Annotated in this window: 60 protein-coding genes and 1 pseudogene (1 of these 61 running past the window's edge); 34 read left to right on the forward strand and 27 right to left on the reverse strand. The window is 61.5% G+C overall.

What is annotated here, in order from left to right:
• Positions 1–61: 61 nt before the first annotated feature.
• On the reverse strand, positions 62–754 hold the full coding sequence (locus WFR25_RS00005; RefSeq protein WP_336974530.1) for a 5'-methylthioadenosine/S-adenosylhomocysteine nucleosidase: 693 nt from the start codon (positions 752–754) through the stop codon (positions 62–64).
• Positions 755–946: 192 nt separating this feature from the next.
• On the opposite strand from WFR25_RS00005, the gene WFR25_RS00010 reads away from it, so the two are divergent.
• Both WFR25_RS00010 and WFR25_RS00015 read left to right on the forward strand, forming a co-directional pair.
• Complete coding sequence (locus WFR25_RS00010) at positions 947–1582, forward strand: antitoxin Xre-like helix-turn-helix domain-containing protein (RefSeq protein WP_336967336.1); 636 nt, start codon at positions 947–949, stop codon at positions 1580–1582.
• Between the two features lie 85 nt (positions 1583–1667).
• Positions 1668–2270: an RES family NAD+ phosphorylase gene (locus WFR25_RS00015; protein WP_336967337.1), complete on the forward strand. Its 603-nt coding sequence runs from the start codon at positions 1668–1670 to the stop codon at positions 2268–2270.
• 74 nt (positions 2271–2344) lie between these two features.
• Here WFR25_RS00015 and WFR25_RS00020 read toward each other — a convergent pair whose 3' ends face one another.
• Both WFR25_RS00020 and WFR25_RS00025 read right to left on the reverse strand, forming a co-directional pair.
• Positions 2345–2521, reverse strand: a complete 177-nt coding sequence (locus WFR25_RS00020) for a hypothetical protein (protein WP_336967338.1) — start codon at positions 2519–2521, stop codon at positions 2345–2347.
• Between the two features lie 189 nt (positions 2522–2710).
• A protein-coding gene (locus tag WFR25_RS00025) for an IS5 family transposase (protein ID WP_156028742.1) occupies positions 2711–3471 on the reverse strand; the annotation gives its coding sequence in 2 pieces (ribosomal slippage) (positions 2711–3138 and positions 3138–3471; 762 coding nt in all).
• A 227-nt stretch (positions 3472–3698) separates the two neighbouring features.
• Here WFR25_RS00025 and WFR25_RS00030 point away from each other — a divergent pair.
• The gene (locus tag WFR25_RS00030; protein WP_336967343.1) at positions 3699–4760 is read left to right on the forward strand and encodes a class I SAM-dependent methyltransferase; all 1062 of its coding nucleotides are present in this window, start codon (positions 3699–3701) and stop codon (positions 4758–4760) included.
• 222 nt (positions 4761–4982) lie between these two features.
• Here WFR25_RS00030 and WFR25_RS00035 read toward each other — a convergent pair whose 3' ends face one another.
• Positions 4983–5888, reverse strand: a complete 906-nt coding sequence (locus tag WFR25_RS00035; RefSeq protein ID WP_336967346.1) for a LysR family transcriptional regulator — start codon at positions 5886–5888, stop codon at positions 4983–4985.
• A gap of 88 nt (positions 5889–5976) precedes the next feature.
• Here WFR25_RS00035 and WFR25_RS00040 point away from each other — a divergent pair, with 88 nt between their 5' ends.
• From WFR25_RS00040 to WFR25_RS00055, 4 genes are all read left to right on the forward strand, one after another.
• Positions 5977–7011 carry an aldo/keto reductase gene (locus WFR25_RS00040; RefSeq protein WP_336967349.1) on the forward strand — a complete coding sequence of 345 codons (1035 nt, stop codon included), beginning with the start codon at positions 5977–5979 and terminating at the stop codon, positions 7009–7011.
• Positions 7012–7025: 14 nt separating this feature from the next.
• A complete protein-coding gene (locus WFR25_RS00045; RefSeq protein ID WP_336967351.1) occupies positions 7026–8207 on the forward strand; it encodes an MFS transporter in 1182 nt (393 codons plus the stop codon).
• A 288-nt stretch (positions 8208–8495) separates the two neighbouring features.
• On the forward strand, positions 8496–10796 hold the full coding sequence (locus tag WFR25_RS00050) for a TonB-dependent receptor plug domain-containing protein (protein ID WP_336967352.1): 2301 nt from the start codon (positions 8496–8498) through the stop codon (positions 10794–10796).
• Complete coding sequence (locus WFR25_RS00055; RefSeq protein ID WP_336967354.1) at positions 10796–12304, forward strand: alkaline phosphatase D family protein; 1509 nt, start codon at positions 10796–10798, stop codon at positions 12302–12304. The genes WFR25_RS00050 and WFR25_RS00055 overlap by 1 nt, the downstream gene beginning before the upstream one ends.
• Positions 12305–12462: 158 nt before the next feature.
• Here the strand turns inward: WFR25_RS00055 and WFR25_RS00060 are convergent.
• From WFR25_RS00060 to WFR25_RS00105, 10 genes and pseudogenes are all read right to left on the reverse strand, one after another.
• Positions 12463–13536: pseudogene (locus WFR25_RS00060) on the reverse strand (MFS transporter); the annotation flags it as partial.
• Positions 13517–14422, reverse strand: coding sequence for a LysR family transcriptional regulator (locus WFR25_RS00065; RefSeq protein ID WP_336967355.1), 906 nt, complete (start codon positions 14420–14422; stop codon positions 13517–13519). The gene WFR25_RS00065 and the pseudogene WFR25_RS00060, both read right to left, overlap by 20 nt.
• A 144-nt stretch (positions 14423–14566) precedes the next feature.
• Positions 14567–15604 (reverse strand): acyltransferase family protein, encoded by a 1038-nt coding sequence (locus WFR25_RS00070; protein WP_336967357.1) that lies wholly within the window; start codon positions 15602–15604, stop codon positions 14567–14569.
• Positions 15605–15842: 238 nt separating this feature from the next.
• Positions 15843–16079, reverse strand: a complete 237-nt coding sequence (locus tag WFR25_RS00075) for a hypothetical protein (RefSeq protein ID WP_336967359.1) — start codon at positions 16077–16079, stop codon at positions 15843–15845.
• Positions 16080–16122: 43 nt separating this feature from the next.
• Positions 16123–16380 carry a hypothetical protein gene (locus tag WFR25_RS00080; protein WP_336967360.1) on the reverse strand — a complete coding sequence of 86 codons (258 nt, stop codon included), beginning with the start codon at positions 16378–16380 and terminating at the stop codon, positions 16123–16125.
• A gap of 56 nt (positions 16381–16436) precedes the next feature.
• A complete protein-coding gene (locus WFR25_RS00085; RefSeq protein ID WP_336967361.1) occupies positions 16437–16727 on the reverse strand; it encodes a hypothetical protein in 291 nt (96 codons plus the stop codon).
• 29 nt (positions 16728–16756) lie between these two features.
• Entirely contained in the window at positions 16757–17137 is a 381-nt protein-coding gene (gene pspC / locus WFR25_RS00090; protein WP_336967363.1) for an envelope stress response membrane protein PspC, read from the reverse strand.
• Position 17138: 1 nt separating this feature from the next.
• Positions 17139–17420, reverse strand: a complete 282-nt coding sequence (gene pspB / locus WFR25_RS00095) for an envelope stress response membrane protein PspB (protein WP_336967366.1) — start codon at positions 17418–17420, stop codon at positions 17139–17141.
• A 4-nt stretch (positions 17421–17424) separates the two neighbouring features.
• Positions 17425–18105: a phage shock protein PspA gene (gene pspA, locus WFR25_RS00100; protein ID WP_336967367.1), complete on the reverse strand. Its 681-nt coding sequence runs from the start codon at positions 18103–18105 to the stop codon at positions 17425–17427.
• Positions 18106–18188: 83 nt separating this feature from the next.
• Entirely contained in the window at positions 18189–18368 is a 180-nt protein-coding gene (locus WFR25_RS00105) for a hypothetical protein (RefSeq protein ID WP_336967369.1), read from the reverse strand.
• 189 nt (positions 18369–18557) lie between these two features.
• Between WFR25_RS00105 and pspF the strand changes: the two genes are divergently transcribed.
• The 4 genes from pspF (at position 18558) to WFR25_RS00125 (ending at position 24045) form a co-directional block, all read left to right on the forward strand.
• Entirely contained in the window at positions 18558–19589 is a 1032-nt protein-coding gene (gene pspF / locus WFR25_RS00110; RefSeq protein WP_336967370.1) for a phage shock protein operon transcriptional activator, read from the forward strand.
• Positions 19590–19976: 387 nt separating this feature from the next.
• Positions 19977–21494, forward strand: a complete 1518-nt coding sequence (gene cysS / locus WFR25_RS00115) for a cysteine--tRNA ligase (protein ID WP_336967374.1) — start codon at positions 19977–19979, stop codon at positions 21492–21494.
• Between the two features lie 124 nt (positions 21495–21618).
• Positions 21619–22989 carry a class II 3-deoxy-7-phosphoheptulonate synthase gene (locus tag WFR25_RS00120; RefSeq protein WP_336967377.1) on the forward strand — a complete coding sequence of 457 codons (1371 nt, stop codon included), beginning with the start codon at positions 21619–21621 and terminating at the stop codon, positions 22987–22989.
• 81 nt (positions 22990–23070) lie between these two features.
• On the forward strand, positions 23071–24045 hold the full coding sequence (locus WFR25_RS00125; RefSeq protein ID WP_336967379.1) for a GGDEF domain-containing protein: 975 nt from the start codon (positions 23071–23073) through the stop codon (positions 24043–24045).
• Between the two features lie 27 nt (positions 24046–24072).
• On the opposite strand, the gene WFR25_RS00130 is transcribed toward WFR25_RS00125, so the two are convergent.
• On the reverse strand, positions 24073–24981 hold the full coding sequence (locus WFR25_RS00130; protein WP_336967382.1) for an N-formylglutamate amidohydrolase: 909 nt from the start codon (positions 24979–24981) through the stop codon (positions 24073–24075).
• A gap of 165 nt (positions 24982–25146) precedes the next feature.
• Between WFR25_RS00130 and cpdR the strand changes: the two genes are divergently transcribed.
• From cpdR to WFR25_RS00175, 9 genes are all read left to right on the forward strand, one after another.
• The gene (cpdR, locus tag WFR25_RS00135) at positions 25147–25524 is read left to right on the forward strand and encodes a cell cycle two-component system response regulator CpdR (protein WP_336967384.1); all 378 of its coding nucleotides are present in this window, start codon (positions 25147–25149) and stop codon (positions 25522–25524) included.
• 111 nt (positions 25525–25635) lie between these two features.
• Positions 25636–25896 carry a FeoA family protein gene (locus WFR25_RS00140; protein ID WP_336967386.1) on the forward strand — a complete coding sequence of 87 codons (261 nt, stop codon included), beginning with the start codon at positions 25636–25638 and terminating at the stop codon, positions 25894–25896.
• A complete protein-coding gene (gene feoB, locus WFR25_RS00145; protein WP_336967388.1) occupies positions 25893–27767 on the forward strand; it encodes a ferrous iron transporter B in 1875 nt (624 codons plus the stop codon). The genes WFR25_RS00140 and feoB overlap by 4 nt, the downstream gene beginning before the upstream one ends.
• A 62-nt stretch (positions 27768–27829) precedes the next feature.
• Complete coding sequence (gene ssb, locus WFR25_RS00150) at positions 27830–28399, forward strand: single-stranded DNA-binding protein (RefSeq protein WP_336967389.1); 570 nt, start codon at positions 27830–27832, stop codon at positions 28397–28399.
• A gap of 152 nt (positions 28400–28551) precedes the next feature.
• Positions 28552–29312 (forward strand): IS5 family transposase gene (locus tag WFR25_RS00155; protein WP_156028742.1). Its coding sequence is split into 2 segments (ribosomal slippage): positions 28552–28885 and positions 28885–29312, totalling 762 coding nucleotides; the frame shifts between segments, so codons are not numbered across the junction.
• The gene (locus tag WFR25_RS00160) at positions 29309–29995 is read left to right on the forward strand and encodes a TonB-dependent siderophore receptor (RefSeq protein ID WP_336967390.1); all 687 of its coding nucleotides are present in this window, start codon (positions 29309–29311) and stop codon (positions 29993–29995) included. Before WFR25_RS00155 ends, WFR25_RS00160 begins: the two co-directional genes overlap by 4 nt.
• Positions 29889–31076 carry a TonB-dependent siderophore receptor gene (locus WFR25_RS00165; RefSeq protein ID WP_336967392.1) on the forward strand — a complete coding sequence of 396 codons (1188 nt, stop codon included), beginning with the start codon at positions 29889–29891 and terminating at the stop codon, positions 31074–31076. The genes WFR25_RS00160 and WFR25_RS00165 overlap by 107 nt, the downstream gene beginning before the upstream one ends.
• The gene (locus WFR25_RS00170; RefSeq protein ID WP_336967394.1) at positions 31073–31219 is read left to right on the forward strand and encodes a hypothetical protein; all 147 of its coding nucleotides are present in this window, start codon (positions 31073–31075) and stop codon (positions 31217–31219) included. Before WFR25_RS00165 ends, WFR25_RS00170 begins: the two co-directional genes overlap by 4 nt.
• A 221-nt stretch (positions 31220–31440) precedes the next feature.
• Positions 31441–32201, forward strand: a protein-coding gene (locus tag WFR25_RS00175; RefSeq protein ID WP_156028742.1) for an IS5 family transposase whose coding sequence is annotated in 2 segments (ribosomal slippage) — positions 31441–31774 and positions 31774–32201 — 762 coding nt in all. Because the reading frame shifts where the segments join, the coding sequence is not laid out codon by codon here.
• Positions 32202–32315: 114 nt separating this feature from the next.
• Here WFR25_RS00175 and WFR25_RS00180 read toward each other — a convergent pair.
• Positions 32316–34376 (reverse strand): TonB-dependent siderophore receptor, encoded by a 2061-nt coding sequence (locus WFR25_RS00180; protein WP_336967397.1) that lies wholly within the window; start codon positions 34374–34376, stop codon positions 32316–32318.
• Between the two features lie 104 nt (positions 34377–34480).
• On the opposite strand from WFR25_RS00180, the gene WFR25_RS00185 reads away from it, so the two are divergent.
• The 4 genes from WFR25_RS00185 (at position 34481) to WFR25_RS26570 (ending at position 37058) form a co-directional block, all read left to right on the forward strand.
• Positions 34481–34807, forward strand: coding sequence for a hypothetical protein (locus WFR25_RS00185; protein WP_336967399.1), 327 nt, complete (start codon positions 34481–34483; stop codon positions 34805–34807).
• Positions 34804–36393, forward strand: a complete 1590-nt coding sequence (locus tag WFR25_RS00190; protein ID WP_336967401.1) for a PepSY-associated TM helix domain-containing protein — start codon at positions 34804–34806, stop codon at positions 36391–36393. The genes WFR25_RS00185 and WFR25_RS00190 overlap by 4 nt, the downstream gene beginning before the upstream one ends.
• Positions 36390–36686: a hypothetical protein gene (locus WFR25_RS00195; RefSeq protein ID WP_336967402.1), complete on the forward strand. Its 297-nt coding sequence runs from the start codon at positions 36390–36392 to the stop codon at positions 36684–36686. Before WFR25_RS00190 ends, WFR25_RS00195 begins: the two co-directional genes overlap by 4 nt.
• 150 nt (positions 36687–36836) lie before the next feature.
• Positions 36837–37058, forward strand: coding sequence for a CGNR zinc finger domain-containing protein (locus WFR25_RS26570; RefSeq protein WP_419723185.1), 222 nt, complete (start codon positions 36837–36839; stop codon positions 37056–37058).
• Here the strand turns inward: WFR25_RS26570 and WFR25_RS00200 are convergent.
• Positions 37055–37561, reverse strand: coding sequence for an AraC family transcriptional regulator (locus tag WFR25_RS00200; protein ID WP_336967404.1), 507 nt, complete (start codon positions 37559–37561; stop codon positions 37055–37057). The two genes, WFR25_RS26570 and WFR25_RS00200, sit on opposite strands and share 4 nt — an antisense overlap.
• 57 nt (positions 37562–37618) lie before the next feature.
• Here WFR25_RS00200 and WFR25_RS00205 point away from each other — a divergent pair, with 57 nt between their 5' ends.
• The gene (locus WFR25_RS00205; protein ID WP_336967405.1) at positions 37619–37987 is read left to right on the forward strand and encodes a hypothetical protein; all 369 of its coding nucleotides are present in this window, start codon (positions 37619–37621) and stop codon (positions 37985–37987) included.
• A 37-nt stretch (positions 37988–38024) separates the two neighbouring features.
• Complete coding sequence (locus WFR25_RS00210) at positions 38025–38444, forward strand: SRPBCC family protein (RefSeq protein WP_336967406.1); 420 nt, start codon at positions 38025–38027, stop codon at positions 38442–38444.
• Positions 38445–38931: 487 nt separating this feature from the next.
• Here WFR25_RS00210 and WFR25_RS00215 read toward each other — a convergent pair whose 3' ends face one another.
• Both WFR25_RS00215 and WFR25_RS00220 read right to left on the reverse strand, forming a co-directional pair.
• A complete protein-coding gene (locus tag WFR25_RS00215) occupies positions 38932–39246 on the reverse strand; it encodes a type II toxin-antitoxin system RelE/ParE family toxin (RefSeq protein ID WP_336967407.1) in 315 nt (104 codons plus the stop codon).
• A 5-nt stretch (positions 39247–39251) separates the two neighbouring features.
• A complete protein-coding gene (locus WFR25_RS00220; protein ID WP_336967409.1) occupies positions 39252–39509 on the reverse strand; it encodes a ribbon-helix-helix domain-containing protein in 258 nt (85 codons plus the stop codon).
• A gap of 779 nt (positions 39510–40288) precedes the next feature.
• On the opposite strand from WFR25_RS00220, the gene WFR25_RS00225 reads away from it, so the two are divergent.
• A complete protein-coding gene (locus tag WFR25_RS00225; RefSeq protein WP_336974533.1) occupies positions 40289–41371 on the forward strand; it encodes an IS5 family transposase in 1083 nt (360 codons plus the stop codon).
• Between the two features lie 119 nt (positions 41372–41490).
• On the opposite strand, the gene WFR25_RS00230 is transcribed toward WFR25_RS00225, so the two are convergent.
• The 3 genes from WFR25_RS00230 to WFR25_RS00240 all read right to left on the reverse strand — a co-directional run bounded on the left by WFR25_RS00230 (position 41491) and on the right by WFR25_RS00240 (position 43634).
• On the reverse strand, positions 41491–41841 hold the full coding sequence (locus WFR25_RS00230; protein WP_336967411.1) for a MucR family transcriptional regulator: 351 nt from the start codon (positions 41839–41841) through the stop codon (positions 41491–41493).
• A 235-nt stretch (positions 41842–42076) separates the two neighbouring features.
• Positions 42077–43279, reverse strand: a complete 1203-nt coding sequence (locus tag WFR25_RS00235) for an FAD-dependent oxidoreductase (RefSeq protein WP_336967412.1) — start codon at positions 43277–43279, stop codon at positions 42077–42079.
• Positions 43280–43340: 61 nt separating this feature from the next.
• On the reverse strand, positions 43341–43634 hold the full coding sequence (locus tag WFR25_RS00240) for a DUF1330 domain-containing protein (RefSeq protein ID WP_336967414.1): 294 nt from the start codon (positions 43632–43634) through the stop codon (positions 43341–43343).
• A gap of 173 nt (positions 43635–43807) precedes the next feature.
• On the opposite strand from WFR25_RS00240, the gene WFR25_RS00245 reads away from it, so the two are divergent.
• The 5 genes from WFR25_RS00245 to WFR25_RS00265 are packed head-to-tail and all read left to right on the forward strand — an operon-like array spanning position 43808 to position 47846.
• Positions 43808–44566 carry a maleate cis-trans isomerase family protein gene (locus WFR25_RS00245; RefSeq protein WP_336967416.1) on the forward strand — a complete coding sequence of 253 codons (759 nt, stop codon included), beginning with the start codon at positions 43808–43810 and terminating at the stop codon, positions 44564–44566.
• A gap of 41 nt (positions 44567–44607) precedes the next feature.
• Positions 44608–45522, forward strand: coding sequence for a polysaccharide deacetylase family protein (locus tag WFR25_RS00250; RefSeq protein ID WP_336967418.1), 915 nt, complete (start codon positions 44608–44610; stop codon positions 45520–45522).
• Positions 45519–46403 carry an isocitrate lyase/PEP mutase family protein gene (locus WFR25_RS00255; RefSeq protein WP_336967421.1) on the forward strand — a complete coding sequence of 295 codons (885 nt, stop codon included), beginning with the start codon at positions 45519–45521 and terminating at the stop codon, positions 46401–46403. Before WFR25_RS00250 ends, WFR25_RS00255 begins: the two co-directional genes overlap by 4 nt.
• On the forward strand, positions 46393–47034 hold the full coding sequence (locus tag WFR25_RS00260) for an isochorismatase family protein (protein WP_336967423.1): 642 nt from the start codon (positions 46393–46395) through the stop codon (positions 47032–47034). The genes WFR25_RS00255 and WFR25_RS00260 overlap by 11 nt, the downstream gene beginning before the upstream one ends.
• Positions 47031–47846, forward strand: coding sequence for an alpha/beta fold hydrolase (locus tag WFR25_RS00265; RefSeq protein WP_336967424.1), 816 nt, complete (start codon positions 47031–47033; stop codon positions 47844–47846). Before WFR25_RS00260 ends, WFR25_RS00265 begins: the two co-directional genes overlap by 4 nt.
• On the opposite strand, the gene WFR25_RS00270 is transcribed toward WFR25_RS00265, so the two are convergent.
• Complete coding sequence (locus tag WFR25_RS00270) at positions 47836–49137, reverse strand: M24 family metallopeptidase (RefSeq protein ID WP_336967425.1); 1302 nt, start codon at positions 49135–49137, stop codon at positions 47836–47838. The genes WFR25_RS00265 and WFR25_RS00270 overlap by 11 nt on opposite strands.
• Before the next feature lie 98 nt (positions 49138–49235).
• Positions 49236–50120, reverse strand: a complete 885-nt coding sequence (locus tag WFR25_RS00275; RefSeq protein WP_336967427.1) for a TauD/TfdA dioxygenase family protein — start codon at positions 50118–50120, stop codon at positions 49236–49238.
• 237 nt (positions 50121–50357) lie between these two features.
• Here WFR25_RS00275 and WFR25_RS00280 point away from each other — a divergent pair, with 237 nt between their 5' ends.
• Both WFR25_RS00280 and WFR25_RS00285 read left to right on the forward strand, forming a co-directional pair.
• Positions 50358–51410, forward strand: coding sequence for a class I SAM-dependent methyltransferase (locus WFR25_RS00280; protein WP_336967428.1), 1053 nt, complete (start codon positions 50358–50360; stop codon positions 51408–51410).
• Positions 51407–51688, forward strand: a complete 282-nt coding sequence (locus WFR25_RS00285; protein WP_336967429.1) for a hypothetical protein — start codon at positions 51407–51409, stop codon at positions 51686–51688. Before WFR25_RS00280 ends, WFR25_RS00285 begins: the two co-directional genes overlap by 4 nt.
• 19 nt (positions 51689–51707) lie before the next feature.
• Here the strand turns inward: WFR25_RS00285 and WFR25_RS00290 are convergent, their stop codons facing one another.
• The 3 genes from WFR25_RS00290 to WFR25_RS00300 all read right to left on the reverse strand — a co-directional run.
• On the reverse strand, positions 51708–52511 hold the full coding sequence (locus WFR25_RS00290) for an alpha/beta fold hydrolase (RefSeq protein WP_336967430.1): 804 nt from the start codon (positions 52509–52511) through the stop codon (positions 51708–51710).
• 10 nt (positions 52512–52521) lie between these two features.
• Positions 52522–53790 carry a M24 family metallopeptidase gene (locus tag WFR25_RS00295; protein WP_336967432.1) on the reverse strand — a complete coding sequence of 423 codons (1269 nt, stop codon included), beginning with the start codon at positions 53788–53790 and terminating at the stop codon, positions 52522–52524.
• 75 nt (positions 53791–53865) lie between these two features.
• On the reverse strand, positions 53866–55187 hold the 3' portion of the coding sequence (locus tag WFR25_RS00300) for a TonB-dependent receptor (protein WP_336967436.1). Its footprint extends 1072 nt past the window's final position; only the last 1322 of its 2394 coding nucleotides appear in the window; its start codon lies off the right edge, out of view; the stop codon is at positions 53866–53868.

A 55187-nucleotide genomic window follows, 5' to 3' on the forward strand; every position in this document is an offset into this window, starting at 1 on the left:
GCCATTACTGCATCCCTTCTGGAGTGGTCGTAGCGCTCTTTCTCTTGCGGGATGTCTCTGTTCAGCGACTTGGGCCACTTCTAGGATCAGAATTTTCTATCTTGGCTGACGAAGAAAGGTCGTGTGCGGGTAAAGCCCGCGACGATAGCGCTTCTACCAACATATCCACGGCTGTTGCGAGCCGATCGTCCAGCAGGGAAAGAAGTTCGGTCCATTCCACAATGGCATTGAGTTCTCCGGGACCGTCGGAAACCCCTCGCAATCCCATGAGTGGAATGTCAAACTTTTCGCATGCGCGGGCCACGGCAAATGTTTCCATATCCACCATGTCAGCGTCGATAGCGGCATAGGCGTCGCCCGAGACGATATTGGCTCCTGTTGAAAGGCGAGCCGTTTCCAGAGCGAGCGGCGTCAAAAGTGGCAGCTCTATCGGGTGATCGATAAATGGGGTCACGCCCTTGGGGAAGCCAAGCGCTGAAGCGTCCATGTCGCGCCAGGACACGGAGCGAATCTGGTAAACATGCCCTAATGCGCAAATCCGGGATCCTGCCGATCCTAAAGAGACCACCAAGTCTGGCAGATCACCTGTCCGACCCAGATCGGCAAGGGCGATGCCTGTGTGGAGCGCAGCTTCAATTGGGCCAACGCCCGTCATCAACGGCCTGAAGCGCTTTTGCAGATGCATGCCGTATTCCGCGCCCACGGCCATAACGAATAGCACGCGCTTTCCACCAATGACTTCACAGCCTGCCATGCCATTCCCTTTCGCGCGCGCCTTGATCTGCTGCAGCACATCTTTGTCGCAGGTCAATCACCAGTGCCAAAACAAGTGCGGGGGTTTCGGCGTTGCGATAGGTTCCGGAGACTATGATATGCGCGCTCTTCGTCGAACGAAGGGTTCGATCGTGTCAGCGGCGGACTAATCTTCCAGAAAGATCGCGCCCTTGTGGTCGCCAACCAGCGGGCCATCGAGCCGATTGTCGGCGAAAATACCCACTGCCCTTCCCGCTTCGCCCCGAGCCACTCGGATAACATGATCTCGCGCTTTGGGAGCACATCTTCGGCAGGTGCTTGGAACAGCCTGTTGCAGAAATCTTTGACAATCGCACCACATGATGCGTATATAAGCATCAGGAGAAGCGACATGGCAAGTAAAGCAGCAAGGGCAGCCGTGCCGGTAGTACATGCCGGGTTGCAGACATTTTCGGGCGAAGGGGATCGTCACCGGTTAACGGGAACGGCCGTGAAAGCTGTATTGCGCTTGATCAGTGCCTGGGGTGGCAGCAATGCCGAAGGCGCAACGCTTCTGGGCGTTTCTGAAAGCACATGGGATCGAATGAAGTCCGGTAAATGGGATGGTGTGTTGAGCCAGGACCAGATGACACGGGCTTCCGCGCTTATCGGTGTGTTCAAAGGTCTGCATCTGCTTTTCGCCGATGACATGGCGGATCGTTGGCCCAGACTCGTCAATCGTGGACCAATCTTCGACCGCCGTGCGCCCATTCATGCGATGATGGAAGGCGGCATTCCCCGCATGCTCGAAACGCGCCAATATATCGACGCGCTGCGTGGCGGTCTCTGATAACGGGCAAACCTTACCAGTGGCGCGAGAAGCATTTTCGCGCACGGTCCGGCTTGTCTCGAGCGCAAGGCTACGCGAAGCGGTCTTGGCGCCACTGGCAGATTCTCCGGAAGAACTGGACCTGATCGCTGAAATTGAAGCCGCTACAAGCAGCAGGCGGATCGCTGAGGATCGCGGCCTCAGCGCGCTCTCGGTCGACGAACTCGTGCATGGCGTGCCACATGCCCATTTCATTAATGCGAGTTTTGCCTACGCCAAGCCGCGCTCGCCAATGCGGTTCAATCCGGCCGAACGCGGTGCATGGTATGCGGCGCTCGCTGTAGATACGTGCATTGCCGAAGTGGGGCATCATTTGACCCAGGCACTGATCGATGTCGACGACTTCAACGCCGTCGTCGAATATGGCGAAATGCTTGCGAGCATGTCGGGAGTCTTTGTCGACCTGCGCGCGATTCACGACCATCCCAGCCTTCATCCCGACCCGGCAACGGGCTATGCCGCTGGCAACGCCGTTGCCGCTTTGGCGCGCGCCCAAGGCCATAATGGCATCATCTATCCTTCGGTACGCCATTCCGGAGGGATTTGCATTGCCGCCCTCTGGCCCAATGTCGTTCAGTCTGTCGTACAGGGCGCGATGTATCGCCTGACCTGGACCGGGACGCCAAATTTTGCGGTCGAAGCTCTTTAGCTTTCGTCACGCGAATTGCTCCCCACTTTCCATTCGGATGGACTTCGTTTGGGATGTCGTTTTTAGCTAAACCGTCACCTTTCAGGGCCATGATCAAGAATTTCTGGAAGTGAGTCGTCGCCGACGTGCATACCCGTGATGATGATCTGGTCCGCAGGACTGTCGTTCGCGGCCGGCGCTTGTGCATGGACTGGCAGCGGTGCCAGATATGCGATTGCCATCCAGCTTGCCGTCAAAGGCCACTTGGTCATCGTCAACTCCCCATTCTTTGTCGGAGAGGCTGGTAATGCGACTTAGTGGCAATAGCAACATATGGAAACATTAGCTTTGATCGCGGTTGCTCCAATCATGCAGGTACGTTTCAGAAAAAACATTGGGATCCAAGCTTAATGGAGTTGGGAGCCGACATATCGCTTCTCGTGAATGCCTAGGGTCAGGACTCATTGATTGATCCAGAATATAACGGTCGCGGCGATGCAGATGGCGGACATGAAGGTATGGGCGCAACGATCGTAGCGCGTGTGGATGCGCCGCCAGTCCTTGATCCTGCCGAACATATTCTCGACTTTGTGCCGCTGTCTATAGAGCGCCGTGTCGTGTGGAATGGGCACTTTCCGGTTCCCCTTTGACGGGATGCAGGCCGTGATCTTGCGGTCGGCCAGTGCCGCGCGGAACCAGTCGGCGTCATAGCCCTTGTCGCCCAGCAGGACCTTTGCCTTCGGGAAGGCATCGATCATCAGTGCAGCGCCCTTATAATCGCTCATCTGCCCTTCACTGAGCAGCATGATGAGCGGTCGGCCTTTGCCATCGCATACGGCATGTAGCTTGGAGTTCAGGCCGCCTTTGGTGCGTCCGATACGTCGGGGAACATCCCCTTTTTAAGCAGGCTTGCCGCCGTCCGGTGTGCTTTCAGGTGGGTTGCATCGATCATCAACTGGTCGGGCTTGCCGCCCTTTGCTGCCAAGCCAGCGAAGATTTTGTTGAACACGCCGAGCCTGCTCCAGCGGATGAAACGATTGTAGATCGTCTTGTGTGGGCCATACTCCTTGGGCGCGTCGCGCCACATCAGCCCGTGCTTGATGACGTAAATGATCCCAGACACTATCCGCCGATCATCCACTCTTGGCACCCCATGAGACAAGGGAAAATACGGCTCGATCCGGCGCATCTGCGCCTCACTCAGCAGAAACGGAACATCCATCGGCAGCGCCTCCTAACGCTGCTATTGAATCAACCCATCACCCAATGCGCAAGCAATTTAACAGGTCCTGACCCTAGGAAGGGTCGAGGTGAAGCCTGATGGTTCACGGATCAAATCAGGAGCCTGATGCCCTTGGCAACCGCCATCGCGGGCTGGCAAGCGATGTGCTATCTTCCCGCCGCGCACGCCTGCTACGGAGTCGGGCGTCTGGCGAGAGGAGGGCAGCCATGTCCGCACCGATCGACGAAGATAAACTGCACGCATTTGTAGGAAAGATGTTGGGCGATCTGGGGGGCGCGATGAGCGTGCCCACCGTAAGGCTAGGCGTCAGGCTGGGGCTGTTTGATGCCCTTTCGAAAGGGCCTGCTACCGCAGCAGAGCTGGCGCAGCGCGCGGACGGGTTGCATGAACGTTATGTGCGGGAATGGGCGCTGGCGCAGGCGGCAAATGGCTATGTCGATTTCGACCCGGGGACCGACCGTTTCAGCCTGTCGCCCGAACAGGCGATGGTGTTCCACAATCCTGACAGCCCGGTCCATCTGGTTGCCGCTTTCGAAATGGTGGCCGCGATGATCGAGGCGGAACCCAAGGTGGAAGAATGTTTCCGCAACGGAACAGGGGTACGTTGGGGTGATCATGCGGGCTGCCTGTTTTGCGCGACTGGCGCATTCTTCCGGCCAGGGTATGTCAACAATATCGTGCAGGCCTGGATTCCGGCGTTGGATGGCATGGAAGCCAAGCTTCGGGCGGGCGCAAAGGTCGCTGATGTCGGATGCGGCGTTGGCTTCTCCACGCTGCTAATGGCGGAGGCTTATCCCGAGAGCCGGTTTTTCGGCTATGACTTCCACGCACCGTCCATTGAGGAAGCGCGCCATCATGCGGAAGCGCATGGACTAGGTGAGCAGGTGCGTTTCGAGGTAGCAACGGCAAAGGACGTTCCAGAGCGGGATTTCGACCTCGTCACCATGTATGACTGCTTGCACGATATGGGTGATCCGCGCGGCTGTGCGGCACATATGCGCGAGATATTGGCGGCGGACGGAAGCTGGATGATCGTAGAGCCGATCGCCGGGGACAAGCCGGAGGCGAACTTCAATCCGGTGGGGCGACTCTTTTATAATGCGTCTACGATGATCTGTGTGCCGACCTCGCTGGATCAGGAGGTGGGCGAAGGGCTGGGCGCGCAAGCGGGGGAAGCACGATTGACGAAGGTTGTACGCGAGGGCGGTTTCGAACGCGTTCGGCGCGCGATCGAGGGGCCTTTTAATATGGTGCTGGAGGCAAGGTAAAGACCAGTTTCGCGATGGGTCATAAGGTAATCTGAACGTCTGTTGCTGGGGAGAGAATTTGCTCGCTGAGCGGCAAAAATGGGTCGAAGGCGGTCGCGGCTGCTTCAAGTTTTTCTACTGCCGGTTATGCACTGATCTCCTTTTCCTTCGGGCAGGAATAGTGGGTTCCTGACTAGCGCCTGCGCTGCATTCGGTCTGCAACCACAGGCCGCCAGCCCTGGGTCATGTCAATTGCTCGGCCAGAAAGTCTACGAACACACGGACTCGCGTGGGCACATTGCCGCCGCCAAGGAAGACCGCATGGATGGTCTCTATATCGCCGGGATTACAGTCTTCCAATAGCGCCACCAACTGGCCGGACGCCAGTTCGGGCTCCACGCTGAAGCGGCCGACCCGGGTGATGCCCACCCCGTCGGCCGCTAACTGGCCCAGCGTCTCGCCGCTATTCGCCTCGATTGTGCCCCGGACGCTGAGCGCATAGTCACGCCCGTCCCGCCGGAAGGGCCAGACGGGCTCCATACGGCGGAAATTGAAGTTCAGACAGTTATGGTTGTGCAGATCCTCGGGTATGGTCGGGGTCCCATGGCGCATCAGATAATCGGGCGATGCCACGATGACCCGCCGGTTTTCGCCTAGCTTGCGGGCAGTGAGCGGGCTGTCGGCGAGCGGCCCGAAACGGATAGCGACATCGGCCTGGCCAGCGGCGATGTCGACCAGCCGATCGCTGAGGCTGATATCGACCAATATGTGCGGATAGCGCCGCGCAAATTCTCCAAGTAGCGGCACGATGCAAAGCCGGCCATGGGAATGGGCGGCGCTGACGCGCAGACGGCCGCGCGGCGCCCCCTGGTTCGCGATCGACTGCTCGGCATCATCCAGGTCTGCCAGTATCCGCTTGGCACTACTGAGATAGGCCTGACCTTCGGCCGTCAGCGTCAGCGCGCGGGTCGAGCGCAGCAGCAGCCGGACGCCCAGCCGATCCTCGATCCGGTCGACGGCGCGACTGACCGCCGAAGGGGTGAGGCCCAGCAGGCGGCCGGCGGCCGAGAAACTGCCTTCGGCGACGACGGTCGCGAAGGTTTCCAGCGCCCGGGCCCGGTCCGCGTGAAAGGGTATCTTTTCATCCATTGCAAAGATCCTTCGCCTTGCCGCCCCCTAAACGAGGGCTGTCCGTCATTCCATTTATGCGCGCATCAATGAATGGAAAGGTACGCAGATGGAATATCGGCAATTGGGGGCATCGGGCCTGCGCGTGCCGGCGCTGAGTTTCGGCACCGGGACCTTCGGCGGTTCCGGCCCCTTATTCGGTGCCTGGGGCAATAGCGACGCGCAGGAAGCGCGCCGCCTGGTCGACATATGCCTGGACGCTGGCATCACCCTGTTCGACACGGCTGACGTCTATTCGAACGGTGCGTCCGAGGAGGTGTTGGGCGCGGCGATCAAGGGACGGCGCGATGCCGTGTTGATCTCCACCAAGGCTGGCCTGCCGACCGGAGAGGGAGCCAATGACTGGGGTGTGTCACGTGATCGCCTGATCCGCGCGGTCGAGGCTGCACTGAAGCGTCTCGGCACCGACCATATCGACCTGCTGCAGTTGCATGCCTTCAATGCCTCGACGCCGGTGGAAGAGTTGCTAGCGACACTCGACATACTGGTCCGGTCCGGCAAGCTGCGTCATGTCGGTGTGTCCAACTATCCCGGGTGGCAGTTGATGAAGGCGCTGGGCGTGGCGGATCGCCATGGCTGGCCGCGCTTCGTTGCACATCAGGTCTACTATTCGCTGATCGGCCGCGCCTACGAGGCCGACCTGATGCCGTTGGCTGCCGATCAGGGCGTAGGGGCACTGGTGTGGAGTCCGCTGGGCTGGGGGCGGCTGACCGGCAAGATACGGCGCAGCAGTCCGATCCCGGACGGCAGCCGCCTGCACCAGACGGCGGCCTTCGCGCCGCCGGTTGAGGAGGAACATCTCTACCGCGTCGTTGATGCTCTGGACGCGGTTGCGGCGGAGACCGGCAAGACGGTGCCGCAGGTCGCGCTCAACTGGCTGTTGCAGCGACCGACCGTGTCGTCGGTCATCATCGGCGCGCGGAACGAGGAACAGTTGCAGCAGAATTTGGGCGCGGTCGGCTGGGTGCTGACCGCCGAACAGAGCGCGCTGCTCGACCGGGCCAGCCACCTGATGCCGGCCTATCCTCACGCTCCCTATCATCAGCAGGAAGGCTTTGCCCGCCTGAATCCCCCGCTCGTCTGACAGGGAGGAACAGCATGAAGATCAATCCACCGCTTCTGGCTCTTGCCGCCGGGGCCTTCGGCATCGGTGTTACCGAATTCGCGCCGATGGGCCTGCTGCCCGTCATCGCCACCGACCTTGGCGTCTCAATTCCTGCCGTCGGCTTGCTGATCAGCGCCTATGCGATCGGCGTGATGCTGGGCGCACCGCTGATGACGCTGACCACCGGCCGACTGCCGCGTCGCACCCTGCTGATCGGCTTGACCGCCATCTTCACGATCGGCAACCTGATTGCCGCGCTGTCGAACAGCTATGCCATGTTGCTGTTCGCGCGGATCATCACGTCGCTCAACCACGGCGCTTTCTTCGGCGTCGGATCAATCGTCGCAGCCAGCCTGGTCCCGCCGCAGCGGCAGGCCGGCGCGGTCGCCGCGATGTTCATGGGGCTGACGATCGCCAATGTCGTCGGCGTGCCACTGGCGACCTGGGCCGGCGAGTTGGTTGGGTGGCGTGCCGCCTTCTGGGGTATTTCGGCGCTCGGCCTGCTCACCATCGCGGCACTGCGCTTGACCTTGCCCGACATGAAGGCGTCGACGGACGGTGACGCGCGGTCCGAACTGCGCGTGCTGGTGCGCGGACCGGTGCTGGCGGCACTGGGCTTGACCGTTGTCGGCGCCAGCGCGATGTTCACCGTCTTCACCTATATCACGCCGATCCTGCGCGAACAGACCCATGGTTCGATCGGGTTCGTGACGGCGATGCTTGTACTCTATGGCGTAGGGCTGACCATCGGTAACTGGCTGGGTGGGCGTTTTGCCGATCGCTCGGTCGACATGACCCTGATCGTGACGCTGGCCGCGCTGACAGCGATCCTCGTCGCCTTCGCCTTTGCCATGCCCCATGCCGGGCCAACCGCGATCCTGATCTTCCTGTGGGGCATTGCCAGCTTCGCCCTGGTGCCACCGCTACAGGTGCGCGTGATGAGTGCCGCAGCGGATGCACCGAACCTGGCATCGTCGATGAATATCGGCGCCTTTAATCTGGGCAATGCGATCGGTGCGGCGCTGGGCGGCGGCGTCATCACCGCGGGGCTGAGCCTGCCGTTCGTTTCGTTCGCAGGAGCGGCTGCATCAGGTCTTGGTCTGATTGCCATCTTCATCAGTCGTCGCATCGGTTCGGCGCGTCATGCGGCGGCTTTGTGCGGTGAGGCTGGATGAAACGCTTGGAGAAAAGGGCATCCCTTCGCCAAGCTTTGAAGCGGTCATACGGGTTCCGGGGATAGCAGCTCGTCGTCCGAACGGCTGACTTGGATCGGAGTGGATCGGGAGTGCTTCCGGCGGCACTCGCCCAAGGGGGGGGTGATCTGGACGAGCGATTGATCGGATGCGTCAAGCCCGGTCGCCATCAGGGTGTTGCGCAGACCGCAACAGGTGGTTCCCACTCCGCGATACCTCGCTCCTCGCAAAATGGTTAGGCGGGCGGTGCTCAGAGGGGAGACCGCAACCATGCACCGCATCTTGTTCCTGGCGGGGACCGCGCTTGCCGCACCTGCCGTTTACGCCCAGCCTGTTTCCCATGCCCAGCCTGTTTCCGATGAAGGGGGCGTGGATATCATTGTAACCGGCACCCGGACCACTGGTCGCTCCGCCACGCAGTCATCGGCGCCCGTCGATGTCGTGAGTGCGGAGGCGATTGCCGGGACGGGCTATAACGACCTCAACCGCGCGCTCAATTTTCTTCAGCCATCGGTCAACTTCGCCCGTGCGGCGACGACTGCCAGTGCGGCCAATACGCGCCCGATCACGCTGCGCGGGCTGTCGCCGGACCAGACCCTCGTCCTCGTCAATGGCAAGCGTCGTCATGCCAATGCCGTGCTGAACGTCAATAACAGCATCGGACGGGGATCTGCGGGCGTCGACCTCGACACCATCCCGCAAAATGCCATTGCCCGCATCGAAATCCTGCGCGATGGCGCTGCGGCCCAATATGGGTCGGACGCGATTGCCGGCGTCGTCAACATCATCCTTAAATCCAATGCGGAAGGTGGGTCGGCTGAACTGCTCGGCGGGATTACGGAAGAAGGCGACGGCCTCAACGGGTTGGCGAGCGCGAGCGCGGGATTCCCGTTGGGCGCAGGGGGCCATGTGACGCTCAGTGTGCTGGCGCGTGGGCAGGAAGCGACCAATCGTGCTTTCGTCGATCAGCGTTTCGATCGGGTGACATACCGGATCGGCGATCCCGAAAGCCGGCTTGCGAGCCTTGCCTTCGACGCGGCGCTGCCGCTGGGCGCGGCGGAACTCTACAGCTTTGGCACGCTCACGCGAAAGATTTCCAACAATGGCGCTGGCTTCCGCGTGCCAGGCTATTCGCCGCTCTATCCTGAAGGGTTCCTGCCGATCATCGAGCCGCGCATCTGGGATGTTGGCGGCACCATAGGCTTGCGGGGCGAAGTTGCCGGGATACGTGCCGACCTCAGCCAGAGCTATGGCTATAACAAGGCGGATTTCTCAGTCCATGATACCGCCAATGTCTCGCTCGGCCTCGACAGCCCGACCCGGTTTGATTCAGGCGGCGTCACCTATCGGCAATATGTGACCGACCTCCTGCTCTCGCGCCCGCTTGCCCTGCTGGCGGGTGGCAATGTCGCCGTGGGTGGCCAATATCGCCATGAAAGCTATAGCATCCGCAATGGTGATCCGGCCGCCTATTTCGGCCTCGGCGCCGATGGTTTTGCCGGGTTCAATCCGCGCAATCCCACAGATGCGGGCCGGAATGCCTATGCGGGCTTTCTCGATGTCGAGCTTCGCCCTGTCCAGCCGCTCCTCCTTGGCGGGGCCATCCGTCATGACCATTATGACGATTTCGGCGGCAAGACGACCTGGCGGCTGACGGCGCGTCTGGAGCCGGTGAAAGGACTGGCGATCCGGGGGACGATCGGCACCGGCTTCAAGGCACCCTCGCTCCAGCAGCAATATTACAGCGCTGTGCAGGGCGCGCTTTCCGGCGGTAATCTGGTAAGTGTCGCCACGCTTCCCGTGTCCGACCCGATCGCCCGCGCTGTAGGTGGAGCCGATCTGAAGCCCGAGCGATCGCGCAATGCGACTGTGGGTTTCGTTGTCGGCCCGGTCGAGGGGTTCAGCTTCGCCGCCGACTATTTCCATATCCGCATTCGTGATCGCATTGCGCTCACCGAGCAATTGGGCGGTGCGGCCGTGACGGCGATCCTCGCAAGGGCGGGCGTCACTGGCTTCTCGCAAGTGCGCTTCTTCACCAATGCCGTGGATACCACGACGCAGGGCCTTGAATTGACCGCGAACTGGTCGGGTTCGCTGGGGCCGGACACGCGGCTGTCGGTCAATGCCGGCTATGGCTGGTTCAAGAACCGGCTCGACACACTGCGCCCCAACCCGGTGCTGCCGTCGTTGCCCTTGCTCGCGACGCGCTCCATCCTGTTTCTCACGCAAGCGCAGCCATCCAACAAATTCACCCTGCAATCGACGCTCACTCATCGCCGGTTGGAATTGCAGGCCAATGTCACCGCCTTTGGTCCCTATACAGCAGCGCCGATCGCCGCGACCCAGACCTTTGGCGGCGGCGAGTCGATCGATCTGTCGGTCGGCTATGCGATATTGGACGGCGTGCGCCTGACCGGGGGCGTGCAGAATATTTTCGACGCCCGGCCCGACACGGTGGCCGATCAGGGGCGCTTCATCAGCGCGACCGGCGGCAGTTTCCCGACGGGGGAGGAAACGCCGCTGGGCCTCAATGGCCGCAGCTATTATCTGCGCCTCTCGGCACGCTTCTGATGCTGTCGCGACGCCGCTTGCTGGCGGGCGCCGCCGCGCTCGCCGCGACGCGCTTCCTCGAAGCGCCATTGCGGGCGCGTCCGGTTTCGGGGCGTCCGCACCTTGGTCGCGATCCCTTCGCGCTCGGTGTCGCTTCAGGCGATCCGGGTACGGATAGCGTCATTCTATGGACCCGGCTGACGGGCATCACGGAAGACCGCATGATCGGCTGGGAACTGGCCGAGGATGCGCAATTTCGCAGGATCGTCCGCACCGGCACGGCGCTGGCGAGCGCCGGCCGTGGCCATGCCGTGCATGTCGAGCCGCAGGGTCTGCGGGCGGGACGCCCCTATCATTACCGCTTCCACATCGGCGACGCCGTCAGCAGAACCGGGCAGACCGCGACGATCGATCCAGGCGCCCAACGGTTGCGGATCGCGCTCGCCTCCTGCCAGCATTGGGAACAGGGCTGGTTCAGCGCCTATCGCGACATGGTCGCAGCCATGCCCGACGCGGTGCTGCATGTCGGCGATTATATCTATGAGAAATCCTTCGGCGGGGGGCCGGACGTGCGCCGTTTCGACGCGCCTCAGCCGGAAACGCTGGACGATTACCGTGCCAGGCACGCGCTCTATCGTACCGATCCCGATCTGGCGCAGGCCCATGCCAGCCTGCCTTTCATCGTCACCTGGGACGATCATGAGGTCGAGAATGATTATGCCGGATCGCAAGGCGTGGCGACCCAGGAGCCCGCCGTCTTCCTGCGCCGCCGGGCCGCTGCCTATCAGGCCTATTTCGAACATATGCCGATCGCGCCCGCGCGATTGCGCGCGGATGGCGAGGCGCGGCTGTACCGACGGTTCGACTGGGGCAGGCTTGCCAGCCTGCATGTCCTGGACACGCGGCAGTATCGAACACCGCATCCGTGCAGCAGCGGCGGACAGATCATCGAGGAATGCGACGCGGTTTCAGACCCGGCGGCAACCATGCTTGGCGGCGCGCAGGAGCGGTGGCTGGCCGAAGGGCTTGGCCGGTCCCGCGCGCCTCAATGGACCCTGTTGGGGCAGCAGACGCTGTTTTCCCGCCTGCATCTGCCGCAGGGACCGCAGGCCCGCTATTCGGACATATGGGACGGCTATGAATCGACGCGGCGGCGGGTGACGGCGATGCTGGAACAGCCGTCGGTACATAATTCGGTGTTTCTGGGCGGCGACGTGCATTCCTTCTGGGTCAACGACGTACAGCGCGATTTCGACAGGCCGGATTCTGGAACCATCGCGACGGAGATCGTCACCTCCTGCCTTGCCTCGCGCAATGGCCCCGAAGCGCTGTTCGCACCGGCGCGGGCACTCAATTCGCATGTGCGTTTCCTCAACAATAGCCGGGCTGGTTATGTCCTGCTCGATGTGACGAAGGAGCGGCTGTCGGCGCAGTTGCGCGCCGTCGACGATCTTGCCGATCCGTCGAGCGGCTGCGCCTCGCTCGCCTCCTTCGTCGTGGAAGCGGGGCGGGCAGGGGCCATCGCCTGAGCGGCGCTCCGATGCGCTCGTGCGCCCGCGAGTGCCGCCAGCATCGACAGAATGAGAGCGCCGGGGACCGCCACGGTGAGCATGGCGCCGACGCCGCCTTCCGTCGCATCGCTTGCGGCGCCGAAAAGCAGGGGCATCGCGCCCAGCGCAACCAGATTGATGACGAAGACCGCAAGGCCATGCTGTCTGCCGCGCAGCGCCGTCGGCGTGATCTCCTGAAGCGCACCCGGACCGATCGCATGTGCCGCCGCCAGCAGGAAGATCAGCGGCAGCAGGCAGGCAAGGCTCCACGCGACAGTTGGCGCAAGGAAGGTCGCAACGCCAGCGCCCCCCGCTGTCGCAGCAGCCATGGCAAGACCGATGAGGCGCGGTTGACCACGCCGCACCAGGCGATCGCCCCAGGCGCCTCCAACCAGCGTGCCGGGTACACCGCCCAACAACAACGCTGTGCCGAAAAGGAGGCTGGCTTGCGGCAGGGAAAGGCCATGGCCACGCATCAGCCAGACCATTGTCCAGCCCAGCAGCAGATGCCCGGCGATGGCCGTCGTCAGCATGGCGGCCATGACCGGCAGGATGGCGCGGGCGTGAACGCGCATATGTGGCAGCAGCGGCTGGGACGGCTGCCTGGTCCGGCGCGCGTGCGGTTCGGGGACCAGGAGAAGGAGGAAGGCCAGGGCGGCACCCGCGACAGCAAGCATCAGAAACGGCGCTTGCCATCCTTCTGTGCCCGTCAAAATTCCGCTGCCCAGCGCAGCCCCGCCCGCGCCCAGAAAGGGACCGGCGGCAAAGCCGGCGACGGCCAACCCCAGATGATCGCGCCGCCCCGCATCACCAAGCAATGCATAGGCAGCGGGGACGAGTGTGGATTGTCCGATAGCTACCAGGACGCGGCAGGCCATCAGCGCTTCGAAGGAAGGCGCATGCGACGACAGCGCCGTCCCAAGCGCCGATAGCCCCAGTCCCGCTGCGAGCAGACGGCCCCTTGAGAAACGATCGACAAGCCAACCGGCTGGCAAGGCGAGCATTGCGTAAATGAGGCCGAAACTCGAACCGTGGAGTGCGCCCAGCGCCATGTCCGTCACCGCGAATTTCGCCGCGATCGGGACGCTCAGGATGGCAATAAGCTGGCGCTGTGCGAAGGCGATTACATAGGCGCACAACAGCAGCAGCGCGAGCAGCCGAAAACGGCCTGGGGCCTGGGAAGCCAGTCTGCTAGTGTAAGGACAGCGCATCGAAAACGGCCACCGATTGGGCCGTCTCGCGTCGCAACCAGTGCAGGAATCGCGTTTCGGTCGTTGAGGGGTTTACGCGGCCGCGATTGCGGAAAAGCTTGTAACTCTCGCCGATCGGCAGGGTAGGCCCACAGGGAATGAGCGCACCCGACTTGAGCTGTGGCTCGCACAGCATCGGCACGGCAAGGGCAATGCCCATGCCCGTCAGCGCGGCCTCGACCATCATCGCCATGGTCGCAAATTCGATGATGGTGTCAGCGCTGCGCTCGACATTGGCAGCCGCCAGCCAGCGCTGCCACATGCCGCTCGGCTGCTTTACCGACAGGAGTGGATAATGGATCAGTTCCCGCACATCGGTCGGTGGAAGCCGGCCATCGGCCAGCATCGGCAGGCTGACGGGGCAGCCTCGAGCGCTGACCATGGTTTCGCTCATAAGATCGGGCGCCTCCAGTGAACCCCAGAGAGCGAAATGCGCCTCGCCCGATCGCAGGACATCGGGATCGCGTGTCGGCATGACCTCCAGCACGATGTCGTCGCTTTTACGGAGCTGTGTCAGCCGTGGCATCAGCCAGCGGGTCGCCAGGCTGTGCGATGTCGCCATGACGAGCCGGTTGCCGTCCTCGTCGACCGCGGTCGTTGCGCGGTGAATGGCCTGGATGGCAGGCGATACAAGGTCCAGATAGCGGCGTCCCGCCGCGTTCAGCCTCACGCCCTGTTCGGTACGGTCGAACAGCATGCGCCCAAGAAATGTCTCCAACCCGGCGATGCGCCGGCTGACGCCGGAAGGGCTGAGCTTGAGCGTTTCTGCCGCCGCGCGAATACCATGGTGACGAGCCACAGCGACAAACGCTTCGATGCATTCGAGCGGAGGAGAACGGCGGGACATACGTTCCTCTTAGCTGTCGTTTATATCAATTCTGCGACAGAATTTCTCACCGATTGGATTCTGAACGAACAGCAGGTTTCGGAATGCAAATTTCACGGTTGAAGGGGCGATAAGGGTCGGAGCCGGGACAGGCCAGGAACATTTTTAGCTGCCTTGCGGCGCCAGCGTTGCTGGGGTGTCGGCACGATGGCGCTTCCACCAGGCCAGGATCACGTCAGCCGCCGGGCGCTCGACCAGGCGATTGATGAGCGCTCCCAGCATCAGCGCGACCAGAAAGGCCAGGGAAAAGGCGGTCCATGGGCCAAAGCCTGCTGCGCTTGCCTTCAGCATGACCACAAAGCCGATATGCTGGTGGATGAGGTAGAAGGAATAGCTGATCCCGCCGATCCAGGTCAGCGGCCGCACGGCGATGAAGTGCAACCAGCCCTGCATCATCGCGACAAAGGTCGCCAGCAGCAGGCAGGCGACGATGGCAATGTCGATCGCCTCCGTCGCGGCCACCGTCAACAGCGCCGCCGCGCAATAGGGTGCCTGTTGCCGCCAACTGCGTCGTCCGGACCAGAGGCGATGGCACAAAATCCCGATAATGAAAAAAGGCACATAGCGCAGCACCAGCAGCATCACGACCCGTTCCGGCATGTCCGGCCAGATGACATACAGCCAGCGCAGGGCCAGCCAGCCAAGCAGCAAAGGCTCCAGCCGTCGCATCCTGGTAAACTTCCACAGTGCGATCATGCAGACGTAAAAGGCAATCTCCACCGTCAACGTCCAGTAGGCGCCGTCCACTTCGGGTAGAAAGGCGAACCCCTGGAGCATCGTCAGGTTGGCAAGGATGGCCCCCGGTCCGACCATCAGCGACCAGGCATGAGCGCTATATTCGACCGTCAAGGTCAGCAGCATCGCTGTCAGGTAGGCCGGATAGAGCCGCGCGATCCGGTTGACCGCAAAGTCCGCCACGGTGCCGATCCGGTCGAGCGTGAAGAAGATCGAAAAGCCCGATATGGTGAAGAACAGCAGCACACGATAATTGCCGCCGGGAAAGCTGAAAGGCACATGGGCCGCGGCGGGAAAAATCTCATGAAAGCGCGTGGAATAGTGGAAAATCAATACGCATAATGCGCCGACGCCCCGCAGTGCATCGAGTTCGGTTAACCGACTCCGGGCTTTTTCGGGGGCGACCATTGTTACGCCATAGCAATATAAAAGACATAAACCACGGGATTTTGTGGTTAATTCCATGTCGTAACTGCGGTTTTGTTGCTGTTCTATGTCCTGAACCGAAACATGGCCTGTGCAAAAATGGTTAGTAGCAATGCCGTTATCGACAGCTATCTTGTGGTTGGAGGCGATCAGGGATCGACGCGGTGCGGGTTGAAGAGGATCGATCAGAGATCAACGGAGCGCGGTTGAAGAGGGTCGATCAGAGATCGACCCCGGCAGCAATCGCCTCCAGCTTGCGAATGCGTTCCTTGAGGTCCGCAACCTCGATCCGCGTCGCGGCGGAGGGCGGCGGCGCGCTGTCATCGGTGCGACGCAGCAGTTCGGCACGCTTCAGGTCCAGCCAGCCATTCCAGCCGCGCAAGGCTGTCAGGGCGACGATGGCGAGGCCGCACAGGCTGGCCGCTGCCGTGGTGAAGTAGAGGATGGGATCGGGCATGACGATGTCTCCCTTCGTAATTCAGGCCGTGCGCCTTGAGCGCTCAATCGCGGCCCTTGAGTTTTTCAAATTCGCGATCCAGCGCGCTGCTACTGTCGGTGGCGAGCCGTTCGAGCACGGCCACCCGGTCCTTGAGCGCCTTCACTTCCGCGCGCAGCCGCTCGGCCTCCGGATCGGGACCGCGCTGGACCAGTTCCTCGCCCCGGTGGCGGCGCACGACGCCATATTTTGCCTTGAGCACCTGCGCGATCATGACGATCCCGACGATGAAGACGACCATGGTGAACGGATTGTCGATCATCTCTTCATTCCTTCTGCATGTCTGATGCGGCGCGTGTCCGGCACAATTGAGTGGCGTCAGCGCAACGCGTCGATTTCGCGGGCAGTGCGGGCGGCAGGATCGGTCGCGATCCTCTCCAGCACGGCGATACGTTCCTCAAGGTGGCTGATGCGGCCCGTCAGCTTTTCGTTTTCACCCGAAAGCAGGTCGATTTTTCGATCAGCGTCAGGACTGGTTCGACTAACGGCACCGCTCCACTCATTCTCGACTGGATAACCGTGGCGCGCACGCACCCATGTGGTGAACATCCAGCCCAGCGTGGACAGGGCCACGATGGCGACGATGAAGGACGGTCCGGCAAAGCTCATGGCACGATAGCTCCCTGTTTGGCGGCGCGTCAGCGCAGGCGGTCAATCTCGTCAGACAGGCGCGTGTTGCGACTGGTGTAATAGGTTTCGATGTCGGCAAGACGGCGGTCGATGTCGCGGAACTTGGAGCGGACATCGCGGGTAGAGCGTGCCGGATTGGTGCGCACACCCTGCCAGAATTTTTCGTCGTCGCGGTCGGCATAGAGGCCCAGCGGCTTTGCATCGGCGAAATAGGCGGCGGCGAAATAGGCGATCAGCGTCCAGGGAAAGGCCCCCATCAGCGTCACCAGCACCGCGCCGACCCGGACCCAGACCACGTCGATCCCGGTATAGTCGGCTATCCCTGAGCAGACGCCCAGCCATTTGCCATTCTGTTTGTCGACATAGAATTTTGTGCGGCGGGCGGTCATCTCAGTTCCTCCTCTCGAAACGATAGTCGTCATCCGGCTCGTCCGTGCGGTCAGAGCGGAAATCGGGCCGGAAATCAGGGTTGTCGGCAGCGACGATGCGTTCGACCGTCACGATCCGCTCTTCCAGCCGACGGGCGAGCAGGTGGAGTTCATCCAGCAGCCGCTCATCCTCGTCCGTGATCTTGGGGGCCTGTTTCCACTTGGTGACATAGTGGAAGATCAGCCAGGGCATGCCGATGAAAAGCATGCCCACGACGGCGATGGGGACCAGAACCTCTTCCATGGCGTCAGGCTCCCGCGGTCTTGTCAGCGTTCATCGAGGCCTTGAGCGCGGCGAGATCGGCATCGACCTTGTCGCTGGCCTGGAGTTCGGCGATTTCTTCCTCCAGCGTCCTGGGCGCGGCGCCCAGACCCATGCTGTCGGCGCGGCCCTCGGCCATGTCCACGCGGCGCTCCAATATGTCGAAGCGGGCGAAGGCATCGTTGACCTTCTCGCCGGCATAGGCTTCGCGAACCTTCAGGCGGTTCTGCGCGCTTTCCATGCGGGTGATCAGGCTGTTCTGGCGCGCACGCGCCTCACGCAGCTTGGCCTGGAGCTTGGCGATATCTTCCTCCGAAGCGCGGAGCGCATCGTCCAGCACCGTGATTTCCTGGATTAGCTGCTCGGCCATGTCGGCCGCCTTCTGACGCTCCGTCAGCGCGGCCTTGGCCAGATCCTCGCGATCCTTGCTGAGCGCCAGTTGCGCCTTTTCCGTCCAGCTTGACTGAAGCTGGTCGAGGCGAGTGATGTGGCGCCGCATTTCCTTTTGGTCGGCGATCGTGCGGGCAGCGGATGCGCGCACCTCGACCAAAGTCTCCTCCATTTCGAGGATGATCATGCGGATCATCTTCGCCGGATCTTCCGCCTTGTCGAGCAAGTCGGTGACATTGGCGGCGATGATGTCGCGGGTGCGGGAAAAAATACCCATCTGAACTTCACTCCTGGTCTTCTATTAGGGTGCCGGGGCGGGCGAAAGGGGGCTGTCTCCCGTCCCGGCCGATTGTGCGACCGTTACGCCAGATAGCGCACGGTCGCGGGGGTGGTTTGGCAGGCGGCAAGGGTGACGGCTTCGCTTGCCCGGGCCGGGCCGACGGCGGAAAGGATCATGGTCGATCCAAACAGCACGGCGGCAATGGCGACGGACAGGGTCTGGCCGATCTGACGCACTTCGAATTTGGTTTCCTTGCTCATCCTATACACTCCCTGAAACTTGGCCTTCATACTTGATCCGCCTGTATGTTCGGCGGGGTTGTCCAAGATAATGCAGGGCGCGTGCCAATTTTGATTTTCCGCGGAAATTCGTTGCTTTCTGGCAGATGAACGGATTCCGTAGCCCATTTTCTCTTGCCGAAAGTTGGGAAATATGACCAACTATTGGGGATGGAGAAGAATACCCAATTTGTCGGACAATCCTTTGCCTTCCTCGACGCGGTGGAACTGGCGGGACGCGCGGCGGAACTCAATCGGCCGGTGCTGGTGATCGGGGAACGCGGGACGGGCAAGGAGTTGATCGCCGAGCGGCTGCACCACCTTTCCCCGCGCTGGGGCGAGCCGCTGATCGTGATGAACTGCGCAGCCCTGCCCGAAACGTTGATCGAAGCGGAACTGTTCGGCCATGAACAGGGCGCCTTTACCGGCGCGACGCGCGCGCGACCGGGGCGGTTTGAGGAAGCGGACGGCGGCACGCTGTTTCTGGACGAACTGGGCACATTGTCGATGGCGGCGCAGGAACGGCTGTTGCGCGTCATCGAATATGGCGAAGTGACGCGGATCGGCGCGTCGCGGCCCATGATGGTGGATGTACGGATCGTCGCGGCCACCAATGAAGATCTGCCCGCCGCTGCCGAGGCGGGGCGCTTTCGCCCGGACTTGCTCGACCGATTGAGTTTCGAGGTCATCACCCTGCCCCCGCTGCGCGCGCGGGAGGGCGACGTGGCGGTGCTGGCCGACCATTTCGGGCGGCGGATGGCAGCGGAGATCAACTGGCCGCAATGGCCCGGCTTTGCCAGGGCGATCATGGCGGAGATGGAAGGCTATGGCTGGCCCGGCAATGTGCGCGAACTGCGCAATGTCGTGGAGCGGGCGGTGTATCGCTGGGATGACCCCAACCGCCCGATCGACCGGATCACTTTCGACCCCTTCGCCTCCCCCTGGAAGCCAAGCCCGATGGTGGAGCGCCCCTGTGTCGATGCTGCGTCGCCGCCTGCACTGGGCGACAGACGCCCTTCGCCCATGCCCTATGACGGCGAGATCAACGACCTGAAGGCTGCGGTCGACGCGCATGAGGCGGCGATCGTGCGCGCAGCGCTGGAACGTTTTCGCTACAATCAGCGGGCGACGGCGAAGGGGCTGGGCCTCAGTTATGACCAATTGCGGCATTGCATGAAGAAGCACGGATTGATGGCGGGGTGATCCTGCTCGACATCAGCTTGCGCACGACAGTAGAGCAGCGCGCTGACTTTCTGGCGGTGAGCGGGCGATGACCGCCGGGTCGGTAGCGGAGGCCGGATGCCTCACTTATCGATTGACGAGCGAATCGACGACCCATTGATCTTTCGGTGCCCGAAAAAAGGTGATCGAGTGGCCCGGCACGGTCTTCGGGAGGCTGAGGGGGGGGAAAGCCTGCCGAACCGATGCCGGGTCCACTCGATGCGACCCAAGCCTATTCCGAATGCCTTAAGGGGGAGGGCAATCCGGTGCTGAGCCGCATCAAGGATATGGGATGGGCGAAAGACGTTTCAAGGGCAGATCATCCTGCCCTGTTGACGCTTGAGGCCAATCGCCGCATGGCTTTCCGCCATGTTCGACCAAAAAAATTCCGATCAGCAACATAGCGACGCGCCCCTGCGCCTGTTCAACAGCCTGACCCGCACGATCGAGCCGTTTTCGCCGATCGAACCGAACCATGCGCGCGTCTATAGCTGTGGTCCGACCGTCTATAATTACGCCCATATCGGAAACCTGCGCGCCTATGTCTTTACTGATACGTTACGGCGGACGCTGCTGTGGAAGGGGCTGGACGTCACCCACATCATCAACATCACCGATGTAGGCCATCTGACCAGCGATGCGGATGCGGGCGACGACAAGATGGAGGCGGCGGCGCGCGCGCAGGCCAGAAGCATCTGGGACATTGCGGCCCATTATACCGATGCGTTCAAGCGCAATATCGCCGATCTCAACATCCTGCCGCCGAGCGAATGGACGGTCGCGACCGACTATGTGCCGCAGATGATCGCCTTTGCGCAGACGATCGCCCCTACCCATTGCTATGAACTGGAGAGCGGCCTGTATTTTGACACCGCCACCGTGCCCGATTATGGCGCGCTGGCGGGTGGGCGTGACGATGCGGCGCATGCCCGGATCGATCCGGTCGCGGGCAAGCGCAACGCGTCCGATTTCGCCATCTGGCGCAAGTCGCCTGCTGGCGAGCAACGGCAGATGGAATGGGACAGCCCCTGGGGCAAGGGCGCGCCGGGATGGCATCTGGAATGTTCGGTGATGAGTCAGGCCCGCCTTGGCCAGCCGTTCGACATCCACACCGGCGGCATCGACCATCGGGAAATCCATCATCCCAACGAGATTGCCCAGAACCAGGCCTATTGCGGCTGCACGGATACGCAACCGGGCTTCACCGGCGCGCGCTGGTGGATGCACAATAATTTTCTTGTCGACCGGCAGGGCAAGATGAGCAAGTCGAAGGGCGGCTTCACCACCCTCTTTTCGCTGATCGACCGGGGCGTGCATCCGATCGCCTATCGCCTGCTGTGCCTTGGCGCGCATTATCGCAGCGAGTTGGAGTTCAGTGCGGAAAATCTGGGCGCGGCGGTGACGCGATTGAAGCGGCTGGTGATGGCGATCGAAGCACTCAAGAACCGGGCCGAGGGCATCACCTGGCAATCACCGCGCCTCGATTATCTGCGCGCCAACCTGCATCCCAAGCTGGTGCCGCTGCTGGAGCAGTTCGACGCTGCCATCGCCGACGACCTGATGACGCCGCGCGCCCTTCCCCTGCTGGAAGAAGTCTGCGGCATGAAGAAGGTCCCGGTGGACGAGCGATTGTGCCTGATCGCCGCGTTCGATCAGGCGTTGGGCCTCAACCTGCTCACCCTTGCCCGCGCCGACCTGCGCATTGCGCCCAGGGATGCGGCCATCACCGGGCAGGAGATTGAAGCGGAACTGGATCGCAGACAGGCCGCGCGCGCCGATAAGGATTTCGCGCTGTCGGACGAAATTCGCGACGCCCTGATCGCGCGCGGGGTCGAGGTGATGGACGGTGATCCATTGCGCTGGGAATGGCGGCTGGCGTTCGACTGACGTAGCACAATATTCTGTCGCCAAAGCGCGGCTTGGGGATGGACAAGAGCGCATCCCCTTGCCTTGCGCGCCCCACGGGCGTAGAGGCGGCCCCTATTTTTCTTTGGATGCAGGAGAGTGCCCCGTGGCGGCGAACTGGACGCCGGAAAGCTGGAGATCCCATGAGGGATTGCAGATGCCCGAATATAAGGATGCAGCGGCATTGGCCGCAGCAGAGGCCCAGCTTGGCACCTATCCCCCGCTGGTCTTTGCGGGCGAAGCGCGCAACCTGAAGGCAGATCTGGGTAAGGTCGTGCGCGGCGAGGCGTTCCTGCTTCAGGGCGGCGACTGCGCCGAGAGCTTTGCCGAGTTCCATCCGAACAACATCCGCGACACGTTCCGCGTGCTGCTCCAGATGGCCGTCGTGCTGACCTTTGCGTCCAAGCTGCCGGTGGTGAAGGTCGGTCGCATGGCGGGCCAGTTCGCCAAGCCCCGCTCTGCGGGCACCGAGACGATCGATGGCGTGGAACTGCCCAGCTATCGCGGCGACAATGTAAACGACATCGCCTTCACTGCGGAAGGGCGCGAGCCGAACCCGCAGCGGATGGTGCAGGCCTATAATCAGTCGGCGGCGACGCTGAACCTGCTGCGCGCCTTCTCCGCCGGTGGTTATGCCAATCTGCATCAGGTGCATCGCTGGACGCTGGATTTCATGGGCCGCAGCCCGTGGGCCGCGAAGTTCGAGGTGATGGCCGACCGGATCGGCGAGGCGCTCGACTTCATGAAGGCGTGCGGCATCGACGCGGACAGCGTGCCGCAATTGCAGGGCACCAACTTCTACACCAGCCACGAAGCGCTGTTGCTCCCCTATGAGCAGGCGCTGACGCGCCGCGATTCGCTGACCAACGACTGGTATGCGCTGTCGGCGCACATGCTGTGGATCGGCGATCGCACCCGGTTCGAGGGGTCGGCCCATGTCGAATATCTGCGGGGCGTCGACAACCCCATCGGCATGAAGTGCGGCCCCAGCCTGGAGCCGGACGCGCTGCTGCGCCTGCTGGATGTGCTGAACCCCCGTCGTGAGGAAGGGCGGATGACGCTCATCACCCGCTATGGCTATGACAAGATCGAAGCGGGCTTGCCCAAGCTGGTCCGCGCGGTCCAGCGCGAGGGGCATCCGGTCATCTGGTCCTGCGACCCGATGCACGGCAATGTCGTCAAGGCGGCCAATGGCTACAAGACGCGGCCTTTCGAGCGCATCCTGGCCGAAGTGCGCGGCTTCTTTGCCGTCCACCGGGCAGAGGGCAGCTTTGGCGGCGGCATCCATGCGGAGATGACGGGCCAGGACGTGACCGAGTGCACCGGCGGCGCCATTGCCATCACCGATGAGGGGCTGGCGGATCGCTATCACACCCATTGCGACCCGCGCCTCAACGCCGGACAGAGCCTGGAACTGGCCTTCCTGCTCGCCGAAATGCTGAACGAGGAACTGAAGGAGCGTCGGGCAGCCGCCTGAGCAACTGAAGCCCTATTTTTTGCGCAAAATAAGAGCGGGTCGGCTATTAGCTAACCCGCTCTTAATGCATGGTATCTAGTCATGCGTCATGATCTTCCTTCGCCTGATTCCCGGCTGATGGGCTTTTTCGATTCCAAGTGGATCGGCCGCGTCCGCGCGGGCCGACGGGATCATGCCTTGCTGTGGGACAGCGCCGCCGCGCTGGCACAAGTCGGCGCGTTCGAATGCGACCTTGACGATGAACACCTGCGCTGGACCGACGGCGTTTTCGCGCTATTCGGCATGGAGCGCGATGTCCTGCTGGACCGGCGGGATATCGTAACCCTCTATGACGAGGAATCGCGCGAAACACTCCACCGCCTGCGCAGTCACGCGATCGCCACGCGTGGCAACTTTCAGATGGAAGCGCGGATCGTGCGCCCCGATGGCGAGGCGCGCTGGCTTCGCATTCACGCGGCCGTGCGCTGCGAAGCGGGGCGGGCGACACAATTATACGGGATGAAGCAGGACATCAGCGAAGATCGTACGCGTTTCGACGAGATGCGGCGGCTGGCCGAGCTGGACGGCCTTACCGGCCTGCCTGGCCGCATGCCGTTTCAACGCGATTTCCTGGATGCGCCGCAGGGGCATGGGATGCGGGCGCATGTTGGCGCGCTGGTGCTGATCGATGTCGACGGGTTCAAACAGGTCAACGACCGGCACGGCCATGACGCGGGCGATGCCTGCCTGAAGGCCGTCGCGGCGCGCCTGTCGGCGGCCTTTCCCGATGCACGGCTGATCGCCCGAATCGGCGGCGACGAATTTGCGCTGATCTTCGATCAGTTGAGCGCAGCCAGCGATCGACTGGAGCCGCGCCTGAGCGCCGCGCTGCGCGTCATCGCCCGGCCAGTGCAGTGGCGCGGCGACGCCATGACGTTCAGTGCCTCGGCGGGAATCGCCTATCCCGATGATGAAGCGGAAGACGCAACAACCCTTTTTGCCAGCGCCGACGCTGCACTTTATGCGGCCAAGCGCGGGGGGCGTAACGGCTATCGCGTGCGGCGACGAGTCGCCTGACGATCTCGTTCTTTGGGCATAATCCGCCTATTCCGCTGCCATCGCATAATTGGCGCGCGGTAACTCCTGCGCCAATGCCTCCGCCAGCACCGTGATCAGCGCCTGGACACGCGGCAATCCCGATCCCGGTTCGTCCAGTGCGGCATCCAGATAGAGCGCGCGATCAATCTCGATCTGGAGCGCGTGAAACCCCGCCCCCGGTCGACCATGCCGCTCTATCAGGTGATCGCCCGCATAGGGATGATTTTGTGCGCTCGCAAAACCGCGGGCCGTGGCGATATCCCCCACCAGCGTGCCCAGACGCGGGGCGGCGCTGCGCCCGAAGCGATCCCCCAGCACCAGCATTGGCCCCGCTTCCCCATCGGGCGCGAAGGGAAGAGACGGCATCGAGTGCAGGTCAATGAGGATGGCGTGGCCGTGCGCGGCATGGGCGGCGTGCATCAGCCTGGTCAACGCTGCGTGATAGGGGCGGTGGATTGTCGCGATCCGCCGCTCCAGTTCCACGAAGGGCAAAGGACGCAGCCAGAGATCACCCACGCCCTGAAGGCGACGAGGGACAAGGCCGAGGCCGCCCCGCAGCTTGACGCTCGACTGGAGCGCGTGCGTGCGCGGCAGGTCGCTGACCATGGCAGGATCTATTTCACATTCATGCCGGTTGAGGTCCATCATCGCGCGCGGCGCGCGGGCGACCAGCACGGACCAGCCAGCCGCGATCAGCGGATCGACAAGCAGGTCCGCATAGCGATCCTCCAGCCGTCGCAGCACGGACGGACGAACCCGGGCCAATGCCGACAAGCCGGGCGGATAGTGGCGCCCGGCATGCGGGACGGACAGGATGATGGGTGTCGACGGCACATCGGGGCCATAGCGATCATAGGCCAGGCACTGTTCGATCGGCGCGGTGCGCGGACCATCGCGCGGGGCGGGCTGTTCCAATGCGGCTCCTTTCCCGCCAATATCCAGACCAATAATCATGCTGGCCAAAAAAAGTGGCCGGGCTGGATAATCCTTAAGGGTTGTCGCATATTGTGCCCTCCAACGCCACCCCGCGCGCAGGGGCGGTGAACCATGGTCGAGCGCGTTAGGGATAGTACGGGGCAAATGATTCGCATTTTGCTGGCAGAAGATGATGAAAGCATGCGGCATTATCTGGCGCGTGCGCTGGAACGCTCCGGCTATGAGGTTGTCGCCGTCGCGACGGGTACGCAGGCCGTGCCGCTGATCGAATCCGACCGATTCGACCTGTTGCTGACCGACATCGTCATGCCGGAAATGGACGGCATCGAACTGGCGCAGCATGCCGTCACTGCCGCGCCGGACATGCGCGTGATGTTCATCACCGGCTTTGCCGCCGTTACGTTGAAGGCAGGCAAGGCCGTGCCCCAGGCTAAGGTGCTGTCAAAACCCTTCCACCTGCGCGATCTGGTGCTGGAGGTTGAGCGGATGTTCGGGACCGAAACCATGAGTGGCCTCAACTGATCGTCTGCCAACCCTTGCTCCCCTTAACGGCCACCGGCCATAATCGGGCTGGCCTTTCCTAGTCGTAATTGATAGTCACTCGCATCTTCCTTGAGACCGAGTATATTTCAATTGCGCCTTATTGACCTGCCGTTGCGCCAGCCTGCCTTTGTAGACATGATCGACTGGGAGCGGTTGTCTCCCGCCGAGGGGCAGCGGCTGCGCGAGTTCGGCCTGTGCGAAGGCGCAAGCGTCGAAGCCCTGCATCATGGCGGCCTGCTGGGTCATGGGCCGATCGCCTGCCGCGTCGGGCGAATGACCATCGCCATGCGCCGTGCCCATGCCGCCGCGATCGTCGTGCGGACGGGTCCCGCCGTCGGAGACGTCGCATGAGCACGCTGCCGCTGGTCGCGCTGGTCGGCAATCCGAACGCTGGTAAGAGCGCGCTGTTCAACGCGCTGACCGGCGCGCGGCAGAAGCTGGGCAATTATCCGGGCGTCACCGTGGAACGCAAGGCAGGGCGGCTGGCGCTGTCCGACGGACGGCCCGTCGAACTGGTCGACCTGCCCGGCACCTACAGTCTAAACCCCAATAGCCCCGATGAGCAGGTCACGCGCGATTTCGTGCTGGGCAAGCAACAGGGCGAGCGGCTGCCCGATGTGCTGGTCATCGTCGTCGATGCCGCCAACCTCGACAATCATCTGCGCTTCGCTTTGGAATTGATCGCACTGGGGATGCCGACCGTGGTGGCGCTCAACATGGTCGACCTGGCCACCCGCGACGGGCTGGAACTGGATGCGGCGATCCTGTCGCGCGAACTGGGTGTGCCGGTCGTGCCAACCGTTGCCGTCCGCAAGCGGGGCCTCGATCATCTCAAGACCGAGCTGGAGGGGTTGATCGGCGTGGCCGTCGCGCCCAATCCCGTCCCCATGCGCGCATCCGATGGTCCGCAGGATTTCGACAGCCTGCGCAAGAGCGCCCAAAGGATCGCCCGCGCAGGCATCGTGCGCGAAACCCCTTCCCGCCGGTGGACCGCTGCGGTCGATCGCGTGGCGTTGCACCCTGTCTTTGGCCTGGCTTTGCTGCTGGGTCTGATGTTCGTTATGTTTCAGGCAGTCTATGCCTGGTCGGAAGCACCGATCGCGATGATCGAGGGCTGGGCGGAGGCGATGAGCAATGCCGTCACCGCCACCTTGCCCGACGGAATTTTCCGATCCTTCCTGGTCGATGGCGTCATCAATGGCGTCGGATCAGTCGTCGTCTTCCTGCCGCAAATTCTGATTCTCTTCTTCTTCATCCTGATGCTGGAGGCGACCGGCTATATGGTCCGCGCCGCCTTCCTGATGGATGGCCTGATGGCGCGCGTGGGCCTGTCGGGACGAGCGTTCATCCCCCTCCTCTCCTCCTTTGCCTGCGCCATTCCGGGCATCATGGCGACGCGCACCATATCCGACCCGCGCGACCGGCTGACCACCATATTGATTGCGCCGCTGATGACCTGTTCGGCCCGGCTGCCGGTCTATGCGGTGATCATCGGCGCCTTCATCCCGGCGCGGATCGTGGGGCCGGGGATCGGCCTGCAAGGGCTGGTGCTGTTCCTGCTTTATGTCGCGGGCATCATCGGCGCGCTGGTCGTGGCCCTGATTTTGCGGCTGACCGTGACCAAGGGGAAAAGCAGCGGTTTCCTGATGGAAATGCCCAAATATCAATGGCCGCGTCCGCGCGACATATTGACGGGCCTGTGGCAGCGCGCCGTCACCTTCCTGAAGCGGGCAGGCACCATCATCTTCGCGTCGACCGTCATCCTGTGGCTGCTGCTCAGCTTCCCGCGCGTGCCCGATGGCAATCCTGCCAGCCAGGTCGACCATTCGATCGCGGGACGCATTGCCAGCGGCCTCAATGTCATATTGGAGCCGATCGGCTTCAACCGCGACATTTCGCTGGCACTGATCCCCGCAATGGCCGCGCGTGAGGTCGCCGTGTCGGCGCTCGCCACCGTCTATTCGATCGACGCTGGGGACGACGAAGCCGCGCTGGAACGGAGTCTTGGCGACCGGCTGAAGGACCGCTGGCCGCTGCCGACCGCGCTGGCGTTCCTTGCCTGGTTCGTGTTCGCGCCGCAGTGCATCTCCACCATCGCCGTTACCCGGCGCGAGACCAATGGCTGGAAATGGCCACTGTTCATGGTCGGATATCTGTTTGTGCTGGCTTATATCGCGGCAGGCATAACCTTCTGGACCGCCACGGCCCTAGGTTTGGGTTAGCTTTCGTCTGGACGACGAAAGCGGGGGGCCTATAAGGACCGTTTTCACGCTTCGGAGGAATCATGGCTGGCTCGGTCAACAAGGTCATATTGGTAGGCAATCTGGGCGCTGACCCGGAAGTGAAGAGCTTCCAGAATGGCGGTAAGGTCTGCAACCTGCGCATAGCCACGTCCGAAAGCTGGAAGGATCGCAACAGCGGCGAGAAGAAGGAACGCACGGAGTGGCACACGGTCGCGATCTTCTCCGAAGGGCTGGTCGGCGTGGCCGAACGCTTCCTGCGCAAGGGGTCGAAGGTCTATATCGAGGGTCAGTTGCGCACCCGCAAATGGCAGGACCAGTCGGGTAACGATCGCTACTCGACCGAGGTCGTGCTGCAGGGCCTGGGATCAGTGCTGACGATGCTGGATGGCGCGCCGGGCGGCGGGCAAGGCGGTGGCGGCGGTGGCCGTTCGTCATCGGGCGGCGGCGACTGGAGTGGCGGATCGAGCGGTTATGGCGGCGGCGACTATGATGATGGCGGCTTTGGCGGCGGCGCCAGCAGCGGCGGTCGTTCATCCGGGGGGGGCGGCAATCGGGGCGGCGGTTCGGCCCCCAATTTTGACAATGACCTCGACGATGAAGTTCCGTTCTGATCATGGGTATGGCTACTCAGGTAGCTAATACCAATAAGCATAACGAGTACGCCATTTTTGTTAAGTTCCCTGTAACTAGGGTCAGGACCTGTTAAATTGCTTGCGCATTGGGTGATGGGTTGATTCAATAGCAGCGTTAGGAGGCGCTGCCGATGGATGTTCCGTTTCTGCTGAGTGAGGCGCAGATGCGCCGGATCGAGCCGTATTTTCCCTTGTCTCATGGGGTGCCAAGAGTGGATGATCGGCGGATAGTGTCTGGGATCATTTACGTCATCAAGCACGGGCTGATGTGGCGCGACGCGCCCAAGGAGTATGGCCCACACAAGACGATCTACAATCGTTTCATCCGCTGGAGCAGGCTCGGCGTGTTCAACAAAATCTTCGCTGGCTTGGCAGCAAAGGGCGGCAAGCCCGACCAGTTGATGATCGATGCAACCCACCTGAAAGCACACCGGACGGCGGCAAGCCTGCTTAAAAAGGGGATGTTCCCCGACGTATCGGACGCACCAAAGGCGGCCTGAACTCCAAGCTACATGCCGTATGCGATGGCAAAGGCCGACCGCTCATCATGCTGCTCAGTGAAGGGCAGATGAGCGATTATAAGGGCGCTGCACTGATGATCGATGCCTTCCCGAAGGCAAAGGTCCTGCTGGGCGACAAGGGCTATGACGCCGACTGGTTCCGCGCGGCACTGGCCGACCGCAAGATCACGGCCTGCATCCCGTCAAAGGGGAACCGGAAAGTGCCCATTCCACACGACACGGCGCTCTATAGACAGCGGCACAAAGTCGAGAATATGTTCGGCAGGATCAAGGACTGGCGGCGCATCCACACGCGCTACGATCGTTGCGCCCATACCTTCATGTCCGCCATCTGCATCGCCGCGACCGTTATATTCTGGATCAATCAATGAGTCCTGACCCTAGGGAATATGCACGTTGGCCAATTTATAACGGGCAACAGTTGTGTAACTGTTGCCCGTTTTTATTCCATGAAGCCAATGCCGCCAAATCGGATGTGCCGCTCGTTGAAATGCCGCAGGCCATTTCCGTGGTCACTGCCGAGTCCCTGAAGGAACGTGGGGTGACCCGCCTGGCCGACGCGCTGCGCAGCGTGGCTGGCGTCTCGCGCAGCAGCACCTATGGTTTCTTCGACGCCTACACAATCCGGGGATACGATGCGGCCCATGGCAGCGTCTATCTGGACGGGATATTGAGCGAGGCCGGCGTTGCCAGCAACAATGAGCTGGCTGGCCTGCAGCAGGTGGAGGTGGTCAAAGGGCCGGCATCGGCGCTCTTCGGCTCGGCACCGTTGGGCGGAATCGTCAATCTCGTCAGCAAGTGGCCACAGGCCGAAGCGTTCATGGATGCCACGCTTTCGACCGGCTCCTATGATCTGATCGAAGGCGCGGTGGGCGCCAATGCGCCGCTGGCCAGTGATGGCGCCCTCACCGCCCGGCTCAACCTCGTCTATCGCGATGTCGATCTTCGTGCGCAATTCCGGGCAGAACCGCATCTATGCGTCTCCCTCCCTAAAATGGCAGATAGCGCCAGACACCAGCCTGACACTGCTGGGCGTCTATCAGCGCGATCATGACAATCCTTTCTCGCCGCTGAGCGTCTGGGGCACCATATTGCCAAGCGCCAATGGCCCGACGCCGATCGATTTCTCGGTCAATAACCGCGGCAGTCAGAAACCCGTCTACAACCAGAACCGCAAGTCCATCAGCGCGATGTTCGACCATCGCTTCAGCGATTCCTTCGGGATCAGCCAGACGATGCGCTACACCCACCGCACCACCTATTGGGATCGCTGGATGTTCGTAGCGGGCTATCTGGACGACAATGTCGTGAATGGCGCGCAGCAGGGGCGCACCCTGGGTCGCATGTATTATGGCCCCTACAGTGCAACGGACAAGGATTTCGCTGTCGACAATCGGGCGACAGGCAAATTCACGACCGGGACCGTCCGCCACAACATTCTGGCCGATGTCGATTATCGTCGTAGCACGGGAAGCTATCGCGGCGATGGGGATTTCGACGCCACCCATTTCCCCCTGGACATGGTCGCGCACGACTATGACGAGACGCTGGTGCCCACCCCCGCGCCCTATTCCGGCGGCTCGAAAAACAGTCAGATCGGCTTCTATCTTCAGGATCATATCAATCTGACCGATCGCCTGACGGTGACGTTAAGCGGTCGGTGGGATCGCGCAAAGTCCGACGGCGAATTGCAGACCGCCTTCAGCCCGCGCGTGGGGGCATCCTATGAGATCATCTCCGATGTGAACGTCTATGCCACCTGGGCGAAATCCTTCACCCCGCAGTTTGGATCGCAGATCGTCCTGGAGACTGGTGCTGACGGAGCGCCCAGCGTCATCGGTCAGGCGCCGCCGGAACGCGGCCGGAATATCGAGGACGGCATCAAGTTCGCGCCAGCCAACGGCACTGTCAGCGGCATGATCTCGCTTTACGATCTCAAGCGTGTGTTGACCAGCGACCCCGACTTTCCCAATTTTTCCCGCGTCACGGGCAAGCAGCGTAGCCGGGGCGTTGAGGTGGAGGGCCAGTGGCGCCCGACCCCCGGCGCGACCGTCAGCCTCGCCTATGCCTATATCCGGATGACGAGACAATCCCGGTCGGCACCGAGTTGCAGAATATCCCATGCCATAATGTGAGCCTGTACGGCAGCTACGTCGTTCCGTCAGGGCCACTCGCCAATCTGCTGGACGAACGCGATTTCCCGGACTCCTGCTGCGCCGACCGCATCACGCCGGGACAGCCGCGCAACTGGCGCCTATCGCTCAGCCGTCATTTCTGAGCTTTCCGACATAAGAACCGTTCAATGACGGGTGCGTCCCGTCATTGAACAGGGATTACCGCCAATGATCGCCCAGACCGGCTTCTGGAGTTCAATCAGACCGTCCGCCTTTATTGGCAATCGAAAACGCGGTAAAACAAAGACCTAGGGTCAGGACCTGTTAAATTGCTTGCGCATTGGGTGATGGGTTGATTCAATAGCAGCGTTAGGAGGCGCTGCCGATGGATGTTCCGTTTCTGCTGAGTGAGGCGCAGATGCGCCGGATCGAGCCGTATTTTCCCTTGTCTCATGGGGTGCCAAGAGTGGATGATCGGCGGATAGTGTCTGGGATCATTTACGTCATCAAGCACGGGCTGATGTGGCGCGACGCGCCCAAGGAGTATGGCCCACACAAGACGATCTACAATCGTTTCATCCGCTGGAGCAGGCTCGGCGTGTTCAACAAAATCTTCGCTGGCTTGGCAGCAAAGGGCGGCAAGCCCGACCAGTTGATGATCGATGCAACCCACCTGAAAGCACACCGGACGGCGGCAAGCCTGCTTAAAAAGGGGATGTTCCCCGACGTATCGGACGCACCAAAGGCGGCCTGAACTCCAAGCTACATGCCGTATGCGATGGCAAAGGCCGACCGCTCATCATGCTGCTCAGTGAAGGGCAGATGAGCGATTATAAGGGCGCTGCACTGATGATCGATGCCTTCCCGAAGGCAAAGGTCCTGCTGGGCGACAAGGGCTATGACGCCGACTGGTTCCGCGCGGCACTGGCCGACCGCAAGATCACGGCCTGCATCCCGTCAAAGGGGAACCGGAAAGTGCCCATTCCACACGACACGGCGCTCTATAGACAGCGGCACAAAGTCGAGAATATGTTCGGCAGGATCAAGGACTGGCGGCGCATCCACACGCGCTACGATCGTTGCGCCCATACCTTCATGTCCGCCATCTGCATCGCCGCGACCGTTATATTCTGGATCAATCAATGAGTCCTGACCCTAGAGCATCCGGTCTGATGCAATCAGAACGGAATATGCTCTAGTGGCAGAGTGTTGAACATCATACCTCACGAAAAAGCCTGAAATTATCGCCTCTCCCTATGATCAGAAGCGCACGCCCACGGTCGCCATGACGTTGCGGGGCGCGCCGATGAAGCAGTCACCGCGCGCCAGGCAGGAGGCGAAATATTTGTTGTTGAGGAGGTTGGTGGCGTTGAGGGCGAAGCGCCAGTTGGTCCAGTTGATTTCCGCCAGCGCGTCAACCGTGGTGCGCGAAGGCGTGACGATCGACCAGATGTCGCTGGTTGACACGCTCTTCCCGCTGTAGACGACGCCCCCGCCCAGGCGCAGCTGGGCTTCGTCGACGAGGCCGAAGGTCTTGGTCGACCAGAGCGACGCGGTGTGGCGCGGCATATAGTCGAGGCTGGTGTTGCTTTCCGATTTGAGCTTGGAATAGCCATAATTGGCCAGCAGTTCGAAATTGCCCGGAAGGGTATGGCTGGCCTCGATTTCGAAGCCCTTGGTGTTCAGTTCGCCCGACTGAGTGGTGCCGCCCGCGGCCAGATACAGGACGCGATTGCGTTCCTTGATCTTGAAGACGGTGGCGGTGACGAGAGTGCTGGGCGCGGGCTGCCATTTCACGCCCGCTTCATATTGGGTGCCGGTCTGCGGCCGGTAGGGATCGCCGAAGCTGCCGTCGACATTTTCGATCCGGCCGGCGACCGGCAGGAAGCTTTCAGTATAGCTGAAGAAGGGCGAGATACCCGCGCCGATCTCGCCGATGATGCCGGCGCGGAAGGTGGTGGCATTGTCCTTTTGCCCCGAGGAGCCGGTGACACGGTCGCGGCGGGCGCCCAGCACGACCGAGACGCGGTCGTAGAAACGGATCTGATCCTGTACGTAGATGCCGAGCTGCTTCTGGCTGTCGGTCGTGAAGGGACCGGTGGCCTCGAAGGTCGGCAGCGCGTCATAGTCGATGTCGTAGAGGTCGACGATGTCGAAATCGTCGGCGGAGCGCTTGGCAACCTTGTTCCAGCTATAATCGATACCGACCAGCAGCTTGTGCTCGATATTGGCGCCGGTGTTGAAGCCGATCTGAAAATTATTGTCGGTCGAAAAGACGTTCATCCGTGCGTCGTTGGCACCCGCGAACAGGCCGATAGTGCGCCCATCGGTGCCGTAGACCGAGAAGGGATCCTGCGGGTTGGAATAGCTGTCGGCATAATGGGTGTTATATTCAAGGTCGCTGTCGATATAGCGGGCCTTGAGGTTGAGCTTGATCGCGTCCGAGAAATTGTGGGTGATGGAACCGCCGCCCTGAAGCGAGCGACCATTATAACGGTCCCAGCCAGCCTTGCCGACGAACGTATATTTATCCAGCCTGCCCGACGGATTGGCGGCGTTCGGCAGGAATGTGCCGACGATCGGCAGGAATTGCGAGGTCGAGCCGGTGTCGTCCTCCTGATAGAGGCCGGTCAGGACGATGTCGGTGTCCGGGGTGGGCTTCCAGCGGATCGAGGGCGCGAACATCATGCGGTCGTCGGGGACATGGTCGACATAGGTGTCGGCGTCGCGGACGCGGCCGACGAAGCGGACCGCCAGATTGTCGGCGAGCGCGAAGTTGACGTCGCCCATTGCTTCCTTGCGGTCATAGCTGCCGTAGACGAGGTTGAGTTCGCCGCGCGTCTCGAAATCCGGCGTCTTGGACACCAGGTTGACGAGGCCGCCGATCGACCCTTGGCCAAAGAGCACCGAGGCCGGGCCGCGCACGATTTCAACGCGCGAGAAATTATACGGGTCCGACGTGATGCTGGCATAATAGGAGAAGACGTCGCGCATGCCGTCGCGGAACTGGAGCGCGTCAAGACCGCGCACGTTGAAACCGTCGACGCGGGTGTCGCGGCCATAGGGGTTGGCGAGGACACCGGCGGCATATTTCACCGTGTCGCTGATGCTGATCGCGCCTTGCGAGAGATATTGCTCGGAACTGATGACCTTGATCGGTTGGGGAAGTTCGACGAGCGGCGTTTCCGTCTTCGTGCCCGTGCTGGCGGCAGTGACGACGATCATGTCCTGATCTTCGTCCGCCGGTGCGCCCTGGTCGGCCCAGGCCGGTTGGCTGGCCAGCATTCCTGCTATCCCTGCCATCATGATTATTTTCGCCATCGTTCGCCCCTTCGTCTTCTCTTGCAGCGCGAGTAGTATCGTTGCGATCGATTATCAATAGCGTTTTTCTTGCAAATCGCGATTGAGCTGCCTACCCAGACGAAATGGCCGATCAGACGGAAATATCGCGCGCGTCCCGTCGCCGCCTTTGGATACGCGTCGTCCTGGCCGGGCCGGTTGCGATCCTGGTGGCGTTGACGCTGCTGGCGGGCATGCCGCTATGGCTACCCGGCGGCGCTGCTGGCATCGACAATCTGGCCTTGCCCCTGATATTCGCGCCCTTGATCTGGGCCGGCCTGTTCTTCCACGCCTGCCTTGACCGCAGCCTCATGCGCGTGGCGCTGGTCGCGGCCGCGCTGTTTCTGGTGCACGGCGGATTGGTCGCGTCGCGCCTGCTCGCCCCGATGCCACCTGCGGAGAAAGTTGGATGATTCATCTCAAGAAAGATGAGACCAAGGCGATGGTGGCGGTGCACGGCTGGTCCGGCATCCTGCTGGGCCTGCTGCTCTATGCCGTGGTCCTGACCGGCACCGCGGCTGTGTTCGCTGAGGAGATCGGTGCCTGGTCGGCGGGCCATGTCGCGACGCGCTCCGTCTTCGAAACGCCGATCGACGCCACGGTACGACGCCTGGCAGCGCAGACGCCCGCCCAATATCATGAGGGCGTCAACCTGTTCGAGATCGGCGATCACCATCTCGGCGCCTTCTTCCACCGACACGAGATCGACGCGAAGGGCGTGCCGGTCGAGCGCGGCATCTACTACCAGCTCGACGGTGACGGCCGGATCGCCCGCACGATCCACGGCACCGACGAGGAGGTCTTCGGCCCGCGCAACGACGATGCGCTCAGCAGCTTCCTGGTCGATACCCATGTCCGGCTGCATGTGCCCAATCCCTGGGGGCTGCTGCTGACCGGCATATTGGGCCTTGCCATGCTGGTGGCGGCTATTTCCGGACTGCTGATCCACCGGCATCTGTTCAAGGACATCTTCACCCTGCGCACCCGCGCCAATCCGGTGCTGGTGGACCGCGACCGCCATAGCGTCGCGGGCACCTGGAGCCTGCCCTTCGCGTTCATTCTCGCCTTCACGGGCAGCTTCTTCTCCTTCTTCGGCACCATCGGCGTGCCCGTCGTCGCGATGGCGGCGTTCAGCGGCAATGTTCAGGCCTTGAGCGACGCGGTGTTCGGCAATCCCGGCGCGCCCGATCCGCGCCCCACGGCCATCGGCAACCTCGACCGGATCACGTCGGACTCCATCCGCCGCGCCGGTGGGGCGCCGACCTTCGTCGCGATAGAGAATTTCGGCCGGGCAGATGCGAAGATCACCAGCTTTCACAACCCCAGGTCGAGCGACATCGAACCCGTATCGCTGCTATATAATGGCGCCTCTGCCACCTTCGTCCATGCCAAGCCCGCGGTGGGCACGCGCCCGTCGGTGGGAGGCACGCTGACGGGGATCATGGGGCCGCTGCATTTCGGCAATTTCGCCGGCATGATTTCGAAGGCGATCTGGTTCGGGCTGGGTTTCGCCATGTGCTACGTCACCTTCACCGGCATGTGCCTGTGGGTGGTCCGGCGCAAGGACGATGCGCGTTCGTTCGCGTGGCTTGAACGGACAGTGACGGTCGTCGGCTTCGGCCTGCCTTTCGGTCTGACCGTATCGGCCGCCGCCTTCCTGGTGGCCATGCCGCTAGGATTGGCGGTCTATTGGACGACTGCGGCATTTCTGATCGGATCAGCGCTGGCCATCGCCATGGGCATTTTCGCGTCCTCCAACGATATGCTCGCCAGGATGCTGAAGGGCGCGACCGGGCTCGTCATGCTGGCATTGCCAGCGCTTCGCCTGTTCGCCGCCGGCGGTCCCGGCTGGAGCGAAGCAATCGCCGTCAATCAACCGATCATCGCGGCGCTCGACATCGCGTTCCTGTTGACCGGCGCCTGGCTCATCCATAGTTGCCGGGAGGCGGGCATCTGGCGGAAGGCCGAGCCGCGCATGGAACAAGCGGTTCAGCTATGACCATGGCAGGTACAACCCTGGCCACCGTCGTTTTCTCCGCAGTGCCAATCCTTCTTCTTTGCATCGGGGATCCGAAGCGCCGGCGATCGGTGAAGAAAAGCGATGGAATGGCCAAGGGCATGCGGCGGCTGCTCGTAGCGATAGCCGTGATACCAGGCATCGTCTGCGCTGCGGCCGGCGATTCAGCTGCCTTCCTGATGTGGCTTGGCGGATGCGCGCTGTTGGGATGGGCTGCGACATTTTGCTTCCGCGTTGCCGATCGCTCTTCTCCTCAGCCTGGCATCACAGACTGAACATAGTAATTGGAGAGTTTTGGATGTCCGCGAACGACCCTTTGTCGTCGTTCCGCAACGAAACCAGCGATTACCACTATGCTGTGCCGCCTGGAGCCACGCTTCTCTATGATTTTGTCAACAGCTTGGATGCCCGGCATTATGTCGCCGATGGCGCGCGCCGACCCCGGCTGTCGGTGGATATTCCTCGACCGGTCGAAGCCCGGCTCCCGGCGCTGGTGCTCGTCCACCGGCTGCGGCAATCGTCAGAAAACACGGGCCTCTCGTGCGCGCCGCAGTCGCGGGGATCCGGCGTCCATCAGCGACGACGAAACGCGTTGCCCCGCTTTCGGAGCAAGCCTCCGGACAGCGAATCTTCGGGAAATCGGTTAAGGCGCAGGGTGCTTGTTTCGGGCGCGAAATGCGATCGGCGTGGTTCCCATTAATCGCCGAAATCGCCTGTTGAATTCCGACAGGTCACCGAAACCCGCATCGAAAGCCACCTCACTCACCGGTGCATCATCCTCCCGGAGATGCGCGGCGGCGCGACGAAGCCGTTGTGCGAGTACGAACTGGTGCGGGGTCATGCCGGTCAAACCCTTGAACTCACGCAGGAAGTGGAATGGACTCATGCCTGCGCTCTCGGCAAGCGCCGAAAGCCCCTGACGCTGATGCGGTGCCTGCTCGATCCAATGCACGACATCCTGGATGCGCTTTGCTGTGGTTTTCGGACATGGGCCACCAAATCGCGCCGACACTTCGGTCGATGCGACGGCCGCTAGTAACATATAGCTGAACTCTTCGGCCGATCCGCCGCTGCTCGTGAGAAGTCCGTCCGCCTGTACCAGCAAGGCGATATGGTCAGCTTGCGGTGGCAGGGCGGGACGACCGGACATGGCAGTGCTCAATCCCGGAACCTCCATCATCTGGCTTTCGCAAAAATCGGAATCGAAGTGAAACGCAATACAGCGGTCGCCTATGCTATGTTCATGCCGACATTCGAAGCCATCGCCTGGTTGGCCCAGAAGAATCGCGCCAGGCACGAGCGTCGCAGACCCTTTCGACGATCGATATTCGAAGCTGCCTTCGACGACGATTGCCACGCAAATTTGACCATGTTCCTCTTCGAAAGCCGCGTCATGGGGACCAGCGCAGCATCGCATGTGAGAGGCCGTCCAACCATCGCCAAGCGCGATGAGGTCTGCAGAAATCGTCATCAGCCCAATATAGCAATTTTCCCCAAGTCTCCTCCAGCAAAACGTCTTAGCCAGCACGCAATGGTGTGGAACAAGGAAACCAAAAATGGCAACGATACGTCATGAACAACTCGTCGCAGTCCCCGTCGAGGCAGCATGGGGAATGTTGAGGCAGGCGGACCGTGCGGACCGATTGTTCGCGCCAGTGCTGGCCGGATGTACGATGCAGGACGATATCCGCACGGTCACCTTCGCCAACGGCCTTGTTGCGAGCGAACAGATTGTCACCATTGATGATGCCGATCGACGCTTCGCCTATCATGTGATGGGTGAGATGTTCGAACATCATTCGGCGTCGATGCAGATCGTACCAGTCGATGATAGAAGCTGCCGCTTCATATGGATCAGTGACTTTCTGCCCGGAGATCGTGTCGAGACAGTTCAGCCACTCGTAATAGCAGGGGCAAGCGCCTTGGCACGAAATATGGAAGCAGGAGCAGCGAATCTAGTTCAGTGCGTGCCGACCGTTCACGCAAGCCGACCGGAATCGCCTGCCGAAAGTGATAGATGCCACCGCGCCTGACCGTATTCGGGATGCCTCCCATCCGTACAAAGCCCCAACTTTGTGGCAGGGTTCTGTAGCAAATGCCTCACCACGGTTCCGGCGCCATCCGAAAATCAAGGTTTTGCGGTAGGTAGGAGAAAACTGGCTGGGGCGGCAGGATTCGAACCTGCGCATGGCGGCATCAAAAACCTCAAGCCGCCTCAAACCATGTCCCGACAGGCCCGTCGAAAGCCGCAGAAATTTGCGGATTTTTTGATCCTGTTCCAATTTCAAAATCGTGTCAACAATGGCCGTGGGCACAATATGGGCATAAATTTTCTGTTAAAATAAACCGCTGCCCGGTCATTCCTGGCCCAGCCTCAAGGCCTGATAATGGGCTCTAGCTTCCTTCATTAATGGCATGATGCCATTAGGGTTCAGCTCAATTTCGCCGCCAAACTGTCAAAATCATGGCAGCCGGAATCTCAATCGCGCTCGTCCACTTTGTACCAGCGTGCGCTGCAGATCAGTTCGGCGCATCATCCCGGAATCGATCGATCTGATGCATCCGCTCGTGAAGCACTGTCACGATGCCCATTGTACCATCTGACAGGACACGCCAATAAATATAATGGTGTTCGTACCGACAGTAGAAGCCATCGACCCCCAAATTCTTGGGAACGTCTCGCCAAGCCACTCGACATGCAGCAATGTCGTCGAACCGCCCAAAGAGGCCGCGAATATAACGCTGGGCTTGATCCTCACCCCAGGCTTCGCGCGTATAAATGTAGATGTCATCAATCCGCCGACCGGCGGCTGTCTGCACACGATAGGTGCTCATGAGGATCAGCCGCGGGCGTTACGCGCCATTATGAGGTCGGCATCGAGCGGCTTATAGTCCGACTCCGGCGCTGCGAAAGCAGCTGTCAATTCAGCTCGGAGAGCGACAAGCCTTTCAGACTCAACCCGTTCCTTGTCGCGGCGGATCAGATCGCGGACATATTCGCTGACATTCTCATATGTGCCGACATCGCCGACATTAGCGGCGACGAAATCGCTAAGCGCGCCACTGACGCGCACATTCAAGGTCATCTGCTTAGACATTGGAAATCGCCTCCATGTCCTTAAAATAAGGGATATTGTGGATAATGGCAAGAAAATCGCTTGATTCGCATCGGCTAATTCAGGCGAAATTTATCTCAAGAACCAAATAGCACCGACGAAACACTCGCTACATATATGCAACAAGCGAAACGGGCGCATCCGCCATCCCATCATTGCGTCGCGCAATCTTTTGGGCAGCACCCTTCAAAGGCACCGCTTGCGCGTGTCGGCTCAGGCGGTCGGCGCCACAATTTTCAGTGTCGCGCGCGGCTTTCGGGCGGGTTTCGCCGCTGCAACAGCCGCCAGCGCTGCCTGGACAGTATCCGCTTTGGGCGCGGCCTTCTGCCGCGGATCCCGGACAGCCTTTGCGTCAACAGCTGGGGGTGTCGATAATGACGGCCTCAACCGGAGCATGAGCGTCCATGGCCGTCCTCAGGTTGGGCGTATTTACGCGGAGCTTAGCTTTTGGCTTGGTCTTGGTAGCAGTTGCCGTTTTCGCGGTGCCGGCGTTTTCGTGCCGCACCTTCTTGCCAACCTTAGTGCGGGTGCCGCTAGAACTTCCGAATGATCGCTGCGTCTGCAGCCGTCGGCTCTGCAGGCATAGGAGCGGCCGCTGCGCGACGATTGCCCAGACCAATGCGGCTTGCTGTTTCGCGGCACGCTTCCGAATAGGATCGTGCAACGGTCGGATAGTTTGCAGGAAGCTGGACACCTCGAAAAACTCTGGCGTTTGATGGGCAGATTTGATTCACTTCGCCGACGATGTGGCGGAGGCGGTGATGATAGGGCAGCCGGGTTTCTTCGATCTTTCAGACCGGTACGATGCACTGAGCGCGGCGGGTGATCCGCTGGAGCGATTGGCGGCTGTTGTGGATTTCGGGGTTTTCCGTGGACCATTGGTGGCGGCCTTGCGCCGCAGTGTTCGGAGCAAAGGCGGGCGCCCGCCGTTCGACCCGGTTTTGATGTTCAAGATTTTGGTGCTGCAGGCGCTCTACTCGCTGTCAGAAGAGGCAACCGAGTTCCAGATCAAGGACCGCCTGTCGTTCCAACGCTTCCTGGGGCTTGGGCTGGACGGCACCGTGCCCGATGCCACGACGGTCTGGCTATTCCGGGAGCGCCTCGTACAGGCCAGAGTGATCGACCGGCTCTTCGCTCGCTTCGACGCCGCGCTCAAGGACCGGGGCTATCTCGCTATGGGCGGGCAGATCATCGACGCCACTATCGTGCCGGCACCCAAACAGCGCAACACGGAGGTGGAGAAAGCAGCGATCAAGGAGGGCCGGATGCCGGAGGACTGGAAGCCGGCCAAGGCGCGGCAGAAAGATCGCGACGCACGCTGGTCGATCAAGTACAGCAAGGCCAAGGTCAGGGAGGGCGCCGATCCGAAAGCGGCCAAGCCTGTTGATTTGGCCATCCCGATGTTCGGCTATAAGAATCACATCGGCATCGACAAAACCCATGGGCTGATCCGCACCTGGGATGCCAGCGCCGCCAATGCCCATGACGGCGCAAGGCTGCCGGTTCTCATCAGCAAGGACAACACTGCCTCCGGCGTCTGGGCTGATACCGCCTATCGATCCAAGAAGAACGAGGCGTTCCTGGCGAGTGGCATGTTTACCAGCCACATTCACCAGAGGCGCAAACCGCGGCGACCGTTGCCCGAGCGGATCGCCAAGGCCAATACCCGGCGCTCAAAGATCCGCGCCCAGGTTGAGCATGTGTTCGCCGGGCAAAAGCACCGGATGGGGCTCGTCGTGCGCACCATCGGCATCGCCCGCGCCACCATCAAGATCGGCATGGCCAACCTGGCCTATAACTTCCAGCGCCTGGCCTGGCTCGAGGGGCGAACTGCGCCTGCTTGATGTGAGCCGATGGCCACCGAAGGTAATTCCAGCCCCTGCGGCACCGGCAATATGGAAATCACCGACAAATACGCCGCAACGTCACTCCTGCCTTGCCGCCGCAATCCGCGCCGTCGAACCTACGCACAAATCAAGCGGTTCTTCGAGGTGTCCAGCTTGTAGCGTTCCTTATACTCGGCAATCGTCAAACCATCCGATGTCAAATGACGCTTCAATGTCTTGTAGGGCTTGCCGTCGATGAGATTGATGAGATGATCCGCGCTCGCGATGCTCTTCTTGATGCTGACGGCTGGCTTATGGACGGGCGCGTCGGGCTTTTCGTCGTCCGGTGCCGAAGTTCCAGCCAGCGCGGAACGCGTTGACTGGATAAGGCCTGCGAGATCTTCGCTCGCAACGACGTTATTCGCAAAATAGGCGGACAGAAGTTCGACGGTAAGCGTCGTCAGATCGAACGTTTCGGCTTCGGACATTTCAGATCTTTCCAATCAGACAATCATGAGGCCAGCAGGTGCTCGGCTATTGCAGAAAGGCTCTAATCTTTGTGTTTCCAATCACAACACGGCCTGTGCACTCGATCCCAAACCAGCAAAAGGCAGTTCAATCGGGACGGCCCCGAGGTGCTGTCCGGCGATTATGAAAAAAACCGGCCTTTGAGCCTGCCCCCCAAGGCTATCTCAACGGCGCAGCCGTCCGGGATCGCCAACCTCACCTGATCTCCCGTTCGCGTTCCAGTGAGCGGATCATCGCCTGGTTCATCATATATTCGCGGCGCAGGTCACGATCGCTGGCCAGCTGCTCCATATGCTGTTCCTGGGCACTGGGACCGTCCGTGTCTGAAGCTTCCATCGCCTTCTTGTTCTTGATCGTCTGCGCCTGCACGAATTCGGATGCGATCGTGCGCCGCTGGCGATCGTAAAGGCCCAACCGTTCGTCAGCCTTGCCACCGTCCAGCAGGATATCGCGCAGTTTGTCGGTCAGGTTCCAGGCATCGTGGATGCCCGAATTCATGCCGAAGCCACCCAATGGATTGTTGAGATGCGCGGCATCGCCCGCCAGAATCACGCGGCCGTGATCGAAGCTCCGGGCCACGCGCTGGTGCACCCGGTACAAAGTGCGGTGATAGGTCTGGACCGCTTCGCCATCGGGGATCAGCCGGGAAAAGACGGCTGACTTTTTTGCGTCGGACAGCAACATAGCGTCGCTTTCCTGCTCATGCGAGGGCACCAGCACGCGCCACAAGGTGGGTACGCGCAGCAGCACGCACCATTCAGCGGCATCCGACATGTAGCTGACGTTCGCCAAATTCTCATAATGCTGCTCAACCGGATAGGCGGTCGAAAGCGTCAGGAACCGCTCGGGATAGGTAAAGCCGTCGAACTCGACGCCCATCCATTTTCGCACGGTCGAACTCGCGCCATCTGCTCCGATCAGATAATCGCATCGATAGGTCGCGATGGCCAACGGCCCCTCGACATGCACAGTCACTCCGTCGCCATCTTGTTCGTAGGACAGTAGCTGGTGTTGGAACAATACCGTGCCATGCGGATGAGCGGCGAGGCGCCCGGTCAGCAGACGGGCCAGCTTATATTGTTCACACTGCAGCCGGTAGGGGTGCGGCGTCATGTCGGCAATGTCAGCCAGATCCAGGCTGATGACATTACCGCTACGCCGATTGCGATATTGATAGACCGGTGCTTTCAACCCGTCGGCCAACAGTTCGTCCAGGACGCCCAGTTCCTCCATCATCGCAAGCGTCGGCGGATGGAAGGTTGAGGCGCGCATATCCTCGGCACAATGGGTGGCCGGTTCGACCAGTACGACGTCGATGCCCATTTCCGCCAGCCGATAGGCGATGACGGCGCCAACCGGCCCGGCCCCCGCGACGAGGACGCGTGTTCTTTCGGTCATGTTCAGTTCCTGAAATCAGATATGCAGTGGTGCTACGGCCAAAAAGCTAGATCGGGCGCGCTCAGGCCGGATCGACCAGCAGCCGCATGGAAACGGTCGCCGCGCCTTCGCGCAGCTTGAGCGCCACCTGATATTCGGGCGACGCGATATAGGCGCGGGCGGATTGGGCATCGGGGAAGCGGGTCACGACGATCCGCTCGCCGGGCACCGGCGCACCTTCCAGCATTTCCGCGACCAGCCCTTTGACGACCGACGTTCCCCCAAAGCGTTCGCTCAAGCCAACGATGCCCTTGCCATAGGCGGCAAACGCCTCAGCATCATTGATGCTGACTGTCGCCACTATATATGCTGCCATCCCTGCCTCCTGTTAACGGCCCGGAATCACTGTGGCACCAACCGGCGGATCGGGCGTCAGGGTCTGATCATTTTATTCGCCAGTCGATAAAACCCGCTTTGTCGGATGACGGCACACCACTCGCGACCGCACAAGCAGGGCCACATTCCCGAACATCCTTGCAAGGACAGAACATGGTCGATTCCCTTGGTTATCGCATGAAGTTCGCGGTCATCGCGCCGTCGACGAACACCAGCGTGCAGCCGGAATATGAGGATATGCGCCCCCGCGGCGTCACCAACCATTTCTCCCGCATCGCCATTCCCGATACGAAGGTGACGGACGACGACAGCTTCATGGTAATGCTGCAATCGATCCGGGACGCGACCTTCGACGCGGTCGATGTGTCGATGTCGATGGAACCGGGCTGCGTCATCATGGGTATGTCGGCTGAAACCTTTTGGGACGGGGCGGAGGGCGCGGATCGTCTGCACAAGAAAATGCTGGAGCGTACCGGCGGCGTACCCGTCATCATGGGATCGACCGCCGTCGATGCCGCGATCAAAGCCTATGAGAGCAAGGGCAAGCCGATCAGGAAGATCGGCATCATCACGCCTTATATGCCCGTGGGCGATAACAACGTGAAGAAGTTCTTCGAGGATCAGGGCTATGAGGTCGTAAACTTGGTCGGCCTGCAATCCCCCTCCCCCATGATGATCGCGCATGAATCGAAGCAGACGCTCAAACACGCCGCTATCGAAGCGAGCGAAGGAGTGGACGCCATCATCCAGGCCGGCACCAACCTGGCTTTTGCGGAAGTCGCTGCAATGGCGGAATTCTGGCTGGAAAAGCCGGTCATCGCCATCAATACCGCCACCTATTGGCACGCCCTGCGGAGCATGGGCATCAACGACCAGATGGACGGCTTTGGCCGCCTAGTGGCCGAATTTTAAGCTATAGCGCCACCAGAATAGAGAGCCGAAGGAATCGCATCATGGATTATGACTATATCCCGCTTCCCCAACGCCAGCCGCTCAAATGGCCTAATGGCGCCCAGGTCGCGCTGATCCTGACGTTCAACCTGGAAACCTGGGACCTGACCAAGGATACCGACAAGCCCTATTATGCCGGTGGCCCGTCGATTCTACCCGACATCCTGCCGGGCAATACGCCCGATTTTCCCAACTATAGCTGGCGCGAATATGGTCAGCGGGTGGGCCTATGGCGTCTGATCGACCTGTTCGACGAACTGGGCGTGAAGGCCAGTTGCACCACCAACGCCGTCACCTTCGACCGGCGCAAGGCGATGACCGACGCGGTGCTGGAGCGCGGCTGGGAATTACTGACGCATAATTGGGAGCAGGGCGAGTTGCTCACCAATTTCGCCGGCGATCCGGCCAAGGAGCGCGAGATCGTGCTGCGTACCCTCGACCAGTTCGAGAAGTTCACCGGTCGCAAGTCGAAGGGCTGGCTCTCCTCCTCGTTGCGTGGCACGCTACAGACAGCCGACATCCTCGCCGAATATGGCTGCACCTTCTACTGCGACATCATGAACGACGATCAGCCTTACCTGTTGCGTACGCCGCATGGGCCGATCGTGTCGGTGCCCTATTCCAACGAGATCAACGACTTCACCTTCATCACCCGCAAGAATTACACGACCGACGAATATCGTGACGTGCTGATCGAGGAGCTGGACGTGCTCTATGCAGAAGGCGCGAAGACCGGACGGATCATGAATCTGGGCCTTCATCCCCATGTGTCGGGCCGCGCCCATCGCATCCGGGCGCTGCGCGAGTTCATGGAACATGCCAAGTCGCTACCCGGCGTGTGGTGGGCGACGCGCGAGGAGATTGCCGAATGGTATCTCCAGAACCATGAAAGCCATATTCCCGGCCAGTTGGGATGAGTGAGCCTGCACATGTCGCCGCCCTCAAGGATCTGCTCCGCGCAGATCCCGACGGACGGCGGCTGCATAGCGTGCCGGGATGTTGGGACGGGCTGACCGCCCTGCTGATCGAGCGAGCGGACTTTCCCATCGCGTTCCTCTCCGGCGGCGCGCTGTCCATGGGCCGCTATGGCCGCCCGGACATGGGCTTGGTCACGGCCAGCGAAGTGACCGAGGCGGTGGCGGTGATCCGCGACCGTGTCGCCATCCCGCTGATCGTCGACGGCGACACCGGCTTCGGAAATGCCCTGACGCTACAGCGCAGCCTGCGCGCCTTCGAACGGGCGGGCGCCAGCGCGGTGCAAATCGAGGATCAGGGATTCCCCAAGCGCTGTGGCCATATGGCGGGCAAGACGGTGGTGCCGGTCGCCGAAGCGGTCGGCCGGATCAGGGCGGCGCTGGACGCGCGCCACGACATGCTGGTCATCGCCCGGACCGACGCGGTGTCCGTGGAGGGTTTCGACGCCGCGATAGACCGGGCAGAGGCTTATCTGGAAGCGGGCGCGGACCTGCTCTTCATCGAGGGGCCACGGACCATGGACGAACTGGAGCAAATTGCGGCCCACTTCGCTGGCCGCGTGCCGCTGGTGCATAATCTGGTAGAAGGCGGGGTCACGCCGATCGGTAATGGCGCGGCGCTCGAAGCGTTGGGCTTCGCCATCGCGCTGCATCCATTGCTACTGATGCACGGACTGGTCGCGCAAGCACCCGGCTGGCTCGATACGCTGGCACGCGAACGCGGCACCGTCAGCCTGTCGGCCGACATCGTCCAGCTTTCCGACATGAACGCCCTGCTGGGCGCATCCGACCTTATTGCCCTTGGGAAACGCTATGACGCCTGAAAAGCCCGATCTGAACGCCGATTATGCCGCTGCCGGTTTCGGTGGCAAGCTGGTCTTCGGCCAGCGCCCGGTGCTGCTGATCGTGGACGTGGTGATGGCCTATCTCGATCCCGCTTCGCCGCTCTATGCCGGGGTCGAGGATGCGCTGGCGTCCAACGAACGGTTGGCGGCCGCCGCGCGCGCTGCAGGCGTGCCGATCATCTTCACCAACGTCGTTTATGAGCCAGGCGGCATCGATGGCGGGATGTTCTTTCGCAAGGTGCCTGCGCTGAAGGCGTTCGAGCGAGATTCACCAGCGGGCGCCTTCCCGCCCTCGCTCCAGCCCTTGCCCGGCGAAATGATCCTGTCGAAGCAATATCCATCCGCCTTCTTCGGCACGTCGCTCGCATCGACTCTTCACGCGGCCAGATTTGACACTTTGCTGATCACCGGTTTTTCCACCTCCGGCTGCGTGCGCGCGACGGCCCTCGACGCGCTTTGCCATGGCTTTGCGCCCTTCGTCGTACGCGAAGCGTGCGGCGATCGCGACGCCCGCCCGCACGAGCAAAATCTCTTCGACATCGCCGCCAAGATGGCTGAGGTCGTCAACGAGGATGATGCCATTGCGCTGATGGCGACCGTCGCCAGATGATCGACCGGGATTTCGTGTCGATCGCGGAGGGGCCGGTGCATATGCGGCGCCTGCGCGGACCCGGTCGACCGCTCCTGTTCTTCCACCCCTCACCCAATAGTTCGCGCGGACTCGTGCCCGTGATGGAAGCGCTGCGCGCGGCGGGTTGCGACGCCGACATGATCGCGATCGACACGCTGGGCAATGGCGATTCCCCGCCGCCCGGCCCCGAGGTGCCCGACATCGCCTATTTCGCCGACGCCATGCGGCGAGTAATGGATGCGCTGGGTCTCGACCGAGCCGATCTCTATGGATCGCATACCGGCGCACGGATCGCGTGCGAACTAGCCGCCACTTGCCCGGACCGGGTCGACAGGGTCATCTTTCAGGGGATCAGCGATTTCGATCCGGCGACCCGCGCGAAGCGGCTGGAAGCTTATGCCCCCGCAATGGAAGCCGACGATTATGGGCGGCAGTTCGTCTGGGCCTTCAACTTCGTGCGCGACCAGTCGCTGCACACCCCCTATTTCCTGCGCGATCCCGAACATCGCCTGATGAACCGCGCGGTGCCGGATGCCGCCAACCTCCACGCTGCGGCGCTGGACGTGCTCAAGAATTTGACTTGCTACCACAAGCCTTATCGAGCGGCTTTCGCCTATCCCACGGCGGAGCGGATCAGGCTGGTCATGGCGCCGACTCTGTTCATCCGCCTGCCCGGCCTGCCACCGCATATCGCGGCGGCGGCCCCGGAACTGGGGGCGATGATGGCGGACGCACGGGTCGTGGACACAGCCGACGAAGCCTCGGCCATCACGACCTTTCTCAACCGATAGGCCGTACGCGCAGCGAGGTATCCATCGAGGATAACGCCTCGCAGCCATTTTTAGTGACCAGCATCATGTCCTCGACATGGGATGTGCCCCAGCCGAACTCATGATAGGGCATGTCCAGAGTGAAGACCATATTCTCTTCGAAAATAAGGGGATGGTGTCCCGGCATCTGCGCGCCGACCGACACCGGATGGTCTGTATGCTCCAGCCCGACCGAATGCGGCCCGGCGATGACGAAGCCGGGGAAGCCCTCGTCATGAACGGCCTTAAGGGTGAGATCGACGATCTCCTTGAAGGTCTTCCCCGGCCGGATATTCTCATAGGCGATGTGTAAAGCCCGGCTGACGGCCACGTTGCGGTCGAGCATTTCCTTGGTCGGCTTACCGCAGATGACAGTGCGGCCGACATCGCCGCGATACTGTTTGTAGCTGCCGACAGAATCCAGCTTCATGATCTCGTTCGCCTCGACGCAGCCGGTGGCAAGACCGCGGATATTGGCGATGATCCATTCGGACTTGCCACCCTGATCGAGCATCGACTGCGCGTGGATACGGCTAATATCGTCTAGCGGCATGCCAACATAGATCTGATCGATCACCGCATTTATCGCATTCTCGCTCATTCGCGCGGCGACCCGCAACAGTTCGATCTCCGCCGGGCTCTTCACCATGCGGATTTCCTTGAAAATGTTGAGCGCGTCGCAGCCGGTGAGTTCGGGCAGGCCCACTTCGTTCAGCCAGCCCAGCACGCGCGGATCGTCGAAACCGATGCGGCCATGCGACAGGCCCGCCGCCTCGATCGCGGCCTTGAGCGCGCGGGTGGAGGAAATGGCGGGATTTTCGCTGTGCATCGCGTAGCGGGCAAGCAGTTGCTGGTCGCGCGGCGCCATCCGTGCGCCCTCTCGCGTCGGATAGGGGGTCAGCGCCTGGCCTTTTGCGGACGCTTCGGTCACGACCTGATCGCCGCTGCTTTCTTCGATCGTCTCGGTCGTGAACTCGAAATCGCGCGGCGGCATTGGCTGGCCGGGCTTGATCCGGGTAATGTAGGTGGACACGTTGGGCATCCAGGTGGGCACATGTTCCAGATGATAGACGCCGGTGCCCGGCATGATCAGCGCGGCGGGTTTGCTCTCATCGCGCGGCAGGAAGGCATATAGCGTATAGTTGCGCGACATCAGGAACATCGATCCCCAATAGTCGCTCAGATAATAGATATTTTCCTTGAACGCCGCGACCAGGCCATCAAGACCGTGCCGGTCCATGACGGCGTTGGCGCGTTCCCTGTTGAGCAGCATGATCTGGTCCTTCCTGGCCCGGGGGGCGGTTTACTCCCCCATGGTAGCGTGTCCCGGCACCGTCCGGCCACTCAACTGCGCCGCTATTCGCCAGACGGCTAGATGGGACGGACTTCTTCATCGACACCAGAGCGAGACAGGACCCTGCGGTGAACAAATTCCTCCCAGGGGCGGGCACGATGCATGGTGGTGCGATTGTCCCATATGAGGAAGTCGCCGATCGACCAGTGGTGCGTATAGACATGTTCGGATCGGGTCGCGATGGCCGTCAGTTCGCGCACGAGCGCCCTGCCCTCGTCCACCGGCCAGCCGACGATATGCGAGGCATGGCTGGACAGATACAGATATTTACGGCCCGTCCTCGGGTGGGTCCGCACCAGCGGATGGTCGACCGGCACGTTTTTCGCCCGATCCTCATCGCTATAAGCAAGGCCCAGTTCGCTGCGGGAAAATTCCTGGGAATGGACGACGCGAAGGTCGGCGATCCGGGCCTGTTCGTCCGCGTCCAACGTGTCATAGGCTGCACGCATATCGCACCATTCCGTGTCGCCCCCGGTTGGCGGCAGTTCCCGTGCACTCAGAAATGCCACTTTGGTCGGCACCGGCTTGTAGGTTGTGTCCGAATGCCAGACCTTGTTGGTGAAGCTGAAGATGCGGCGTGGGTCGCCCTCAGGCAGGAACTGGTTATTCTCGTCCAGATTGGCGACGTCCGACAGATCTGCCTGAGCAATGCGGCGGGCGAATATTCCCTCCACTGCGGCATAGCTGCGCTGCACATTGCCCCAAAGGCCCGTAATCTCCAGTTGGCGGTCACCGCTGATCGGTTGATCGGGCAACAGCAAGAAGGCGAACCGGTCGAGCGCTTCTTTCAACTGGCCCACGATGGTATCGGGTAGCGGCTCGTCCAGGTTCAGGCCTGTCACGCGCGCACCGAAGTCGGCCTGTATTCCGCTGGGTGTCAGCGGCGATAGGGAAGGGAGCATGAGACAAATCCTTTGGTTGGATCAGGGCGTCACCCACGCTCATCATCAGCAAGACGCCGATGTAGGAGGCGTGGGCGCTATCCGATTGCGTGCCATCGCCCCGATTGTTGCCGGTCGGCAACCGTTCCGAAATGGCAACTGTCGCCATCCTCACCAGACGATAAAATCTTGCGCGCTCCATGACGCGCGACAGTGTTGCGCCTATCACCGACCTTGCAAGCGACCGGAGATAGAACGATGGACGAAGTAGTGCTGGGGCAGCGCGGTCGCGCGGCGATTGATTTCCATTGTGCGGTGCGTGGCGCCGTCGCGAAGCTGCAAAGGGCGGTCGAGGCAGAGTTGAGCGACGCGGGCATCACCGCCCAGACGATGCCCGAGAAGATGGACGACCGGCACAGGCTTGTGGATGCAACGCTGGCGGAGTCGGCCACTTATGGCGCCCGCGCGCTATTGGGCGAGTGGACAGCCAAAGACCATGGACCGATTTGCCAGGATGCATTCGCCGAAATCCGCGAGGCTGTGGAGCCGATGCTCAAGGCATTGGAGGATGGTCCGGCGAGCCTAGAACTGGACGAAGCACTGAAATTGCCCGCTTATTTCGAGCAGGTGTGGTTCCACCGCACCACCGGCGGCTGGGATGCCAGCCCGCATAATGGCTTCGTTCATGGCGAACTAATCCACAAGCGCATCCTGACCCGGGTGTTCGGCGGCAATATCTTCGGACATCGCCGCACCGCTGCCCAGCGCGCGCCGCGGCGCGACTATCGCCATATCCTGGATATGGGCGCGTCGTCGGGCCATAATATGGTTGCGCTGACCGAGGCCTTCCCGGATGCCGAGGTTAGCGGCGTCGATTTCTCCGCACGAATGCTGGAGCAGGCGCGGCGGGTCGCAAACGCGCGGGGCTGGGCATGGAAACTCTATCAGCGGCCGTGCGAGGATACCGGCTTTGCCGACGAGAGTTTCGATCTGGTCAGCAGTTATAACCTGATCCACGAAATTCCGCCGCGCATCATACGCGCGGTCTTTGCCGAGGCATTCCGACTGCTGGAGCCAAGCGGAACCATCATCATGTCCGACGTACCGCGCTATGCCGAGATCGACCGGATGGCGTCTTGGCGGTTCGACTGGATGGCGCGCTGGGGCGGCGAACCCTATTGGCGCGCAGCGTCGAGTACCGACTTGGTGCAGGTGGCGACAGACGCCGGGTTCACCGATGTCGACGGAAGCGTACTACCCGGCGGCCAGCCCTATATACTGGTCGCGCGCAAACCGGAGGCAGCGTGGTGACGGCTAAACGCGCGTCCGACCCCGAACCGCGCCAGATGCTGCGTGACCGCCAGATCGACCATCTGGGCGAGGCGATGCTGACGCTGACGCGCGAGTTGTGGGTGCTGACGGATCGGGTACGGATATTGGAAGCCGTGCTTGAGGACCAGGGACTGGACGTGGGGGGGGCGATTGCGACCTATGTGCCGTCGGCGGAGATGGAAACGGAACTGGCGATCGCGCGCGCGAGACTGGTTGACGGCGTGGTCAAGGCGTTGACGGGGCCGGTCGAGGGATAGGACAAGGAGAGGTGCCCCCTCACCGCTGCAAAAAATCCTCAATCAATTCGGAGATCTTCTTCGTTTCCAGATCGAACATGCCGTGCGAGAGACCCGGCATCTCTATATAGCGCGCCCCTCTTACGCGCGGCGCGTTCGCCCGCGTCAGATCCCACAAGTCATCCTGCGGATTGAGGATCAGCGTGTCGTGGGCCAGTACATCAAGCGCGGATTGCAGATCGTGGCGGTAGACCGCGTCATAGCCCCAGGGCGCTCTGGACCCACAGCGCAGATTTTCGGTCAGCGATTCGTGCAGCCAACTGGTATCGACCCGCGCGTCCGACAGCGACCGCATGAGCGCCCACATGCGTTGCAGGTGCGATCCATCCTCAACCGGCATGGGCCAATGCGCCAGTGCAGCACGTTTTTCGGTGCGAACGGCAGGCTCATAGGCTGCGACCGAAACCAAAATGAGGCGGCGCACCTGCCGGGGCCTCAGATTGGCCATCGCCACGGCAATCGACGAGCCGGTATGATAGCCCAATATATCGACCATATTGTCGGCGATCAGGCCATTGGCGGCGATCCGATCGACCACGCCGAACATCGCGTCGGCATGGTCCTCGATCGATGGTGGCGCGGGCGGCGGATCGCTGGCGCCATAGCCCGGTGTATCGGGCGCAAACGCTGTCCGTCCCGGTGCCAGATCCTTCATCAGCCGCTCATAGATCCAGCCTGACTTGGGCGTGGGATGCAGCATCAATAGGGGCGGTGCAGTGGGTTTTCCCGCCAGCCGCACATGGACCTGGCCCCAGCGACCGTCGATATAGGTTTTGGCAATCATCGTAGGTAGTTCAGCCGGAAGCGCCCGGACGTATGCGAAGCGAGGTGTCGCAATTGGTCAGTGGCTCCACACCATTGGCGGTGACCAATATCTGGTCCTCGACATGCAGATTGCCCCAGCCGATCTCATAATAGGGCATGTCGAGCGAGAAGATCATATTCTCCTCGAACACAAAGGGGCCGTTGCCACCGGGAAGGGTCGGCCCGATCGGAATCTTGTGGTCCGAATGTTCAAGGCCAATCGAGTGGGGCGTGGCGAAGAAGAAGCCGGGAAAACCGGCCGCCTGCACCGCATCGATGACCGCGCTGGTCGCTTCCTGTCCGGTGACGCCGGGCTTGACCACTTCGAGTACGGTTTTGCAGCCGACTTCCAGCGCCTTCATGCGCCGGACCAGTTCTGGCTTGGGTTCACCGCACACCGCTACGCGGCCGAGGTCGCCCAGATAATTCTTATACTCGCACAACCCATCAAAGGTAATGCTCTCCCCCTCCAACACGGTGCCCATGGCATGATGGGTGCCGTTCTGGCCGGTGTTGAGGTAGATCGCCTTGCCGCCGCGCTTGGCGACTTCGACATTGTAGAGGGTGTCGAGGTCGTCGCGCGGCATCCCGACCTCGATCGAATCCAGTACGACTTCGAGTGCCTCCTGGTTCATCGACGCGACCTTGCGCATCAAGGCGATCTCGGCAGGCGACTTGACCATGCGGATGTCACGGAAGGTTGTGGTGGCGTCCGTCACCTGCACGTCTGGCAGACCGATCTCCTGCAACCATGGGCCAACGCGCGGATCGTCGGATCCCAGCTTGCCAGCGGGCAGCCCCGCCTCCACAATCGCCTTCTTGAGCGCGTAAATGGCATTGACCGAAGCATTGCCCCGATGGCTCTCTTGAAACAGCAGATATTGCTCATCGCGCGGCGAGAGCGTGTCGTGGTTGATCGGCCATTTCATGCCATATTCGACATGCTCGGGATCTTCGACGTCGGGATCGAAATCGCGACGGTCGAGATAGATGGGGTGCACATAGCTCTGGATACTGGGCATCCAGGTTAATTCGGGCTTGTGGAAGAAGCGCACATGCTCGACGCCGGTGACGATCAGCGCGGGCGGCGCGGTTTCGTCGCGCGGCAGGAACGCATAATTGTAGAAGGTACGGCGCATCCGCATCAGCGCGCCCCAGTAGTCGGACAGGTAATAAACATTGATCGGCGCGGTGGCGATCAGCCCGTCCAGCCCTTCCCGATCCATGATTTCATGGGCGCGGGTCTTGTTCAGCAGCATGACGGACTCCCGATGATCGAAGGAAAAAAGAAACCCCGGCGATCCTGGTCTGGATCGCCGGGGCATCGGGAAGGATCAGAAGCGGACCGCGCCCCTGACGCCGATCGTGGCGCGTTCGGGTGCCGCTAGGACGATGGTGTTAAGGCCTTGAGCCACGCTGCCGTTTGGATTGGTGTTTCGCAGGACGTTCGACGGCGTCTTGTCGTCGAAGATATTGCGGCCGAAAAGTTCCAGCGTATATTTCCCCGTACTGGCGCCGATGCGGATGTTCACACGGCTGGCCGAGTTGATCCATGCCACATTGGCGGCCGTGGCATATTGTTTGCCGGTATAGATGTAATCGATACGGACAATGCCGGTCCAGTCGTCGTTGATTCTGGGCTGGTAGTTGATCGCCGCCGTACCGCTATATTCGGGGTAGCGTTCCATGGTGTTGCCAACCGGATTGATGATGCCGTCGATAGCGACGCATTCCGAACAGGCGACGTTGCGGATGTCGGTGGCCGCCCAGTTGAACGTCCCCTCCAGTGTCAGGTCATTGGTCGCCTGAAACGCCCCTTCCAGTTCCACGCCCCAGAGATTGGTCGATCCGTCGGGGAAGGTCAGCGTCGCCGTAGAGGTGGTGGTGCCCGTCAGATAGGCGATATTCTGGTTAATCTGGCGGTTACGCCATTCGCCATAATAGACCGCGCTCAGCACCCGCAGGCGACGACCGAAAAATTCGCCCTTCAGGCCTGCTTCGTACATCGTCAGCTTTTCTTCGTCGACCGCAGTCGGGATTTCGCGCCCGGCGTTGGTGGTCAACTGGGCCTGGATGGCGGGGGAGAACAAAGCATAGTTGGTGTTGAAGGTGCCAGGACGCGTGCCGCGCGACCAGGATGCGTAGGTCGATACTGTCGGCGTGATCTCATAGTTGAGGATGACACGCGGGGTGAAAGACTTGAACGTCTTCGCCAGATTGGCGGACTCGGCGCCCGTCACGGCTGAATAGCCGATATGGTTGACCCGATCCCACTGGTAACGGGCCTCGCCACTCAACTTCAGGCCATCCAGCAGTTCATAGCTGGCCGAACCGAACACTCCGAAGGTGCGGGCGCGATAGTCGGTCGGCGCCCCCAGATTGGTCGGCGTGGCGCCCCGCGACGCGCGGGTGAAAAAGTCGATGCTTTCCCAATAATAATTGCCGCCGACCATATAGGTGAACTTGCCGTTGTCGGGCGAGGCCAGCCGCAACTCAGCCGAATTATTTTCGATATCATAAGGCAGATAAACGGTTGAATAATAGCCGGTGCCATCGGGCGGACGATTATAGGTATCTGTCAGCGCAGCCCACCGGTTGCGGTTGTGCGAGAAGGCGGCGGACAGGGTGTGATCGCCCACTTCCTGGTCGATCATCA

The sequence above is a fragment of the Sphingobium aromaticiconvertens genome (assembly GCF_037154075.1).
GTDB classification, from domain to species: Bacteria; Pseudomonadota; Alphaproteobacteria; order Sphingomonadales; family Sphingomonadaceae; genus Sphingobium; species Sphingobium aromaticiconvertens.

What these genes read in the sequence shown, in the direction of transcription:
- WFR25_RS00005 (WP_336974530.1), bottom strand. Translation starts at nt 754, where the DNA reads ATGGCAGGCTGTGAAGTCATTGGTGGAAAGCGCGTGCTATTCGTTATG.
- WFR25_RS00020 (WP_336967338.1), bottom strand. Translation starts at nt 2,521, where the DNA reads ATGACCAAGTGGCCTTTGACGGCAAGCTGGATGGCAATCGCATATCTG.
- WFR25_RS00030 (WP_336967343.1), top strand. Translation starts at nt 3,699, where the DNA reads ATGTCCGCACCGATCGACGAAGATAAACTGCACGCATTTGTAGGAAAG.
- WFR25_RS00035 (WP_336967346.1), bottom strand. Translation starts at nt 5,888, where the DNA reads ATGGATGAAAAGATACCCTTTCACGCGGACCGGGCCCGGGCGCTGGAA.
- WFR25_RS00040 (WP_336967349.1), top strand. Translation starts at nt 5,977, where the DNA reads ATGGAATATCGGCAATTGGGGGCATCGGGCCTGCGCGTGCCGGCGCTG.
- WFR25_RS00045 (WP_336967351.1), top strand. Translation starts at nt 7,026, where the DNA reads ATGAAGATCAATCCACCGCTTCTGGCTCTTGCCGCCGGGGCCTTCGGC.
- WFR25_RS00050 (WP_336967352.1), top strand. Translation starts at nt 8,496, where the DNA reads ATGCACCGCATCTTGTTCCTGGCGGGGACCGCGCTTGCCGCACCTGCC.
- WFR25_RS00055 (WP_336967354.1), top strand. Translation starts at nt 10,796, where the DNA reads ATGCTGTCGCGACGCCGCTTGCTGGCGGGCGCCGCCGCGCTCGCCGCG.
- WFR25_RS00065 (WP_336967355.1), bottom strand. Translation starts at nt 14,422, where the DNA reads ATGTCCCGCCGTTCTCCTCCGCTCGAATGCATCGAAGCGTTTGTCGCT.
- WFR25_RS00070 (WP_336967357.1), bottom strand. Translation starts at nt 15,604, where the DNA reads ATGGTCGCCCCCGAAAAAGCCCGGAGTCGGTTAACCGAACTCGATGCA.
- WFR25_RS00075 (WP_336967359.1), bottom strand. Translation starts at nt 16,079, where the DNA reads ATGCCCGATCCCATCCTCTACTTCACCACGGCAGCGGCCAGCCTGTGC.
- WFR25_RS00080 (WP_336967360.1), bottom strand. Translation starts at nt 16,380, where the DNA reads ATGATCGACAATCCGTTCACCATGGTCGTCTTCATCGTCGGGATCGTC.
- WFR25_RS00085 (WP_336967361.1), bottom strand. Translation starts at nt 16,727, where the DNA reads ATGAGCTTTGCCGGACCGTCCTTCATCGTCGCCATCGTGGCCCTGTCC.
- pspC (WP_336967363.1), bottom strand. Translation starts at nt 17,137, where the DNA reads ATGACCGCCCGCCGCACAAAATTCTATGTCGACAAACAGAATGGCAAA.
- pspB (WP_336967366.1), bottom strand. Translation starts at nt 17,420, where the DNA reads ATGGAAGAGGTTCTGGTCCCCATCGCCGTCGTGGGCATGCTTTTCATC.
- pspA (WP_336967367.1), bottom strand. Translation starts at nt 18,105, where the DNA reads ATGGGTATTTTTTCCCGCACCCGCGACATCATCGCCGCCAATGTCACC.
- WFR25_RS00105 (WP_336967369.1), bottom strand. Translation starts at nt 18,368, where the DNA reads ATGAGCAAGGAAACCAAATTCGAAGTGCGTCAGATCGGCCAGACCCTG.
- pspF (WP_336967370.1), top strand. Translation starts at nt 18,558, where the DNA reads ATGGAGAAGAATACCCAATTTGTCGGACAATCCTTTGCCTTCCTCGAC.
- cysS (WP_336967374.1), top strand. Translation starts at nt 19,977, where the DNA reads ATGTTCGACCAAAAAAATTCCGATCAGCAACATAGCGACGCGCCCCTG.
- WFR25_RS00125 (WP_336967379.1), top strand. Translation starts at nt 23,071, where the DNA reads ATGCGTCATGATCTTCCTTCGCCTGATTCCCGGCTGATGGGCTTTTTC.
- cpdR (WP_336967384.1), top strand. Translation starts at nt 25,147, where the DNA reads ATGATTCGCATTTTGCTGGCAGAAGATGATGAAAGCATGCGGCATTAT.
- feoB (WP_336967388.1), top strand. Translation starts at nt 25,893, where the DNA reads ATGAGCACGCTGCCGCTGGTCGCGCTGGTCGGCAATCCGAACGCTGGT.
- ssb (WP_336967389.1), top strand. Translation starts at nt 27,830, where the DNA reads ATGGCTGGCTCGGTCAACAAGGTCATATTGGTAGGCAATCTGGGCGCT.
- WFR25_RS00160 (WP_336967390.1), top strand. Translation starts at nt 29,309, where the DNA reads ATGAGTCCTGACCCTAGGGAATATGCACGTTGGCCAATTTATAACGGG.
- WFR25_RS00180 (WP_336967397.1), bottom strand. Translation starts at nt 34,376, where the DNA reads ATGGCGAAAATAATCATGATGGCAGGGATAGCAGGAATGCTGGCCAGC.
- WFR25_RS00185 (WP_336967399.1), top strand. Translation starts at nt 34,481, where the DNA reads ATGGCCGATCAGACGGAAATATCGCGCGCGTCCCGTCGCCGCCTTTGG.
- WFR25_RS00190 (WP_336967401.1), top strand. Translation starts at nt 34,804, where the DNA reads ATGATTCATCTCAAGAAAGATGAGACCAAGGCGATGGTGGCGGTGCAC.
- WFR25_RS00195 (WP_336967402.1), top strand. Translation starts at nt 36,390, where the DNA reads ATGACCATGGCAGGTACAACCCTGGCCACCGTCGTTTTCTCCGCAGTG.
- WFR25_RS26570 (WP_419723185.1), top strand. Translation starts at nt 36,837, where the DNA reads ATGGCGCGCGCCGACCCCGGCTGTCGGTGGATATTCCTCGACCGGTCG.
- WFR25_RS00200 (WP_336967404.1), bottom strand. Translation starts at nt 37,561, where the DNA reads ATGTCCGGTCGTCCCGCCCTGCCACCGCAAGCTGACCATATCGCCTTG.
- WFR25_RS00210 (WP_336967406.1), top strand. Translation starts at nt 38,025, where the DNA reads ATGTTGAGGCAGGCGGACCGTGCGGACCGATTGTTCGCGCCAGTGCTG.
- WFR25_RS00215 (WP_336967407.1), bottom strand. Translation starts at nt 39,246, where the DNA reads ATGAGCACCTATCGTGTGCAGACAGCCGCCGGTCGGCGGATTGATGAC.
- WFR25_RS00220 (WP_336967409.1), bottom strand. Translation starts at nt 39,509, where the DNA reads ATGTCTAAGCAGATGACCTTGAATGTGCGCGTCAGTGGCGCGCTTAGC.
- WFR25_RS00225 (WP_336974533.1), top strand. Translation starts at nt 40,289, where the DNA reads ATGATAGGGCAGCCGGGTTTCTTCGATCTTTCAGACCGGTACGATGCA.
- WFR25_RS00230 (WP_336967411.1), bottom strand. Translation starts at nt 41,841, where the DNA reads ATGTCCGAAGCCGAAACGTTCGATCTGACGACGCTTACCGTCGAACTT.
- WFR25_RS00235 (WP_336967412.1), bottom strand. Translation starts at nt 43,279, where the DNA reads ATGACCGAAAGAACACGCGTCCTCGTCGCGGGGGCCGGGCCGGTTGGC.
- WFR25_RS00240 (WP_336967414.1), bottom strand. Translation starts at nt 43,634, where the DNA reads ATGGCAGCATATATAGTGGCGACAGTCAGCATCAATGATGCTGAGGCG.
- WFR25_RS00245 (WP_336967416.1), top strand. Translation starts at nt 43,808, where the DNA reads ATGGTCGATTCCCTTGGTTATCGCATGAAGTTCGCGGTCATCGCGCCG.
- WFR25_RS00250 (WP_336967418.1), top strand. Translation starts at nt 44,608, where the DNA reads ATGGATTATGACTATATCCCGCTTCCCCAACGCCAGCCGCTCAAATGG.
- WFR25_RS00255 (WP_336967421.1), top strand. Translation starts at nt 45,519, where the DNA reads ATGAGTGAGCCTGCACATGTCGCCGCCCTCAAGGATCTGCTCCGCGCA.
- WFR25_RS00260 (WP_336967423.1), top strand. Translation starts at nt 46,393, where the DNA reads ATGACGCCTGAAAAGCCCGATCTGAACGCCGATTATGCCGCTGCCGGT.
- WFR25_RS00265 (WP_336967424.1), top strand. Translation starts at nt 47,031, where the DNA reads ATGATCGACCGGGATTTCGTGTCGATCGCGGAGGGGCCGGTGCATATG.
- WFR25_RS00270 (WP_336967425.1), bottom strand. Translation starts at nt 49,137, where the DNA reads ATGCTGCTCAACAGGGAACGCGCCAACGCCGTCATGGACCGGCACGGT.
- WFR25_RS00275 (WP_336967427.1), bottom strand. Translation starts at nt 50,120, where the DNA reads ATGCTCCCTTCCCTATCGCCGCTGACACCCAGCGGAATACAGGCCGAC.
- WFR25_RS00280 (WP_336967428.1), top strand. Translation starts at nt 50,358, where the DNA reads ATGGACGAAGTAGTGCTGGGGCAGCGCGGTCGCGCGGCGATTGATTTC.
- WFR25_RS00290 (WP_336967430.1), bottom strand. Translation starts at nt 52,511, where the DNA reads ATGATTGCCAAAACCTATATCGACGGTCGCTGGGGCCAGGTCCATGTG.
- WFR25_RS00295 (WP_336967432.1), bottom strand. Translation starts at nt 53,790, where the DNA reads ATGCTGCTGAACAAGACCCGCGCCCATGAAATCATGGATCGGGAAGGG.